This window comes from Gluconobacter roseus (assembly GCF_046058915.1).
Taxonomy (GTDB): Bacteria; Pseudomonadota; Alphaproteobacteria; order Acetobacterales; family Acetobacteraceae; genus Gluconobacter; species Gluconobacter roseus_A.
In genome coordinates this window covers 516,952-574,622 of sequence record NZ_CP175538.1, presented here as the reverse complement: position 1 = coordinate 574,622, position 57,671 = coordinate 516,952, and the positions used below count along the sequence as shown (strand labels likewise).

Genomic DNA, 57,671 nt, shown 5'->3' with positions numbered 1-57,671 from the left:
CTCAACAATTTGTCTGATGAGCGGACGGAATATCTGATCAACGATCGCCTCTCCTTTATGCGTTTCCTTGGTCTGGGACTTTCGGATCGGGTGCCGGATGCCAAAACGGTCTGGCTGTTCCGCGAGCGTCTGACCCAGGCGGGTGCGATCGAAGGGCTGTTCAACCGCTTTGATGCGACCCTGCGCAACGCCGGTTATCTCCCGATGTCCGGCCAGATCCTGGATGCCACACTGGTGGCTGCTCCAAAGCAGCGCAATACGAAGGCTGAGAAAGCGGATCTCCGGGCAGGACGTCTTCCAGAAGACTGGCAGGACAAACCCGCAAAGCTGTCGCACAAGGATCGTCATGCACGATGGACACTGAAGTTCACGAAGGCGAAGCGGCAGGACGATGGAACCATACCGTCGAGCGATCTCGCCATCCCGTTCTTTGGCTACAAATCCCACGTCTCCATCGACCGGAAGTTTCGGTTCATCCGAAAATGGAAGACGACGGATGCCGCCGCCAGTGATGGTGCGCGATTGAGAGAGGGGCTGTTAGATAAAACCAATACGGCCTCAAGCGTTTGGGCTGATACAGCTTATCGCTCGAAAGCGAATGAGGACTTCATGGACAAAGAGGGTTTTGTCTCAAAGGTTCACAGAAAAAAGCCGCATCTCAAGCCTATGCCCCGACATATCCAGAAATCGAATGCTGGAAAGTCCGTGATCCGATCGCGCGTCGAGCACGTCTTTGCCGACCAGAAATCACAGACGGGATTGTTCATCCGAACTGTCGGTATCACCCGGGCCACCATGAGGATCGGGCTGGCCAATATCGTCTACAACATGCGCCGCTTCCTCTTCCTCGAAAGATTGAACGCGAGCGCATAGTCATCCAGCGGGAGAGCAGTCCCCGATCTGCTCAAAACGCAGATCAAAAGCTCCCCCAAAAACCGTCAATCAAATCGCCAAAAGCCTGAAATCACGAGCCAGGCGCATCAACCAACGGTTCTTCGATCCCTCCACGTGGAGCAGGAAGTCGAAAACTTCATGTGGGCTGATCTGGTTATCTACCAGTGCCCCGGCTGGTGGATGGGGGTGCCCTGGACCGTCAAGAAATACATGGACGAGGTTCTGACGGCCGGGCATGGAAAGCTCTACGCCAATGATGGCCGCAGCCGGTCCCATCCCGAGCGCAAATATGGCTCGGGCGGTCTCGTTCAGGGCAAGCGTTATATGCTCTCCGTCACCTGGAATGCACCGGAAGAGGCTTTCACTGATCCGGAGCAGTTCTTTGAAGGCCGTGGTGTGGACGGGGTCTATTTCCCGTTCCACAAGGCCCATGAGTTTCTGGGCATGTCTGCCCTGCCGACTTTTCTGGCTACAGACGTGATGAAGGCACCGAATGTGGATGCCACTCTCGCGGCCTATCATCAGCACCTGCAGGATGTCGTCGGCACGGCATCCTGAGCAGAGAAGGGGGCAGCCGGTGAGCTGCCCCGGCTTTTTACAGGCTCATTTGCAGGACGCGGCGGCTGACATCCGGTGTGATATCCGCATGTTCGCCCAGCGCGGTCATGCCATGCGCCTCAAGCTGCCTGATCAGAGGCTCGATGGCGTCCTCGCCAATCTCGTAGGCTGACAGGCGCGTCGGAATGTCCAGACTTTCGAAAAACTCTTCGGTTCGTAAGATAGCGGCTTCGATCCGCTCGTCTTCCGTGCCCTCATGCAGGTTCCAGACGCGGGTAGCGTACTGAAGCAGCTTGCCGCGCTTGGCGTCTTTCCGTGCGCGCAGCATGGAGGGCAGGACGATCGCGAGCGTCCGGGCGTGGTCGATATCATACCGTGCCGTCAGCTCATGGCCGATGCTGTGCGTGGACCAGTCTTCCGGCATGCCGACACCAATGATTCCGTTGAGAGCCAGTGTTGCGATCCACATGAAATTGGCACGCAGCGTATAGTTCTCAGGCTCTTTCAGGACTTTTGGCCCGATTTCGATCAGGCTGAGGAGCAGACCTTCGGCAAAACGGTCCTGCGCCAGCCCATCGGCCGGATAGGTCAGGTACTGCTCCATGATGTGGACGAAAGAGTCCACGACACCATTCGCAACCTGCCGGACGGGCAGGGAATAGGTGCGTGTCGGGTCCAGCACCGAGAAGCGCGGGAAGACATGCGGGCTGCCGAAGGCCAGCTTCTCGCGCGTGGACTGACGGGTAATGACGCTGAAGCTGTTCATTTCCGAACCCGTCGCCGGCAACGTCAGCACGGTGCCCAGCGGCATCGCGGCTTTGACGTTCGCGCCATGCGTCGTGAGGATGCTCCACGGATCACCTTCGAAATCCACGGCTGCGGCCACGAACTTGGTCCCGTCAATCACTGAGCCTCCGCCCACGGCCAGCAGGAAATCCAGCTTGTCTGTCTGAATGAGGTCCACAGCCTTCATCAGGGTCTCATAAGTCGGATTGGCTTCAATTCCGCCGAATTCCCGCGTGTACCGCCCTTCGAGTGCCTTGCGGACTTCCGGGAGCGTGCCGTTGCGCTCTGCACTCGATCCGCCAAACAGGATCAGGACGCGGGCTTCGGCCGGGATATGCTCCGCCAGTTTCGGGATCGTGTTCTCGCCGAAAATGATGCGAGTGGGATTATAGAATTCGAAATTCTGCATGGGTCCTGACTTCAAGATGAATGTTCTGACTGCGCCGTTTTCGACGCGGGACATGCGGTCCAGCAAAAGCCACCGCAGGGTCCTGCTTTCCTTCCACCCTAACCGGTTTGAGGGCCGTGTCCCAGACCGGAAGAGGGTCGCAAGGAAAACCCGGCTGTGGCCCGACCGTTATATTGACTGCCGGGCACGGAGCCGGTGAGGCGAAAAGCGAGGATATTCCGATGTATATTGCCATGAACCGCTTCAGGGTCCGGCCAGACAGCGAAGAGGCCTTTCGTAAGAAATGGCTGGATCGCGACGTCCTTCTCAGAACTGTCCCCGGATTTGTCAGCTTCCAGTTTCTGCGTGGACCGGCAATGGAAGACTACGTCCTTTATGCCTCGCACACCGTCTGGGCGTCCTACGATGCCTTTATCGGCTGGACGCGATCGGAGGAGTTTCGCGCCGCCCATGCCGGTGCAGGGCAGGGACCGGTTCTGACTCTTGGTCCTCCGGTTTTCGAAGGCTTTCAGGTTCTTCAGGATATCGAGGCCTGAGCTTCGGCCCATGAAGCGTTTGAAAATGTCCGCTCTGGCTGCGTCATCTTGACGAACCTGTCGTAACGGTTTGTGAATAGAACGAACGCGGGATCGGGCCTGAAACGATTTTTGGTCAGGTCTATGCAGACCCGGACGTGTCATGCGTCCGGAATGAGATCCAGGACAAGAAGAATAATGACGGCCTCTCTTCGTTCCGAAGTAAAAACGCTCCTCGACAGTCTTGATGTGTCAGCCGATCTCTACATGGGCGGCAGCTTGACAGTGAAATCGCCCCTGACGGGAGACGTGATTGCCGAGGTCGCGGAAACTAGCACGGAACAGGCGAAGGCCGCGATTGCCAGTTCGGTTGATGCATTCAAGGCATGGCGTCAGGTGCCGGCTCCGCGCCGTGGCGAGCTCGTGCGCCTGCTGGGCGAAGAGCTTCGGGCGAACAAGGAGGCGCTCGGACGCCTCGTGACGCTGGAAGTGGGCAAGGTGCCGTCCGAAGGTCTGGGCGAAGTGCAGGAAATGATCGACATCTGCGACTTCGCGGTCGGTCTGTCCCGCCAGCTTTACGGCCTGACAATCCAGTCCGAACGTCCCGATCATCGCCTGACGGAGCAGTGGCATCCTGCCGGGCCGGTGGGCATCATTTCGGCGTTCAATTTTCCGGTTGCGGTCTGGTCCTGGAATGCCGCGCTGGCGCTGGTCTGCGGTGACAGCGTGATCTGGAAACCTTCGGAAAAGACCCCGCTGACCGCGCTGGCCACCCAAGCCCTGTTCCTGAAAGCCGCAACCCGTTTTGGCAGTGACGCACCGGCCGCGCTCAGCACGCTTCTGGTCGGTGGTCGCGAGATCGGCGAACTGATGGTGGAAGACCGTCGCGTTCCTGTCATCTCGGCGACGGGTTCGACACGGATGGGCCGCGATGTCGGTGAGCGTGTGGCGCGGCGTTTCGGGCGCTCCATTCCGGAACTCGGCGGCAATAATGCGTCCATCGTCACACCCTCCGCTGATCTGGATCTGACGCTGCGGGCCGTTGCTTTCGGTGCCATGGGAACGGCTGGTCAGCGCTGCACGACGCTGCGTCGTCTGTTCGTGCATTCCAGTGTCTATGACACGCTCGTGCCGAAGCTGGTCAATGTCTACAAGGCGATTTCGGTCGGCAATCCGGTCGAGGGGGACGCGCTCGTTGGTCCGCTGATCGATGCAGCCTCCTTCAGGATGATGCAGGACAGCCTGAAGGCTGCTGCGGATGCAGGTGGCACGGTTCATGGCGGAACGCGCGTCGATGTGAACGGTGAGGCGTCGTTCTATGTCCGTCCGGCAATGGTCGAGATGCCGTCGCAGACGGGGCCGGCTCTGGAAGAAACCTTCGCGCCGATCCTGTATGTCATGAAATATGACACGCTTGATGAAGCCATTGCGCTTCAGAACGATGTGGTGCAGGGGCTGTCATCCTCCATCTTCGCGACCGATATCCGCGAGGTTGAGCAGTTCCTGTCGGCCCAGGGTTCCGACTGCGGTATTGCGAACGTCAATATGGGGTCGTCCGGCGCAGAAATCGGCGGGGCTTTTGGGGGCGAGAAGGAAACCGGTGGCGGTCGTGAGTCCGGTTCCGATGCGTGGAAGGCCTATATGCGTCGGCAGACCAACGCAATTAATTATGGCCGGACCCTGCCGCTTGCGCAGGGTGTGAAGTTCGATGTGGATGGCGGCTCGGCGGATGCCTGATCACGGATTTCCAGAGGGGTGGGGCGCAGGCTTCGCTCCTTGGTCCGGTGTGGGCGGCGCCTGCTTTTCCTCGCTGGCATGCGTGATGCTAAGCCGGTCATGGGTCGGTGACCAGGGGAGAGCCTTCTCTTCGACATAGCCCGGCGGGGGTATGAAATCCTCAAGCCAGAGCCTGCCCTTCATGGGATTGATCAGGACGTTGAAGTGCTTGAGGATGTCCATTCCCAAGATATTGAATTCTGCATCCGGGACGACATCCAATGTGATGTCATGAAGCGTGTGCGAGCCGAGTTGCAGCGTACTGAAATGATGCCTGTGCCCGAGCAGGACGTCGCCGGCGCCGACGCGGATCTCGTCATCCTGCGCGAGCATGCGCCGTGAAATGCCCATTTTCCGCGCTACCCACTGCTGGATGATGGAGCGGTTGGCGCTGGTGTTGATCTGCATATCCACCTTGTGCCCGTCCAGCACGGCCGTCATCTGATTGAGCTGGGGGACTCATCATCGAACGAAACCAGGGGAATGAAGGGTCCCGGATCTTTCAGGAGCGTTCCGATATCCGGGCAGTCGGGTGCTGTGTCATAGATAAAAATGGCCATTTCCCGGGAGTATCGGTCGATCAGGACATGATAATTCCCGAGAATGTCCCATCCAATATCCACCATCAGGAGCAGACCGTCCGGAGCTCTCGGAGGGCGCTCATCGACCAGAAGGGCCGTCAGATCCTTGAGGGAGGACTGACCGATCTGGAGACTTTCGACGTGAGTTGAATAGTTTCCGCCCGTTCCCGTGACGGACATGGTTCTGACGGGATCCTGCCGGTAGAAGCCAAATCCTTTCGCGTTCCAGACGCTTGTCCGCGTGGTGAAGGTCGAAAAGAAAGCGCCGACATCATGGTCGTTGACCCGGACATGAATGACGGGAGCGCCAGCGGGATTGAGAAAAGGCAGGACTTCGCTTGTCACGACACAGTCGTGAATGGATCTGGCCTGGGCGGACGGAATGAAGGCGAGCAGAGCGAAAAAGGCAGAGGAAATATTCCGCCTGAAAGACAGTCTGCCCATCACTGATCCTAACTCAAGGGCGAGGTAACCCTGCCAGAACCTTGTCCCGTTTTGCAGTAAAAGCCAAATGCTTTCACGCGGATGCTGTGTCCTGCCTTACCGGGTAAAGGCTCGGACGAAGGCGTTCTGCTGTTTGACTTCGACGGGGAGTCTGGTGTCGGTGAGGGCCTTGCCCTGCCATCCGGCGCCGAGGGCGACGTAAAGGGCGACGGCGTTGCGGACGCGGGCGAGGCGGCCGACGACGGCCTGGTCCTCGGCGGACAGGGCGGTCTGCTCGGTCGTCAGCACGTTCAGGTAGCCGGTCAGACCGGCCGTGAACAGCTTCTGCGCGCGGTCGCGGGCGAGGCCGGCATCGACGGAAGCCTGGTTCAGCTCCTCGACCAGCTCGGCATTATGCCGCCAGTCGCCCATCGCATCCTCGACTTCCGCAAAGGCCTTCAGCACCGTCTTGCGGTAGGTCAGACGGCTGCCCTCGGCCTCGGCCCGGGCCTGCGCGATCGCAGCGGTGTAACGGCCGCCATGGATGACCGGCAGCGTCGCCATCATCATAAAGCTCCACGCCATGCCGCCCGCCTGGAATGCCTGATAGGCGGCAGACGCGTTCGGGTTGAACGTCAGCGGGATCATGAATTTCGGATAGAGGTTCGACACCGCAATGCCCACACGCGCCGTATCGGCGGCGTATTCGGCTTCGGCCACGCGGATGTCGGGGCGGTTGGCGAGCACGATCGAGGGCAGGCTGTCGGGGAAGTGCGGCAGGGCCGGGATCGGACGGCGCTTTTCCAGCTCTTCCTCAAGCTGGCCCGGCATGTCGCCGACAAGGACGGCGATGGCATGCATCAGCCGCTCTTCCTGCTCGTGCAGTGGCGCCAGACGCGAGCGTTCGAGATGCTCTTCCGTCTGGGCTTGCGCCACGGCCAGCGTGTTGCCCAGACCATGGGTGTAAAGCTTTTCGGTCAGTTCGCGCGAGCGCACGGCCACGTCGATGGCGCGTTCGGTGACGGTCAGACGCTCCTGCACGGAGCGCAGCGTCACGTAATCCGTGGCCATCTCGGCCAGCAGTGCAAGAAGGACCGCACGCCGGTTCTCGATCAATTCCTCGACGATCCGCTTGCGCTCTTCCACCTGCCGGGAAATATGCCCGAACAGGTCGATCTCCCAGCTCGCCCGCGCACCATAGGTCAGCACCGAGGCTTCCGGACGGTTGGCGGGATTGCCCGGACGGATCGGCCAGTTATCGACGTTGATGGAGTAGCGGTCATCGCCACCACCCGCGGCCACATCAAGCTGCGGATACCAGGCCGACTGCGCCTGACGGCGGACGGCGCGCTCGGCGATGATGTGCTGCGAGGCGATCTGCAGGTCGTAATTGCCCTTGATCGCCTGTTCCACCAACTCGTTGAGCATGGGGTCATGGAACTGCGCCCACCAGTCCTTCATGTCCTCGGCCGACTGCGCCAGCGCATCTGCCGTGGCCGGGTGGGGCTGCTCGACGAAGGCGTCGGGCACCTTGATTTTGTCCGGCTTGAAGTTCGGCCCCACCGTGCACGCTGTCAGCGACAGGCAGGTGCCCAGGGCCAGAGCCACACTGCGAAGGGCTACGGCCCGGGGGAAAGAAGAGCGTGACATGTCAGAGGTGGTTCTGCAGCCAGGTGGTCAGACGCCCGCGCGCACCCGGCGTCTCGCGCCCGATCGTCACCGTGGCCGTCATGCCGGCCGCCAGCGTGATTTCCGGCGGCACGTTGTCAAACTCCAGACGCACCGGAATACGCTGCGCCAGACGCACCCAGGTGAAGATCGGATTGACGTCCGGCAGGCCCAGCTTGTCGGACACGCCGTTCTGGTCGTTGATGCCGCGGCCGATGCTGACGACATGCGCCATGATGATCTGCTTGTAGCCCATCAGCTTGATCCGGGCCTCGTCACCCACATGCACGCCGTGCATCTTGGTTTCTTCGAAGTAGCCGTTGATCCAGTAGCTGTGCGCATCGATCACCGCGAGTCCCGACACGCCGGCATGGGCATAGTCACCCACCCGCAGGTTGAGGTTGGTGATGTAGCCGTCCACCGGGGAATAGACCGTCGAGCGCTGCAGGTTCAGCAGGGCGGTGTTCAGCTCGGCCTTGGCCGCGTTGACCTTGGCGCGCTGGGTTTCAACATTGGAATTGAAGTCTTCTTGCTCTTCCGCCGAGACGATGCCGCCCAGGCCCATACGGCGCTTGGCGTCGGAACTGCGGAGCTTGAGGTCTTCCTCGGCCCCGGCCACCCGGGCGCGGGCGGCGTCGATATCGAGGCGGAAGCGCACCGGATCGAGCACGAAGAGCGGATCGCCCTTGTGAACGAACTGGTTGTCCACGACCGGGACGGCGACCACCGTGCCCGAGACTTCAGGGGCGGCATCCACGACATAGACGCGCACACGGCCGTCACGGGTCCAGGGGGCGAGGACATAGATGTCCCACATCGTGCGCCCCAGTCCGATGGCCAGGGCCAGGACGATGAGGGTCAGCAGGACACGGATCACGCTGCGGGTCCAGTTCATTGCCGACCCCTCCTATACGTAAAGGATGAGTAGACAGAGAACACAGACATAGAGCGCTATTTCAAAGAGGGCGACGTGCCAGAACCATCCCAGCGCACCGGTGCGCCACAGGATGCTTCGCAGCAGCAGTGTCACAAAGACCGCCGCAACAGCATAAATGGAAAGCGGAGCAACGAAAACGCCAAACAGGTTGACTTCAGCCAGCATCAGAAACCGACCCCAACGCCAACCGCCAGACTGCCACACGCCAGACTGTACGCCAATTCGTCCACAACGCTCCTCGCTCAACCTCACCGACTCCCCTTCAGGTCAGGGGGGGCGGCAGGTGATTTCGATCAAAAACTGAACTTCCTGACGGAAATGTCAACCTGATCTGTTCTCAATTCTGATAATGTCATGTAATCAGTTGATATGTCAACAGATGAGGTGTCACCAGAAAATGGCTGTCCAGTATGATCCGTCCATCCTTCGGGACAGCAGTTTTCATGACATGGGACTGACCTTTCATGTCCTGCGTCTGTCCAGCCTGTGGCGGGCGCAACTGGACCGTCTTCTGCGGCCCGAAGGCATGACGCTCGCAACCATGCGACCCATGGCGTACCTGATGGTGATGGGAAACGGGATGAAGCAGAGCGATCTGGCGTCCGTCATGGGGGTGGACAGCTCGGCGCTTGTGCGGGTGCTGGACCATCTAGGCGCGGAGAACCTGATCTCGCGGGAGCCCGATCCGCAGGACAGGCGGTCCAACCTTCTGGTTCTCACGGAAGCCGGGTGCGAGCGATGCCGTCAGTTCCACCGCATCGCGGCGGAACTGGAAGCCCAGCTGACCGAAGGGCTTCCCGACGATGCGGCCGAACTGCTCCGCAGCCAGCTCGGCATGATGGAAGGGAGAGTTTCCCTGTCCGGTTTTTCTTCCTCCTGATTTTCCGGATCCGCCATGCGCAATCCTCTTCGCCAGCTTCTTTCTTTCGACCGCAACAGCGTGCGGTGGCGGAATTTTGTCTCAACGGCGGCTTTTACGGCCAGGGTGTTCCTCTCCATCGGCATTGCGCTCTTCCTTGCGTTCATGATCCAGCTGGAATCGCCGATGAGTACGGTCACGACCGTCCTGATCGTCGCGAACCCGACTGTGGGCGCGCTTGTGTCCAAGAGCGTGTGGCGCATGACCGGAACGGTGATCGGCGCGGCCCTGAGCACGGCGGTCATGGCGATGTTCGTGCAGTCCGCCGTTCTCTATTTCATGGTGCTTTCGGCATTCGTAGGCCTGGCCTGCATGACGGCGACATGCCTGCGCTATTTCCGGGCCTATGCGGCGGTTCTGGCAGGCTACACGATCATCATCGTGGCCGTTCCCGCGTTTACACATCCCGAAAATATCTTCATGTCCGCCATGATGCGCGTGTCGGACGTAGCACTTGGGATCGTGGTGACGGCGGCGGTGTTCATGGTGACGTCGCCGCGTCGGCGTCAGGGAACGATGGACGCACTTTCGGGGGCGTTCCGTGAGACGATCCGCCATGCCCTGGTGTTTCATGAGGGGCTGATGAACCGCTCCGATGCGCAGGATGGTCCGGGTTCGGAACCTGTGGGGACTGAAGGGGCTTTCCGGAGCCTTCCGCAGACAATTTATGACGGGCGGCAGCGTCTTTTGGGGCAGCTGGCACGGCTTGGACCTGCCATTGAATACGCCGCGACGGACAACCCCGATATTCATGCCGGGGTGCGGGGATACCGGCTTGCCGTCAGTCGCATGACGGGGCTTGTCGCGTCCTATCATCCGTACTGGCGTAATCTGGGCGTGGCAAACCTGCTCTCGGCGCCTGTTCATCGTGAAATCCGCGATACGCTGACCGAGCTTCTCGTCCTGACGGAAAGCGCCGGATGGATCGAGCGGCCGCAGGGTGTTCTGGCCTGTCTGGAAGAGTCGCTCGGGCGGCTTGAGGTTCTGGAGGGGGCGGCAACATTCCCTGCGGTTCAGGCATCTGTCGATAATGTCCGCGACATTCTTCTCCAGCTTCGTGAGACGGTCCTGGATCTGTCCAGTCCGCGCGGCCCGCATGTCCGCGTCCGGGTGCTGCCTTATCTGGAATGGATGTCGGCGATCTATAACGGGCTGCGCGGGATGCTGATCGCCTTTCTGGCCTGCATGATCTGGTACATCACCTATTTCCCGACCGGACCGATGATGATCATGTATGTCGTGGCGGCATCGAGCCTGCTGTCCACCGCACCCTCGGCGGCACGGGCCAGTCTGCCGATGGCGATCGGAACGGCGCTGTCGGTTCCGGCCTGCTGGCTGTGCCATATCGCCGCACTTCCCCGCGTGGACGGTTATCCGATGCTCTGGCTGTCGGTCTGTGCCTGCATGCTGCCGGGCGTATGGCTCCAGTTTCATCCGCGTTACGGAGTGGGGGCGTTCGGCTACACGGTCTTTCTGGCCATGCAACTGATGATAACGAATAGCATGGTTCCCGATGATATCACGCTCATCAACACCTGGCTGGCCATCCTGATGGGGTGTGCGCTGCTGGTTCTGGTGTTTCGGGTGATCATGCCGGCCGATCAGCGGCTTTATGCCTCGCGGCTCGTCATTTCCCTTGGCCGCAGCCTCCAGAACCTTTCGGCCCGGCCTGCGGCGAAGGTGCCGTCCTGGATGGTGTGGGAAGGGACGCAGATCCAGAAGGTTTCCATCCTGCTGATGCGGCTGTCTCTGGTGGCGTCTCCGATCGACCGTCAGGGCTATGTCGATGGTGCGTTTGCCGCCCTGTCTCTCGGGCGTCTGCTGATCCGCCTGCGGCAGGCCGTGGAACCGGCTGGGCTAAATGCGCGCGAGAGGGAGGCTCTGGATGTGGCGCTTGCGTCATTCAGAACCCTGCGCCGGGATCCAGTCGGGACGGCTGCGTCTCTCATGGCGGCCGCGGGGCTGATCGGGGCGGGCGAGGCTTCCGGAATGGAAGGTTTGTACCGTGTCCGTCTGGTGTCGTGTCTGGAGCAGATCGCTCATATCATCGACAGTATCCCGGGCTTTTTCCATGCGGATGGCCCGTTGCATCTCTGGTATGACGAGCGGGAACCTGCGACGCTGGTTGCGGTCAATCCGGCGCGGTGAGGATCAGGGCGTTGTCCGCTCGCGGATGACGTCCAGCGACAGGGAGGCGGCTTCGAGAATATGCTGCTTCGTCAGGCGGCCGAGCTCCTCGCCGTCGCGGGCGCGGCAGGCCTGAAGGATCTGGAAATGCTCGGCGTCGGTCGCGGCTTTCCGCCCCGGCAGTTCCAGATGGGCGCGGATATAGCGGTCGAGCCGGGAATGCAGGTCGTGGATCATGCCGTACAACCTCGGGCGTTGTGCCGCGGCATAGATGGCGCCGTGAAACTCCCAGTTCAGACGGCCGGACTGCTCCATCCCCTGGGTGCCGCCTGTTCCGCTGACAAAGGCCTCATACGTGTCCTCGATCCGCGCCAGATCGACACGGGTGAGGGATGTCATTGCCAGTCCGGCCGCCATGCTTTCCAGCGAGGCGCGGATGTCTGAATATTCCAGGATATCCGCCTCGCTCAGTCCCGTGACCACGGCGCCGCGATGGGGCAGGAAAGCGATCAACCCTTCCGCCTCAAGCTGTTTGAGGGCTTCGCGGACCGGAATGGTGGAGACGCCGAAATTGCGGGCAAGCTCCGACTGTCGCATCGGCTGGCCATCGGTCAGGATGCCGTCCGTGATGGCACGGCGCAGGGCGTCCGCGATTTCGAGCGAGGCCGAGCCGCTTTTCGTATCAACAGGTGTAAATTTCGGCTCGGCAGCGCGCATGGGGTCGTCCGTCAGTTGGGGCAGTCCTCTTAGCATGGCCGGCGCGAACGGCCATGCCGGACAGGACCGTTATCCGATGGTCATCAGGCTGGCATTGCCGCCCGCGGCCGTCGTGTTCGTGCTGACGACCTTTTCCTGAAGCACCCATTCAGGCCGGATCGGGCTTTTCGCGTCAAGCATGTAGAGCTGCACGATCATACCCGAACGCGACAGGGCCGCACGGGCCTGTTCCGCCATCTGCTTTTCTTCCGGAGACGCAAGGATCGTCCGGCATCCTGCAACACGTCCGCCCTGTGTGCGGCGGATATGCAGCGCAAGCGCATCGGGGAGGTCGGAAACCCAGTCCGAAGCCACATTCGGCCCCTGAACGAAGGCCGTGTTTCCACCGCTGAGGGCAAGGCCCACGGCGCGAAGCATGGTCTCGCGGTCGCTGGCGATGCACAGGACGGCGCCACGCGGCAGAAGCTGATACAGGTTGGTCTCGCCGACCGGGCCGGGCAGTTCGCGCGTGGTGCCGCACATGCCGTGCTGCATGGCGTCCACAATCGTCTGATAGAGCGGGAAGCTTGTCCGCATCAGCCAGGACAGGAACAGTCGGGCGGGCTCTGGCAGTTCCTGGTTTTCCCAGTCCGTATGGGCCGGGGCGGTGCTCATCAGGCGACGCAGGATCAGCGGACCACCGGCTTTCGGTCCCGTGCCCGAGAGCTTTTCGCCGCCGAAAGGCTGGCTGCCCACAACCGCGCCAACCATGTTGCGGTTGACGTAGAGGTTCCCGGCCTCGATGCGCGAGGTGACATGCGCCATGCGGTTTTCGATCCTTGTGTGCAGACCGAAGGTCAGGCCATAGCCGGACTGGTTGATTGCATTGATCAGAGCCTCAAAGCCGCTGGCTTCAAAGCGCAGGACATGCAGGACCGGCCCGAAGACTTCGCCCTTGAGGTCCGCCAGACTGTCGATCTCAATGATCGTCGGGGCGATGAAGGTGCCGTTCGATGCCGTGTCCGGAAGGGGAAGGGACGAGACGGCACGGTTCTGCGCGCGGGATGCGTCGATATAGGTTTGGATGCCGGATTGGGCTTCAGCCGAAATGACCGGGCCGACATCCGTGTGCAGTTCCGCCGGATTGCCCACGCGCAGTTCTTCCACGGCACCGCGGAGCATGGTCAGAACGCGATCGGCGCAGTCTTCCTGCACGCACAGGACGCGCAGGGCGGAACAGCGCTGACCTGCACTGTCGAAGGCCGAGACCAGAACGTCCGCGACCACCTGTTCGGTCAGGGCGGAGCTGTCCACGATCATGGCGTTCTGGCCGCCGGTCTCGGCCACGAACGGAACGGGCTGCCCGTCCGCGCCGGTGCGTCCGGTCAGGGTGCTGGCAATCAGGCCCGCCACGGCGGTGGAGCCGGTGAACATCACGCCGGCAATCCGCGGATCGGCCACAAGAGCCGCGCCGGTTTCGCCCGCACCCGCCACCAGCCGGAGGGCGTTTTCCGGAACGCCGGCTTCGCGCAGAAGGGCGACGGCGCGCAGGGCGATGAACGGTGTTTCCTCAGCCGGTTTTGCGACGACCGTATTGCCAGCCGCCAGTGCGACCGAGACCTGTCCCAAGAAAATGGCGAGGGGGAAGTTCCACGGGCTGATACAGGCGACAACGCCCAGCGGCGCGCTGCTGCCTGCCTGGGCCGTTTCGCGGGCCTGGACAGCGTAATACCGCAGGAAATCAACGGCTTCGCGGACTTCGGAGAGCGCATTGGCATAGGATTTGCCTGCTTCGCGGACCAGAAGGGCCATCAGTTCACTCTGATGCTCTTCCAGCAGGTCCGCCGCGCGATCGAGCTTTGTGCTTCGTGCGTCGGCGGAAAGAGCCGCCCATGCTGTGCCTGCGTTTTCGGCGGCATCAATGGCCTTGCGGACATCCTCTTCGGTTCCGAAACGGACACTGCCGATCCTGTCCGAATGGTTGGACGGACTGCGGATCTCCTGCGTCTCACCCGAGCAGGACAGGTCTTCCAGCGTTTGTTTTTCGGAGGCGCAGACGGCTTCGGCCAGGGCCGTGACGGTGTGTTCGTCGGTCAGGTCCAGACCGCGGGAATTGGTGCGTTCGGGCGCGAACAGGTCTTTCGGCAGGGCGATGGCCGGGTGTGAGGCGCCCGGCGGCTGGACGGCTTTTGTGAGCGCGACCGGATCGGCAATTAATGTCTCGATGGGGAGGCTCTCGTCGCCGATCTGGTTGACGAAGGACGAATTGGCGCCGTTCTCCAGCAGGCGCCGCACCAGATAGGCCAGCAGCGTCTCATGCGAGCCGACGGGGGCATAGACCCGGCACGGGCGGTTGAGCTTCTGCGGGCCGACGACTTCGTTATAGAGCGTCTCGCCCATGCCATGCAGGCACTGGAACTCGTAGTCGCCAATCTGGAAGTTCAGGCCAGCCAGCGTGTAGATCGTGGCCAGCGTGCGGGCATTATGGGTCGCGAACTGCGGGAAGACGACATCGCGGGCGGCCAGAAGCTTCTTCGCGCAGGCGATATAGCTGACATCCGTGTAGCATTTGCGCGTGTAGACCGGGAAATCCGTCTGGCCTTCAACCTGCGCTTTCTTGATTTCACTGTCCCAGTACGCGCCCTTCACCAGACGGATCATGAGACGGTGTCCGCTGCGGCGGCCGAGGTCGATCAGATAGTCGAGAACTTTCGGCGCCCGGCGGCCATAGGCCTGCACGACGATCCCGATGCCATTCCAGCCGTCCAGTTCCGGGCAGTGGCACAAATCTTCGATCAGGTCGAGCGAGAGGTCCAGACGTTCGCTTTCTTCGGCGTCGATATTGATGCCGATGTCATAGCGGCGGGCCTGAATGACGAGGTCTTTCAGCGTCTGGCCGAGTTCTTTCAGCACACGCTCGCGCTGGGCGAAGGCATAGCGCGGATGCAGGGCCGAGAGCTTGATGGAAATCCCGGCCTTTTCATACACATTCGCGCCACGTGCGGTCTGACCGATCACGTCAATCGCGCGCTCATAGTCGCGGCGGTAGCGCAGCGCGTCGGCTTCCGTCATCGCCGCTTCGCCGAGCATGTCGTAGGAATATTTGAAGCCGCGGTCCTCAGGCTCCTTGCTGACCTTGCGGGCTTCCTCAATGGTTTCGCCGATGACGAACTGCTCGCCCATCATGCGCATGGCGATGTCGAGCGCACGGCGGACCAGCGGCTGCCCGCCACGTCCGACGAGACGGAACAGCGCGGCGGCGAGGCCTTCATCCGTGTCGTTGGTCAGCTTGCCCGTCAGCATCAGCCCCCAGGAAGCTGCATTCACGAAAACGGATTTTTTGCCGCCGATATGGGACAGCCAGTCGCCTGTGCCGATCCGGTCGCGGATCAGGGCGTCGCGGGTCGCGGCATCCGGAATACGCAGGAGTGCCTCGGCCAGACACATCAGGGAGACGCCCTCGGCGGAGGACAGCGAGAATTCCTGCACGAGCGCTTCGACGCCGCTCGGACGGCGCTGCGTGCGTAAGGAGCGGGTCAGATGGCGGGCGACGTCAAACGTGTTCTGCTGTTCCGTTTCGGTCAGCGTGGCCTGTTCGATCAGGGGAAGGATGCACTCTGCTTCGGGCCTGCGCATGTCTGCGGCGATGGCCTGACGAAGGGAGGAGCGGACGGGATAGGACGGCACAAAAGTTGACATGGACTCAGCCTCGGACACGACACTCGGTCTGAGTCCTATAATCATATACGATCCTGAGTAAAATATATGAAATGTGGGTCAGATCATTTTTATGGCGTATCTTTGGATCCGAAACGTTCGTGCCATGTCGGGAGTGCGGCGCCATCGGGAGGAGGGGACGCCTCGTACACACCCCGGGCGATGGCGCGGGCCGTGACCTGCATGGCGGCATGGAGGATTTCGGTCCATTCCTGACCCATCGGAGCAGGCTTTTCGCAGGTCGAGACCCCGATCATGGCGTCCCCGTCCAAGGGTAGATGGGCAGGAAACACGCCGCGTGCCACGCCGTCCTGCGCCAGAATGGCGAGGCGTTTGGCCTGTGTCTTGGTGAGGGTGGCGTCCGTGGCGATAAGGCCGATCGTGGTGCCAGTGACGGAAGCCCATTTGGAGCGCAGGTGCAAATCCTCAGCGCTCAGATGCGCAGGCATGCCCAGACCGCCGAATTCGTTCCCCTGCTCGAAAGGTGCGCTCCAGAAATGTGGCCCGTCGCCGATCGTGGCCGTTCCGACGGCATTGACGGCGACCAGTGCGGCCACACGATGCCCGGCGGGTGTGATCGCGCTCGCCGAACCCAGTCCTCCACGCAGAGTAGCGGTTGTTGCGCCTGTCCCTGCGCCAGCCGTGCCTAGCACGAAAGCGCCGCTTCGGGCGCAGGTTGCGGCCTGATGGCCCAATTCGGCATAAGGCGAATAGCGTCCCCATGTTGTCTGTCCACCCTGCGGCAGGTCGTAAAGACTGGCCTGCACCACGATGGGCACGCGGATGGTGTCTGGCGGCAGAGGCGCGTTGTCGAACTGCTCGCGCAGCCAGGCCTGAACCCCGGTTGTCGCGTCCAGCCCGTAAGTCGAACCACCTGACAGGACGACCGCATGAATATGCTCGACCATGTTTTCCGGTTCCAGCAGCGCGGTTTCCCGCAGAGCCGGTGCGCCGCCCGGGAAACTGCCGGAAGCGATAACAGGACGATCGAACAGGACCGCTGTCACGCCCGTGCGAAGGGGCAGATCCTGACTATGGCCCACGCGGATGCCGGGAATGTCGGTAAGGAGGTTCAGGCTGCTCATGACGCCTCGCGGGTCAGTAGGTGTTTTCAAGAAGCGCCCGTGTCACAGCGTGAGTAGGGGCATTCAGAACGTCGGATGCCGGACCGGATTCGACGATCCGGCCTCGGTCGAGGACGGCGTTATGGTGCGACAGGTGCCGGATAACGGCCAGATCGTGACTGACGAAAACATACGACAGTCCATGCCGCTTTTGCAGATCCAGCAGCAGGTTCAGGACGATGGCCTGTGTAGAGACGTCCAGCGCCGAGACAGCTTCATCGGCGATAATGACGGAAGGCCGTGTGATCAGGGCGCGGGCGATGGCGATCCGCTGCCTCTGACCACCGGAAAAGGCTCTGGGGTAGCGACCAGCCATATCGGCAGACAGGCCAACCTCTTCGAGCGCCGCCAGAATACGGGCGTCCCGATCTGGCGCGGGATCGAGCGGTTCGCCTACGATGTCACGGACTGTCTGGCGCGGATCGAGGGCGCCGTATGGGTCCTGAAAGATCATCTGGATCGCGGGGCGGATTTTTTTTCGGATCTGCGCTGGAGCCGTTGCGAGATCCTGACCCTGATACAGAACCTGGCCTTCATCGGGCACAACAAGGCCGCTGAGAATGCGGCACAGGGTGGATTTTCCGCTTCCGGATGCACCAATGATTCCAAGCGTCTGGCCTGCGCACAGATCGAGGCTGATCTCTTTCAGGATTGGGCTGCTTTCTCGCCGCATGACCGGAAAGACGTGGCGGTCCGTTCTGCCGTATGTCACATCGCATGCCTGAAGGATCGGGCTCATGCCGGGGCCCTGAAGACAGGAAGGGGCGTCAGCGGTGTGCGAGCGGCGCCATGAAGAGACATCGCAAGCAAAGCCTGTGTGTACGGATGGGCAGGCGCATCGAATACGGTTGCGGTCGGGCCCTGCTCGACGCAGATCCCGTCTTTGAGGACCAGAACCTGATCGGCATGACGGCGGACCAGCCCAAGATCATGGGAAATCATCAGGACCGCCATGCCATGCGTCTCGCAGTAACGGGTAACGAGCGCCATCATGGCGGACTGGGTGCGGGCATCAAGGGCTGTGGTGAACTCGTCTGCGATCAGAATACTGGGCTGACAGGCTAGCGCCATGGCTAGCAGCACGCGCTGTCTTTGGCCGCCGGAAAGCTGATGCGGATAGGCCCGCTCGCTGACGCCCGCGTCCAGCAGGCCGGTCTGCTCCATCAGGACACGTGTTTCGGCATGGATCCGGGGTCTGGTCAGCGGTGTATGAAGGCGGAACGCATCGGCGATCTGCGAACCAATGCGTCGGGTCGGGTTGAGCGCCGTCATGGGTTCCTGAAACACCATCCCCAGTTTTCTGCCCCGGATCCGGCACCATTCCGGTTCGGACAGCGCCAGAAGATCTGTTCTTTCAAAGTCGATCTGTCCACGCGTCTGAAAACCGGGTGGCAGCAATCCCATCAGGGTGAGGGCAAGCGTTGACTTTCCCGAACCGGACTTTCCCGTGATGGCAAGAATTTTTCCCGGCTCAAGTGTGAAAGACATCGGATGGAGGATCGGACGCGCGGGGCTCTGAACATCCAGCGCCCTGACGTGAAGCAAGGCGGTCATGGAGCAGGCTCCTGATGCGCAGCGTCCAGACTGTCCCGCAATCCATCACCGAAAATATTGAAGCCCAGCACGAGCAGCATGATCGTCAGTCCCGGTACGGCGACCAGCATTGGATGATCGAAAACGTGGATCTGGTAGGACGCCAGAGCCCGTCCCAGATCAGGGAGCGGTGGGGGTGCTCCGAGACCAAGATAGGACAGTCCGGCATCGGAAAGGAGGGCCAGCGCCAGTGAGGATGTGGCCTGTACCGTAAGCAAAGGCAGGATATTGGGCAGGACGTGCGTGCGCAGGATGGTGAGCGTGCCGCGCCCGGCCAATCGGGAGGCGGCGGTATAGTCCTGGATCAGGATGGAGCGCGCGGCCTGCCGGGTGATCCGGATCTGGGCGGGCAGACCGAACAGGGCGATGGCAAGGATTTCGCCGGATGCGGAGGCTCCGAGGGCTGTGACGAGCAAAGCGGCAATGAGGATGGGTGGAAACGCCAGTCCCAGATCGGCAATTCCCATGATGATGCGGGTCGATCCGGACGGAGATGCTTCAGGATTTCCGGCGGCAATCAGCCCCAGTGCCGTTCCGGCAACCGTCGCGAGAGCAACGGCCAGTGCAGCGATCATCATGCTGTTGAATGCGCCCAGAAGCACATAGACCATGAGATCGCGGCCGAATGGATCTGTACCCAGCGGATGCGACAGGGATGGCATGGCGTAGCGGTGCATGACGTCGATGCCGGGAGCATGATCGCCATTCAACAATGCAATGACGGCTGCGGGAAACAGGATGGCTGAAAGCAGAATGCCGCCCGTCCAGAGAGTATGATTCCGCCGTGCCGTCATGACCGTTCTTCCCCAAGGCGCGGGTCCAGCCAGCTCACAAGGGCTGCCATGAGGACGTTCAGGACCATCACGCCGGTCACGATCATCATGACAAGATTCTGTACGACGGGAATGTCCCGCTGATTGACGGCTTCCAGCAGGAGTTTTCCACACCCGGGAAGGCTGAAGACACTCTCGACGATGATACTGCCTGTCACGAGGACCGGCAGCTGGATGCCAGCCAGCGTCAGGACCGGGATCAGTGCGTTGGGCAGGGCGATGCGCCAGAGGGCATCCCGCCTGCTATAGCCCTGGGCGCGGGCCGTGCGGATGAAATCCTGCGACAACGTTTCGATCAGGGACGAGCGCATGAAGCGGGCGGTGATGGCCGCCTGCGGGATGGCCAGGGCGATGGCGGGAAGGATGAGCGCTCTGATGGCCGGAAAAAATCCGTTCTCCCAGCCTGGAAAACCGCTCGCGGGCAGCCAGTGCAGGGTCAAGGAAAACAGGAACGTCATCATCATCGCCAGCCAGAAATCCGGGATGGATTTGAAAAGCTGAAGCATTCCCATCAGGCCAAGATCAAGCGCCTTTCCCCGGTTTGCGGCTGCGATAACGCCGATGGGGATACCCGCTCCAAGGGAGAGCAACATGGCAAGGAAGATCAGGGGAAGACTACTCTGCAGACGCTCGATGATCAGGCTGCTGACTGGAACATCATAGATATAGCTCCGGCCCAGATCTCCATGCAGAAATCCGCTGACCCAGTGCGCATATCGTGCGGGCAGGGGCGTATCCAGCCCCAGTTGATGATGCAGGGCGAGAATGCTCTCGGGGCTCGCATCCAGCCCGAGCATGACGGTTGCCGGATCGCCGGGCAGCAGGTTCATGGCGGCAAAGATGATCAGGCTTGCGACAAACAGCAGCACCACGCGCCCGGAGATCATGCGCAGGATTATGACTCCGGTCATGGCGCCCAGAACACGTCGGCAACCGGGAAGCCGGCGATAGGCTGGTTGGCCCATATTCCCCTGATGCGTCTGTCCATCACGGTCTGGCGAGGGATCGAGAATAGGAAGACATTTGGCTCATCCGTCGCGAGCTGTTCCTGCATCTGGACGGAGAGCTGATGACGCCGGGCCGTGTCTGCGGTGGCTTCATACTGCTCCAGCAGCTCATGAAAAACCGGGTTCTGATAATGGAAATAGACGGGTGTGCGGTCATAGATGTTGATGTCATGCGGTTCGGTATGGGCAATGACGGTCATGTCGAACTGGCCCTGTCCGTAAACCCGGCCCAGCCAGGTCGGCCATTCTACGGGCTGGAGCGTTACGGTCAGTCCGATCTGTTCCAGATAGGCGGCGATAAGTTCGCTGCTGTCACGGGCATAGCCGATTGGCGGGAAAGTAAGGGTCAGATGCGTGCCGGGACTGACACCCGCCTCTTTCAGAAGCGCGCGGGCATGTTCCGGATCATATGGATAACGGTCGGGCAGGGAGACGTAATCCGGGTCGTCCGGGGCCATGTGGGACTGAAGGAGGGTTGCGTCGCCTTCTGCTACGGCCTGGATCAGGGCCTTGCGGTCGATGGCCTGTGTAATGGCCTGCCGGACACGCGGATCATTGAATGGGCGGCGGGCATTGTTGAGGGCAAGGATCGCCTTGAAGGGAAAGCTGCCCCTGACGACCTCAAGCCGCCTGTTTCCGGAAAAGCGGCTCAGAAGCTCGCGGGAAGGAAAGGATGGATAGACGTCGAGTTCTCCCGCCAGAAGCGCGTTGCTGGCGGAAAGCGGGTCGGGCATGAAGCGGAACGTAACGGAAGTCAGCGCCGGTTTGCTGCCCCAGTACTCCGGGTTGCGACGCAGGGTCAGGTGATCTCCTCGGTGCCATTCATCAAAGACGAATGGCCCGGTCCCGACTGGGTGACTGATGTTCTGATCTACGGATGCCGGTGAGAGAATGGCCGCGTCATTCCAGGCCAGTTGATAGAGGAAGCTGCCATAGGGATGCTGGAGCCTGATCCGGACGTGCAGGCTGTTGGGGCAGGAAATATCGGCAATCCGGTTGAAAACGGCGGCGTGGGGATTGATGCTTCCCGAGGCGCCTGCGCGGAGCAGGGAAAACTTCACACTCTCGCAGGTCAGCACTGTCCCGTCGTGAAAATGAACGCCATCATGCAGCGTGAAATCGTAAGTCAGGCCGTCCGGAGATAGGCCCCAGTCCCGTGCCAGAAGTGGTCTGAGCGCGCCATGTTCATCCAGTCGCATCAGGCCTTCATAGATATTGCCATACGTCACCATCCCGATGGCTTCACTGGAGCCGCGCGTCGGGTCCAGCCCGGGTGGTTCGATCGCCAGACCAACCGACAGCGTATCGCGAGCGCTTTCAGCCCGGACTGAAACCGGGCAGAGCAATGCCGAACAGCCGGCTGTGAGGACGGCCATGAAGATGGGCAGGGTTTTCATCAGGCGCTCCGCGAACATGCAGCCTCAAGGCGCAGGATCACGGAAAATAGGACGATCATTGCCTTGGTGGAAGGGTCTGTCTTTCAGGGACGCGGAGGCGTGCTGGCAATCCGTGCCGCAAGTTGTTCGACAAGGGCACGCGTCAGGGTGACCTTGCCGGCATCCGTCGCGATGCTGCCCTGTGCCGTGAAAGAATCCCGGCTGCGCAGGACAGGCTGATGCTCATCGGAAGGGATCACCGCCCAGTCAGCCTCCAGCGCGCCCTGACCGCTGCTGTTGAGGTCCAGCCGGCTGATATTGACTGCAAGGCGCAAGGCTGGCGTCTCGGCAAGCGGTTGTGTGGTCACGATATAGCTGGACCAGTCCCGCCCCAGATGAGCCGCCAGAAGGTCCGTCACACCCTGTGACAGTCTGCTTCCCCAGCGCCCGTTGGGACTGCGGTCCAACTGGTCGCCATGACGGGTCAGAATGTCCTGATTGTCCAGATAATCCGGCAGTGTCACATGCGACACGTCCAGAACCGGCGCCGTGGCTGGAAGCGCAGCATTCATCTGTGCAATGGCCGGTGCCCCGAGCGTATAGAACTGCATGGGCGGGGCAGCGCAGCCTGACAGGGCGGCCAGGGCCAGCAGAGCGAAGGGAGCTGCGGATCGTGTCATGAACCGTGTCACGGGGCGGATCTCCGGAAAAATCTGGGGGAGGCGGAACTGTCGGTTCATGGGCGCCGTCCTGTCAGGAGAAGCTGCGGATTGCGTTCGACATCCGTTGCGAACCCGCGCAGGGCAGAGGCGGCCGCGGCAATGTCCCGCAGGCTCGCTTCAAGATTGGCGCGGTCGTTAGAGCGCGGAGAGGTCATGCTTTCGAGATTGGCGAGGCTTTTTGTGGCCTGCTGAACGGCGGCGTTGCTGTTCAGCAGGACCGCGTGCAGCTCGCGGCCGCGTGCATCAAGCTGGTTCGTCCCGGTGCTGGCCAGTTGGTCCACACTGACGAGCGTGCGGGTTAGCGTAGGCTCCAGATCCGTCACCATCTTGCGGGCGGCATCGACCATGTCACGGCTGTGATCCGAGGTTTCGTGGATGCTCTGCACCAGTGCCGGCAGATCCCGGTCGAGCTGGTCCGACAGCCGGCGCACAGAGGCCAGGGTGGCATCTGCGTTTTCGCCAATCTGCTTCAGGGGAAGGTCCTGAAGGCTCTTGGTCATGGCCTCGATCGTGGACTGCTTGGTCGGGATTTCCGTGATGTGGGCAATTTCGGGATGCAGAACCGCGGGCGTGTTAGGGGCAAAATCCAGATTGATTTCGGATGTGCCGGTGACGAAGCTCTTGAGGTTCATCTCACCACGCAGGCCCTGCTTGACGAGATCTTCCATGCTCGGGCGATGATGAAGGCTGCTGTTCGTCAGGACGATGTTATCCGGCCGCATCGTGACGAAGACCGGAATATAGGCGTCTTTCGTCGTCGGATTATATTCGATGACGACGCGGTCCACGGCGCCGACCTGAACGCCCCGGAATGTCACTGGAGACCCCACGGCCAGACCGGACGAGGCGCCATGGAATACCAGAACGGCCTTTTCCGTCCGGGAAAAAGGATGAAAATTGCCGAACAGGACGAATGCCGCGACAATCAGGCCCGTCCCCCCAAGGACGAAAGCGCCGACAAGAGCCTGCCTGTTCATCACGTGTTTCCTTCTTCGTCGCGTTCACGGTGCATGAAGGCATGCACCTGTGGATCGGTACAGTGATCGCGCAGATCACGGGGTGAGCCGTGGGCGATCGGGGTTTTCGTTTTGGCGTCCAGAAAGATGCCATCATCCGCGATGTGGAATAGGCTCGACAGTTCATGGCTTACGATGATGATCGTCGCGCCAAGCCCGTCCCGCAGGTTCAGGATCAGGTCATCAAGCCGGGCGGAGGTGATCGGATCAAGGCCAGCCGAGGGCTCGTCGAAAAACAGGATGTCCGGATCGAGTGCCAGGGCACGGGCCAGACCGGCGCGTTTGCGCATCCCGCCGCTGATTTCCGACGGATAGAGGTCAATCGCCTGCAACATGCCGACGAAACCCAATTTCAGTTCCACGAGCCTGCGGATGACATCGGGTTTGAGGTCCGTGAACATCTGGAGCGGCAGGGCGATGTTCTCGCCGATCGTCATGGAACTCCACAGCGCACCACTCTGGAACAGCACGCCGAAGCGGTGGTTCAGATCCGTGCGGTGCGCTTCGTTTCCGGCCCAGTAGTTCTCGTCACCGACGTGATATTCGCCCGCCGAGGGACGCAGCAGGCCGATCATGCTCTTGAGGAGCGTGCTCTTGCCGCAGCCTGATCCGCCCATGACAGCAAAGATGCTGCCTTTGCGGACGTCTAGGGAAATATTCTTCTGGATGACCTTCGGGCCGAAGGAGAGCGTGATGTCGCGCAGGGAAAGCACGATCTGGTCAGGCATGTCTGTCAGATCCCCAGCACATCGGCGATGACGGCGAAAATGGCATCAATCGCAATGACGCCCACGATGCCGACCACAACGGCGCGGGTTGCAGCGATGCCGACATCTGCGGCCGAGCGTCCGGCCTTGAGGCCGATCCGGCAGCTTGTCAGTCCGATGAAGGCGCCGAAAACGAGACTTTTGGTAAATCCGAAAATGAACTGGCCGATCCCGAAGGCGGTCACGGTCTGATGGAAATACCCTGCCGGCGTGATGTCGAGCATGGAAATGGCCACGACGAACCCACCCAGCATGCCGATGAGGCACCCATAGAGGTACAGGAAGGGCATCGTGATGATGAGCGAGAGGACCGCCGGCAGGATCAGGTAAGTCGAAGTCGGGATGCCAAAGACGTTCAGGGCATCGATTTCCTCGTTGCCCTGCATGGTGGAAATCCGTGCGGCATAGGCGCCACCTGTTCGTCCGGCCATGATGATGGCGGTCATGACGGCGGCCATCTCGCGCACCATCGCAATCCCCACAAGGCTTGCGACGTAGATGCCAGCCGCAAACTTCTGGAGTTCGACGGCACCGACAAATGCCAAGATGGCACCGATCAGAAAATTGACGACCCCTACGATGAGCAGGGCATAAGGGCCTGCATCGGCGGTATTGGACAGAAGATCGACCAGGCGCATCCGGCTGCGACCGAGAACGGTCTGGACTGCGCCTTTTACTGTCAGGGCGCCGAGTTCGGACACCACGCCAACCTCGGTCACGGACGCGATGGTGTGGCTCCCGATGATCTCCAGAAGCGGTTGGCGGAGTTTCTTGTGATGGACAGGTTCGTCAGGCGCCTCGGGCAGAAGTTCCAGAAGCTGCCGCATCGGCCCCGGAAGCGTCTGCATGTCCAGACTGATGCCAGCGTCATGGGCGACGCGCTTGAGATCCCACAGAAAAGCGATCAGCCCGGTATCCCAGCCCTGAACGTCGGATGTCTGGAACGAGAGATGGGCGCCCGGAGCCTTTTTCAGACCGTCTTTCGGAAAGACCGGAATATTGCCGGTCCGGGCCTGCCATGTTCCGCTCAGAACCATGACGGGCGCGTTCTGCTCACCCTGCAGATGCCATTGGGGTGTCCGGTCGTTTCCTGACTGCCTGGCTGGTGATCCCGTCTCGGTCCTGTCTGTCATGAACTCTGCATTTCGGGTCCTGACATTTCCTGATGCTGCAAAAGAGCGGAAAGACTGGCAGGACGTGACACCTGAAAACAACTGGCTGGGGGTTGCGAACGGGTTCGGATGGAACCCATCGGGCCACCCTGAAACGGCACCTTATCGGCTGGGGGCAAAAGATCAATGCTTATGAGCGTCTGGACAACCGGTGCACCATAATCGCGCCTGGGTTCTTTTCTAGAAGTGATGACTGCATGTCACCCGCCCGTTTCTGATATGATCGCAGTGTTACGATTTGGAACCAGAAAATCTGTATGACCAGCCAGTTCTCCCTGATCGTCCCGTTTTATAACGAAGAAGCTGCCATCGGCTATTTCGTGGGCAGTATTCTGCCATTCCTTGAGGGAGTTCCCGATGCGGGCTGGGAAATCATCTGTGTGGATGACGGCAGCAGCGACGGGACCCTGCGTGAACTGATTGCACTTTCAAAAACCGACAGACGTTTCAGAGTGCTGGAACTGTCACGCAATTTCGGCAAGGAAGCGGCGCTGACTGCAGGCCTCGATGCCGCGACCGGGGATGCCGTTATTATCATCGACGCCGATTTGCAGGACCCGCCCGAAATCATCCCGCAGATGGTGCAGCTCTGGCGCGATGGTGCAGAGGTCGTGCTGGGAAAACGGATCGACCGGGCCACTGACAGTATGCTCAAGCGCAAGACGGCATCATGGTTCTATTCGCTGCATAACTGGCTTGCCCATATCCAGATCCCCGAAAATGTCGGAGATTTCCGGCTGATGGACCGATGCGTCGTGGAGGCTCTCAAAAGATTGCCCGAGCGTCAGCGCTTCATGAAGGGGTTGTTTGCGTGGGTGGGGTTCCGGACAGTCACCATCGACTATGTCCGGGCTCCGAGAGCAGCAGGCATGACGAAATTCTCGGGTTACTCCCTGTGGAATTTCGCACTTGAGGGCTTCACCAGCTTTTCGTCCGTGCCCATTCGGCTATGGACCTATCTGGGAACGATCGGTGCGCTGATCGCCATTCTCTATGCAGTTTTCATCGTGTTCCGGACGATTGTCTGGGGCAACCCCGTGCCGGGTTATTCATCCCTGTTTGTTGCAATCATCTTTTTCAGCAGCGTGCAGATTATTAGTATCGGCATGCTGGGCGAATATATCGGCCGGATCTATATGGAGACGAAACAGAGACCGATTTATGTGCTGCGCCGGACGTACTGAAAAAACAACAGCCTCAGCGTCGCATGAAACGCAATTTCAGTTCAGTTTGTGGACCCTGAACTGAAGAAGCCCAATTCCAAGAAGGCGCGGATCCTGCCCGATATGCACCGGGTTACTGATCTGCAGTTGCAAGTCAGCAGCGTGAGTTTCAGGGGATACCGTAAGGCTGGCTTCATACTCTGCATCACCGGGCTGGACATTCCATTCGGTGATCTGTGTTCCATTCTGGAAAACGCCCACCCGCTGCGGCACGCCGGGTGTGGAGCGCAATTTCAGGACAAGCTTCGCCGTGTGAACATCCGCTGGTAGATAGAAATAGAGTGAGGGGGCTGGCGTCTCACTCCACACCCCCCAGCTTTCCGGCGTGGACCATCCGCTTTTCAGGATTTCTTCATTCATTACCTGTGCCCCTGCCGTCATGACATCCCGATCAATGGGGATGATGGCAGGTTCCATCAAAGGCGATAGGACCGAAGGAAGCGGAGTATCGGGCGAGACGCAGAATGTGACGCTGCCGCTGACACCACACTGCGCATGTTGCAGATGTGTCCAGCGGAGTGCCTGGACCCGCTGTGACATTCCAGTCAGGATAACAAGGGTCCGCTGATCCAGCGGATGAGGATGCTCTGCCCGGGGATGGCAGGCCGTTTCCGGCGTTGTCCTTGCCGTATACATCGTGTTGGTCAATGCGTTCTGTTGCGCCGCTGCGTAAAGAAAGCGCATGACCTGAGGGGCGTCCGTAGCGTCGCATTCCAGCCGCGGATAAATCTCGATCCTGTCAAAAGGTCGCATCAGCGAAAAAAGCTGGTCATCTTCGCGGGTTGCAGGTGCAAGGAATGCCAGTTCTTTCCTGTGATCGCCGACGCGGACTCCATGTGTGTCCTGCCACTGAAGTGCAATTCCTGCGAGCAGGACGAGAGGCCAGGCTCGTGGCCAGGCGCGGCACAGACCATAAACGGATCCGAGCATGATCAGATACGCAACCGGCCAGAACATCCGGCCTGAAGAGCGCATCTGTTCTGCTCCGGGGACTTTGAAATGTGTCAGTAGAACCGGGACATGAAAGAGATAGACCCGGTTTGACACGGCAATGACGGTCAGTGCCAGACAGGCAAGAAGAAGACCGGCATGCTGCTCTGGGAGCCTGGCAAGAAGCGCAATCCCCTTGCGGCTGGGCAGAACCATCGCAAGCAGCAGCAGGACACCGGCGCCAAGATACTGGTATCCTTCATATTGCCCCCCGGTTGCCTCCGCCCATGTCTGTGGAAGGGAAGGGAAAAGGCTGGAATGGATCGGCCAAAAGGGAGAGGCGAGGTTCATGGAATAGAACCCGTACCCGCCATCGCTTGCCCCGCCCCAGTAACCAAGAACAGAGCCAAGGAGGATGATGCCTGATCCGGAAGCAATGGTGGCGATCAGGGACGGTGCACTGGTCTTCCAGTTTCTGTTCCGCAGAAACAGTGTCAGGGGAACGGCTCCGAGGATGGCACCTGTCATGACCATGAGGTAGGGATGCACCAGCAGGGTCAGGGTGGTCAGAACAGCCAGTATCCACACTGCTTTGGCGCTCGCACCGGGTCGTGTCGCCCTGAAATAAAGCCCGATCGCCAGAAGCAGGATCCAGTGACCACACAGCGCGGCATGACCCAGTCTGACGAGGAAGGTCGGAAAGCACGCGCTGAAAACGGCCACCGCAAGTGCGGGAAGCAGTCGTTTTTCGCCCAGCGATCGTAAGGCAAACACAGCGCAGACGGGTTGAAGCGTCCAGCAAAGCGCCAGATAGAGCGTCACGCCCTGCAGCATGTCCGGGAAAAGCGGATGGGCAAGCTTCAGAAGCAGGGCTTCCAGCGGGATACTGTCCGTCATGGCGATATTGGTGCCGGCCGGTGCATCAAGCCGCCAGGCCGTCAGGAGCGGCCAGTGCCATCCCTGTTGCAGATAATAGATCTGGCCAATGATATGCTGGAAGAAATCGTCACGACCATCCTGTACGGCGGCGGGAATACGCCCCTGAATCAGTGATAGCGGAAAGCATCCCAGAGCCTGGAACAGACCAAATATCAGTGAAAGGGCATAGGCCGGAAACCTGTTTCTGGATGGTCCCGGGATCAGACGCTTTTCAGGCAAATGACAGCACTCTCACTGAAGACCTACCGATATGGGGAAGGGGTGTTCATACAGGAGAAATTTGCCTGAAACCATGACCAGTGGATCGGGAGGGCAATCTGTTGCGCGTCCGGAAAAAACAGTTAGTCTTCTGAAAAAGAGAATCAGGGTCAGGATGAAGTGATGACTGTGTCGAACATGCCCCCGATGAAGCAACATTCTTTTCTGCAGAGACGCCGTTTTCTGCTTGGAGGCGCGACCCTATGCGTCACGCAGGTCGCCGCCTGTGCCCGATCAGGGGGGCGGTTCGACGAGGTGGACGGTCTGGTCCGTGATGCCATCCGGAAAGGGGAAGCGCCGGGCGCTGTCGTCGCCATCGGTCATGACCAGCAGATCATGCACCGGTTCGTCTACGGAAAGCGGGCCCTGGTTCCGGCGCCCGTGCCGCTGACATGGGACACCCGTTTCGATATGGCTTCCCTGACCAAGCCCACTATGACGGCACTGGCAGTCATGCAACTGGTCGAGCAGCAGAAACTGCGGGTCGATGATAGGGTTAGCCAGTACTTCCCGGAGTTTGCCTGCAACGGGAAGGGGGACATTTCAGTCCGCCTGCTTCTGACCCATTATTCCGGCCTGCCGCCAGACGTCCCTTTGACCGATCCCTGGACCGGCAAGGCCGAGGGCGTGAAACGCGCCATGACGTCTCCGCTGATCAATCCGCCGGGCGCGAAATTCGTCTATAGTGACATCAATTACATTATGCTGGGGCTTCTGGTCGAGAAACTGGGAGGCCTGCCGCTCGACCAGTATGTCCGGATCAATATTCTTGAGCCACTGGGTATGACGGAATCCGGCTATCTTCCGGCGGCCAGCCTGCGTCCCCTCATTGCCCCGACGCAGTATGACGAGCAGGGAAACATGTTGCGGGGCGTAGTGCATGATCCGACGGCGCGGAGAATGGGTGGCGTGGCCGGTCATGCCGGGCTGTTCTCGGATGCACGGGACATGACGCTCTATGCGCAGGCTCTCCTTGACCGGCTCAAGGGACGTCCAAGCCGCTTCCCGCTGCGACAGGATACCTTGCTGCTCATGACCACGCCGCAGCAGCCGACGGGAAAAACGGAGCTTCGCGGGTTCGGCTGGGATATTGATACCCATTACTCATCCCCGAGAGGCAATGTGTTTTCCCGCCGGTCCTTTGGCCATACGGGCTTTACCGGAACCTCACTGTGGATTGATCCGGAGAGTGACAGCTACGTGCTGATCCTGACCAACCGTGTCCATCCTTCGGGTGGACACAGCGTCGTGCAGCTCAGGCACGATATTGCCACGGCCGCAGGGAAGGCGCTGGGCCTCTCAGCACCCGTCTAGACTTTATGGTGAAGGCCGACAAAAGGATGAACGGGCTCCTTCGGGCATGATCCGGCAAAGGAGCCGATCAGCTTGCGTACATGCTGTGACAGCGCATCACGGTTGGCCACGATGCGCGTCCCTTCGGCCAGACGGACAGTATCGCTCTGGGCAAGAAGGTCCCCGGCATATCCAACTTCCCGCGCCATTTCCGCATCAGGCAGCGCAGACAGCGGTGCAAACTGGATCGGCAGATCCAGTGTCTGGGCTTTCGTCCGGCTTGCATCCGCCTGAAGGCCAAAGACGGGCATCGCGCCTGAACTGCTGACGGAAAAGCTGCCGGAGGATGTGAAGCTTCCGGACAGCGACAGTGTGACCGGACCCGAAATCATGGCCACGACCGGATCCGGAACATGCTGACTGCATTGCAGGGCATGGACGTTCGTGTCGAACAGGCTGATCTGTTCCGGCGTCCAGTCCTGGATATGGGACGTGCTGACAACACCCGTCTTCGTCAGATCAGCCTGGATCCCCGAAATGGCTTCGCTGATCGTGACGGGAGACGGGGAGCCTGCGGAGCATGCACTGAGAAGAAACAGCGCCAGCACAGAAGCTCCAGAACGACCGGGAAATAACCAGAGGCTCATACACCCCTCATTTCCGCAAGAAGCGCGTCAAAACCCTCCCCATTTGGCGACGTCCCGGGAATGCCAAGCCAGTTCTGGCGCGAAAGCAGCCCGTAGGCTTCATCGGCAATCTTCGTGAACGTATCCCAGGGCATGAAGGTCCGGGTGCCCCAGGTGTTGAAGAAAAGCCCTTCAGGATTGTACCCGGTCACTGCAATTGCATGGCCGCCCACCGGCGTTCGGTCGGAAATGGCGTTCCAGTCCCATGTCGCACCCAGCGGGAGATCCATGAATCCCTGCGGCACCTGAATCCCCGCAAGAACGCCGCCGAGATAGCAGATGCCCCGGCGGATCCCGTCGCAGTCCTGTGGGTCGATCGAGCCGTAGGCGGTCAGGTAATCCAGCGTCTGTCCCGGACGGTGCAGCCCGTCCCGCAGCCAGAAATTCAGCTCATCCAGCAGGACCGTCCCGTTATCGCGCGCGCCTGTCTGTGGATCAAAGCCAGTGACGGCCGCATAGTTGTTCAGCACCATATCCGTGGAGAGGACAACCAGCCCCTGTGCGGCATGGGTCCATGTCGCCGTCAGCGCCGCATGGGCCGCAAACGCACAGCAGCCATACCGGTCATTTCCCCACATCTGATAGGGCACCCCCTCCGACCAGTCCTTCTGCGGTGGAACGGCGGGAAGGCGTGAGGCCAGCATGGGGGCCAGACGATAGGTTCGCAGATCATGCTTGGGTGCACGTTTTCCAAGGCATCGGGACATGGACAGCTCCGGCAGAAAGACACAGAAAAAGAGCGGCTCGCAATGAACAGCCCCTGTTGGACGAGAGGGAGCGTCAGACGCCCTGATAGATCCGGGCGCGGATGAGTTCCGGGGACTGTGTGGAGGCTGCAAACGGGGTCGCCGTCACACCGGCAAGGGCTTCGATCAGCGGGATCATGGCCTGCACGGTGCTCATGTAGGTCGCGGCAGACGGCGAATAGACCTTCACGATCGGCGTTGCGATGGCCAGCAGGGTCTGGAGATCCGTCCCGAGGCTCTTGGCCCAGTCCTTGCCGGTGGACACCGTGATGGAGCCGTTCGAATTGGCAGCGACCTGAGCCGTGACGCTTTTGATCTGAGCCACCAGATTGTCGAATTTGGCCTTGTCCGTGGCGGACAGGTGGCTTTCCAGATCCGGAATGCTCTCGATGGCCTGAACCGCGTAGGCGATCGCCGCGGCATCATTGTTCAGGGCCTGCGTGTTGAAGGTGGTCGTGCTACCGGTCGTGGTGCAGGCGCTGGTGGAGACAAGAAGAACGGTGCCGAGGCTCAGGGCAATAAGACGGTTACGCATCAAATAGGGCTCCGGAAATAAGAAAGGCCGCTCAAAGGCGGCCGTGAAATATGAAAATGAAAATTGTGTTCAGGCAGACTTTGCCGTCTGCCGGAAAATCACTCTGTCCGACGGGGAGGCTCACCGGCTTTCGGATGTGTCGAGACCGTGTCCAGGCCCAGTTTCGCGGCCTCTTCGGCACGTGATGATCCGATCGGCACCATGATGGCTTTTGCGCCAGGCTGATAGGCGCTGGTATTCCAGCCTCTGGCCTGCGCCACAGCACTCACGATGCGAAACAGCGGCAGCAGTTTCGACGTGCTCGCAGGCGGCTTCCAGAAACGGAGAGCCAGCGCGGCCGCCGCAATGAGGAATGTGATGATTGAAACAATATCGCCCGCGTACTGCGCAGGCAGATAGGGCAGGATCGTCTGGAACAGCGATGTCCAGTCCATTGTTGTCTCCGGCTATGAAAAAACCGCCCCGGGGAGGCGGCTGTGTCAACACACCCTGCCGGTCTAGGGAGGCGCGTTCGCACGCACCAAGGAGAAAATGGCGTCAAGCGGGAATTGACTGGTTTTCCGGCATTTCGGGAAGGGGAATCACCCGTTTGACGATACGTCCCGAACACCATACGGTTCGGCATCATCACGTTTGTTACAGGCGATTTCATGGCTTTCAATTTCAGGCTTGCCGCAGTTCTTGCTGTTTCGGCATTTTCCCTTTCCGCTGAAGCGCATGCCGCTTCCGCGAACCCGTTCTTTTCCGCCAGCACGCTGCCCTATCAGGCGCCCCGCTTCGACCAGATCACGGACAACGACTATGCTCCGGCTTTCGAGCATGGAATGACCGAACATCTGCGTGAGATCAAGGCGATTGCGAACAACCGCGCAGCGCCGACATTCGACAACACCATTGCCGCCATGGAACGCGCGGGCCAAACTCTCAACCGCGTGCAGATGACGTTCTATGGCGTGTATCAGGCCAACACCGACGATACGCTGGACAAGGTGCAGAGCCAGGAAGCGCCCCGGCTGACCGCCCATGAAGATGAAGTCTATCTGAACGCGAAGCTCTTCGCCCGCGTAAAATCTCTTTATGACCGCCGCGAAAAGCTCAATCTGACGCCCGAGCAGGCGCAGCTCCTCGATATCTATTACCAGCAGTTCGTCCATGCCGGCGCACAGCTCTCCGCGACAGACAAGACGAAGCTGCGCGCGATCAACACGCGCCTCTCCAATCTTGAGACCCAGTACGAGCAGAAGCTGATTGCCAGCGCCAAGAACGGTGCCCTGATCGTGGACAGCAAAAAGGCGCTGGCCGGTCTGGATGACAACACGATCGCCTCAGCCGCCAAGGCCGCGCAGGAGCGGGGCTTGACCGGCAAATGGGTCATCCCCCTTCAGAACACGACGCAGCAGCCGGCCCTGTCGTCCCTGACAGACCGCGAAACCCGTCAGGCTCTGTTCGAACAGAGCTGGACCCGCGCCGAGAAGGGCGACGATAACGACACCCGCGCCACGATCGCTGAACTGGCAGAGCTGCGCGCGCAGAAAGCCGCACTTTTCGGCTATCCGAATTTCGCCGCCTATACGCTGTACGATCAGATGGCCAAGACGCCGGAAGCTGCGGAAAACTTCATGCAGCAGCTCGTCCCGGCCACGGTTGCCGAGCAGAAGCGCGAAGCTGAAGTTCTTCAGAAGGCCATCCGCAAGGACGGTGGCAAGTTCGACCTGAAGCCCTGGGACTGGGAGCATTATTCGGACAAGGTGCGCCGCGCGAAGTACAATCTCGATCAGGATGAAATCAAGCCGTATTTCGAGCTTAAAACGGTCCTGACGGATGGCGTCTTCTTTGCCGCCAACCAGCTTTACGGGATCACGTTCCAGCAGCGGACGGATATCCCTGTCTATCAGCCGGATGTCATGGTCTTTGAAGTCCATGACAAGGACGGCTCTCCGCTGGGCCTGATGTATTTCGATTACTTCAAGCGGGACAACAAGTCCGGCGGTGCGTGGATGTCCAACTTCGTCGGGCAGTCCAAGCTGCTTGGTACAAAGCCCGTCATCTACAACGTTGCCAACTTCACCAAGGCAGCCCCCGGCCAGCCACAGCTCATCACGTCCGACGACGTGACGACCATGTTCCATGAATTCGGCCATGCCCTGCACGGACTGTTCGCGGACCAGACCTATCCGTCGCTGTCCGGCACGAGCGTGGCGCGCGACTTTGTGGAGTTCCCCTCGCAGTTCAACGAGAACTGGGCGCTGGATCCGAAGGTCCTGTCGCATTACGCCCGGCACTACAAGACCGGCGCTCCGATGCCCAAGGCTCTGGTCGAGAAGATCCGCAAGGCCGCACACTTCAATCAGGGCTATGCACTGGGTGAGATCGTGGCCGCAGCCGAACTGGACATGAAATGGCACAGCCTGTCCGCGACGGCACCGCGTCAGGACGTGGACAAGTTTGAAAGCGATGCGCTGAACAGCACGGGGCTGGACGTCTCGGCCGTTCCGCCGCGCTATCGTTCCAGCTACTTCCTGCATATCTGGTCCAACGGATATTCCGCCGGCTATTACGCCTATCTGTGGACGGAAATGCTGGATCAGGACGTGTTCTCCTGGTTCCAGGATCATGGTGGTCTGACACGTGAAAACGGTCAGCGCTTCCGCGACATGATCCTCTCGAAGGGACACACCATGGATTACGGCCCGATGTTCCGCGCCTTCTATGGCCGTGACCCGGACATCACCCCGATGCTGGTGCATCGTGGACTTGTTTCCGAACAGGGCAAGTAATCACAGTTGGGAAGGGGGTGCTTCTTCCTTCCCGACTTTTTTGTTCCGGGGCGGGACATCTGTCGTCGTGACCGTCAGGCTCAGGGGAAACCCGGAACCGGTCTTCCACCCCTGAAGCTGCAACAGAAAGGACTGTCCCGTCATGAAACAGAAAACACCATCCCATCGCAGTCTGCTCTTCACGGCTCTTCTTGCGGCTGATCTGTTTGCGCCTCTTACGGGATATGCCGAACCGACCGCTGATATCAGCCCGTCGCGCATGTCGGAGACGATGAAGATCCTGGCGTCCGACCGGTTCGAGGGGCGTGCTCCCGGAACGGAAGGGGAGAAGGTCACGGTTCCCTGGCTGATCGCGCAGTACAAGGCTCTGGGGCTTGAACCGGCTGGCGAAAATGGCGGATGGACGCAGACTGTTCCCATGATCCGCACCAGAACCGCTGCGAACGGTTCCATCAGTGCCCGGACCGGCGGCAAAACGCTCCCCCTGATCCAGCTACAGGACATCTATCTCGCAACGCTGTTGCCGGAAAACCGGCTGCGGGTCAAAGACGCTCCGATGGTTTTCGTGGGCTATGGCATTCATGCGCCGGAGCGCCACTGGGATGATTTCAAAGGCGTAGACCTCAAAGGCAAGGTCGCAGTTTTCCTCGTCAACGATCCCGATTTCGATGCGGCTCCCGGTGAGCCCGTTGCCGGTCGCTTCGGCGGCAAGACCATGACGTATTACGGCCGCTGGACCTACAAATACGAGGAAGCCGCCCGCCGTGGCGCTGTTGCTGCCCTGATCATTCACGAGACTGCGGCCGCATCCTACCCCTGGAGCACGGTCGTGGCACCCGGAGGTGAAGCCTATGACGTGGAACATGCTGCCACTGAAAGCCGCCCCGTTCCTGTGCAGGGCTGGCTTGAGGGCAAAGCGGCCGCTGCGCTCTTCCAGCAGGCCGGGCTGGATCTTGAGGCCCTGCGCATCAAGGCCCGTTCCGAGAGCTTCCGTCCCGTCACTCTGAGGCATACGACGTTCTCAGCCGATCTACCGGTCACATTCGATCGTCTGCAAAGCCAGAATGTACTCGCCAAGATTGCGGGCGCGAAATATCCGGACGAGACGGTCATGTTCGGTGCCCACTGGGACGCTTACGGCAAGAGCACGGACGCGCAGGGCCATACCGTCATCCGTCGCGGCGCGATCGATGATGGCTCCGGGATTGCGGCGCTGTTTGAAATCGCCCGCGCCTTCAAGGCCGGACCGAAGCCTGACCGAACCATCCGTTTCGCAGCCCGGACGGGCGAGGAGCGCGGTCTGCTGGGATCAGGCTGGTACGTCGCCCATCCACTGGCGCCGTTGGACAAGACGGCTGCCAATCTGACGATGGACGTGCTCCAGATGGCAGGGCCTGCGCATAACGCCTTTATCATCGGGGCGGGGCAGGACACGCTTCAGGAACAGTTCGCCGCCGCTGTGGCCCTTCAGGGCCGCACCGCACAGCCGGAAGCCATGCCCGAGCGTGGCGCATTCTATCGCGCGGATCATCTGCCGTTCGCACGGGCGGGCGTGCCGGTTCTTGCGGTCATGGACATGGCGGGCAAGTTCGATCTTCTGAAGGGCGGGACGGAAGCGGGTGGCAAATGGCTGACGGCCTACATGGCCTGCTACCATCAGGCCTGCGATGCCTGGAGCCCGGACTGGGATGTGCGTGGTGCCGCGCAGGACGTCTGGGCCGTGTGGAAAGTCGGACATGACGTGGCCTTCTCGCATGACTGGCCACAATGGAAGGCCGGTTCGGAATTCGCCGCGATCCGCCAGAAAACCGCTCCGGCAACGGTTCGGTAAGAGCAGTTTTCCCGGTTCCGTCAGATCGTCCAGGGCGGAACCGGGCTATAGCGTTCAACCAGGAAATCGATCATCGCCCGGATCTTGAGCGGGACATGAGGCGTCGGAGCATAGACGGCATGCAGTTCCGGCCCCGTCATGACGGGCACATCAAGCGGCAGCGGAACCAGCCGACCTGATTTCAGTTCATCCGAAACGATGAATGTCGGCTGATAGATAATGCCCTGTCCGGCCACGGCAGCTTCGCGCAGGATATCTCCGTTATTGGCATGCATGGGGCCGCTCACCGGGACCGTGCGCTCGCCGTTCGGACCAAAGCTCCAGCGCGCGCTGCTGATCTCGTCACCGAGCGTATAGCCCAGACAGCGGTGGTTCTGGAGTTCGGCGACAGTTTGCGGTGTGCCATACTCTTCCAGATAGGACGGTGCTGCGCAGACCACGAAATCGACCTGCGCCAGCCGGCGCGACCGCAGCGCGCTTGATGGCATCCGCCCGATACGCAACGTCAGATCCCACCCTTCCGTAATCGGATCAATCCTCCGGTCATCCAGCCCCAGTTCAACCGTGACGAGGGGATGGCGGCGGCTGAATTCCGGAAGGATCGGCCCGACATGCCGGATGGCGAACGAGACCGGCGCATTCAGGCGCAAAAGCCCGCGCGGCTCCTGGTTTTCCGCCGAGACTTCCTGTTCCATCTCTTCCAGATCCGTCAGGATTTTCTGACTGCGGATGAAAAAGAGACGCCCCGGTTCCGTCAAAGACAGCCTGCGCGTGCTGCGATGGAACAGCGAGATCCCCAGTCGGCTTTCCAGAGCGGCAATATGTTTCGTGACCATCGTCTGTGACAGACCCAGCGAGCGCGCGGCTCCTGAAAAGCTGCCCTGAGCCACGACCTTTGCAAAAACCTGCATACCCGTGAAGCGATCAAGCATCCACCTCACACTCCTGGTGTCAGATCTTATCCCGGATCAGGGAATTATTCTTTTCGGGTGAGGGTGGCAAGATCAGTCCCATAACACGGAACGGAGGCACTCACCATGACCCTGAAAGATCAGGACACTATGCGGCAACCCGTTCTTTTCCTGCCGCATGGAGGTGGCCCGTGCTTCTTCATGGAGTGGGGGACGACATGGGATCGCATGGCAGCCTATCTCCGTTCTGTAGGGCCCTCCCTGGCACGTCGTCCGGATGCCATTGTGGTCATGTCCGGTCATTGGGAAACGTCGGATATGGTCGTCGGATCAGCTGCTCATCCGTCGCTGATCTACGATTATTACGGCTTTCCGCCTCACACCTATCAGTTGGAATATCCCGTGCCGGGCTCGCCGACTATGGCGGGGAAAATCCGTAATCTGCTGCGCGACCGTGGCATGGCCTGTACAGAAAATGTCACGCGCGGACTTGATCACGGGGTCTTCATTCCCTTCATGCTCGCATTTCCCGATGCGGATATTCCGGTGGTGGAGATTTCTCTGCCCGGCTCGCTGGATGCCGCAGGGGTCCTGAAACTCGGGGAGATGCTGGTGCCTTTGCGGGATGGAAACATCCTGATTGTGGGTACGGGCATGACTTACCACAACATGCGTCATCTGATGCGCCCCGATGCCGTGTCGGATGCACAATCCGTCGCGTTCGATACCTGGCTTCAGCAGGCGGTCGAGGCTCCGCCCGCTCGTCGCATACAGAGCCTGCTGGACTGGGAGCACGCCCCGTTTGCGAGGGAGTGCCACCCTCAGCCGGAACATCTCCTGCCGTTGATGTTCGCCGCCGGAGCCGCGGGAACCGATGCAGGTCATCGCGATTACAACGATATCGTCATGGGGAAGGCCCTGTCCGGTTTCCGGTTCGGCTGACGTCCTCAATTCACTTCATCCAGAAAGACCATGACATCATGAAAACACGTCTTCTCAAGAGCGCAGGCGCTGCGTTCGCTCTCGCACTCCTGTCTTCCACGGCTTATGCCGCCAACCCTGCCGATGTGCAGTCCGGCGCCTATACGGTGGAGACCAGCCATACGCAGATCGGCTTCTCCGTGCTGCATTTTGGCTTCACGTATTATTCCGGCCAGATCTCCGGCGTCACCGGCGCGCTTCAGCTTGATACGGCCCATCCGGAGGCCTCGCACCTGAACGTGACCATCCCGGTTTCGACCATTTCAACCACCAGCACGGTTCTGACCGGCGAACTCAAAAACAGTGAATGGTTCGATGTCGCGAAATATCCGGATGCGACCTTCGTCTCGACGCAGGTTCGCCGCACAGGCACGGATGAGGCTCTGGTGACCGGCAACCTGACGCTGCATGGCGTCACCCATCCGGAAGTCCTGCACGTCCATTTCGTGGGAGCAGGCGTCAACCCGATGGACAAGGCCTATACGGTCGGTTTTCAGGCCGAAGCGACGATCCATCGCAGCGATTTCGGCGTGAAGAAATATGTCCCCTATGTCGGCGATGACGTGACGCTGACGATTGCCGGGGCGTTTGAAAAGACTGCCGCGAAATAACGCGCATAAAAAAACGGCCCACGAGAGTGGGCCGTTTTCTTTTTCGGACTGTCCGGAAAAATCAGGACGTCTTGCGGACTTTCCATCCGGTTTCCTTGAGCAGGAAGCCGAGCACAATGGCAATTCCGATACCGACGACCAGCGGCAGGAAGGCAGTATGGAACTGTTCCATCGTCTCCGGCGCATCCTTGCCCATCAGGGCGGAGACGAGCGGCGACATGATGCCGGTCGTGCCGAACACGAGGAAGTTCATGACACCGGCAGCCGTTCCCTTGACCTCGGGCGGATTAACTTCCTTCATCGAGGAGAACGGGATCATGGCAGCGCCGGAAGCAATGCCCATGACCAGGGCTACGGTGTAATGCGGCAGGACCCCGACCGGGACATAGAGCGCGCAGAGGGATGCCGCCAGCAGCACCATTGCACCACCGATCAGGACAGGCTTGCGACGGCCGATCTTATCGGAAATCCAGCCCAGAAGCGGGCAGCCGATGACCCAGCCAATGGGGACCATTGAGACGTCCGTGGCGGCAAAGCCCATCGTCGTGTGTTCGCCCTTGCTGAGCATGAGCGCACCCCAACCCAGCGCCCCGATCGTAGTCGGCACGAAGAGCAGACCACCGGCAAGACCGGCAATCCAGCTCTGCGGGTTGGAGAAGATGATCTTGAAGGGACGAAGCAGATTGGCCACGGAGAAATCGCCATGATGCTGGGCACTGTCGCCCGTATCACGCGGCATGACGAAGAAGACCGCCACGGCCAGCAGAAGCCCGATGACACCAAAGCCCAGCCAGACCGACTGCCAGGGGATATGGAAGGAACCATGCGGATCAATCAGGATGCGCGTCGGCTTGGAGCCAAAGGCGGCTCCAGCCATACCCATGCACTGCGTCAGACCGACGAAAAGCGCCAGCGTCCGGGCTGGAAGATAGCGCGCGGCAACATAGGATGCACCAACGAACGCACAGATCGCGCCAATACCCTGAATGATGTAGCCGCCAATACCCGCAACCAGGCTGCCCTGGCCGAAGATCAGACAGCCGACGCCCGTGATGGCAATGAACATTGGCATGATGGCATGGGCGCCATAGCGGTCCAGGAGCACGCCCACGGCAAGGGCCATCAGCGCATAGACAATGTAATAGGACGCGATCATCAGGCCGAGATGGCTGTTGCCCCAGGCCTGCGTCAGCTCATCCTGCATGATGCCGGGAGCGGAACGGATGGCATACTGATAGAAATAGAACAGCGCGCACAGGAACCAGGACAGCACATAAAGCGGCTGAAGTTTCTGTGGTTGCGACGGTGAAGGATTCAGGGGCTTGGGAGGCGCCTGTGTTGTTGTGCCAGACATGAAATTCTCCAGTATGTCATGGATGGCCTGTCAGACCGGGAACCATGACTGTGAGGGCGCAAAAGTCTTGAAAGGATAGTTGTCCGTTCGATGGAATGATTTTTCAGGTAATCTGAATGTTTCATCAGATATTATTGCTGGAAGGGATAATAACGGAAGGTCACATACACCGTATGTCCATAAGTCGTGGGATCGACGGCATGATCTGCGCCGTCATTGCCCTTGAAGGCGAACTTACGGATGTACGTATACTGAAGCCCGCCCATGACGCTGCCGTAATGGCCGTCCAGAAAGTGCCACCAGCCGCCTGTTGTCAGGGAGGCGAGTGTTCTTGTCTGGGCGGAACATGTTCCGAACTCGTATTCACAGCCGGACAGGTTCAGGTCTGTTGCGCCATAGCCATGCTGGAAGCCATCGGCGCCCAGATAGGTACGACGTCCCGCGCTCTCCACACCGCCATAGGTATAAAGCAGCACGGATTTCGCCGGATGCCCGACGAGCCCAAGCGAGCCCATGATTTCCGGAACAGGGCTGGGATTGCCGTTGTGATCAAACGTCGTATCGGGAATGAGGCTGGGCCCATAGCGCCCGACACCCTGACCGGCAAGTACGTTTCCGGTCAGCTGAAGCTTGTCAGTCCCAAGCGGCACGGTCATGCCAGCCCCCACGCCACCACCAAACTGGGTGCTTTTGTGGGTATGGTTTTCGCCAGCCGGCTGCACGAGACCGCGGAACCAGCGGGCCAGACCGAAGACTTCATAATGGCCAAATGACGTATCAACCGCCGTTTTGAGCACGATGTCAGGCGCCGGATTGTAGCTGTACTGTGTATTCGGGTTCAGCAGGACACCACCGCTATTGGCGTAATAGACCCGAGGCCCGGCCAGACGTCCGTAACTGGCGGGCAGGGTTCCGCCGGAACTGAGCGCGTCAGAGAAGCCAACCGTCGCCTGGGGATCTTCGATCGACAGCGCGATCCAGTATTTCCTGTCCCAGTCCTTGGCGATGCGGATCTGAGGCACGCGGGTGAAGGTGATGCCCGGGATCTGGTTGTTATCCGTCACGGCAGGAAGCTGTTCCTGACGGGGAATGACGCCCTTGGCGTAATTGGTTGTCAGGCTCCAGGCCTGGCCCATGAGGACGTGCAGTCCCCAGTTCTTCTCCGTGAACGTGAAATATCCCTGCCGCAGACGGGGCGTATAGCCATTGATCTGCACGCTGTTGGTGGTGCCGCCAGACCCACCAAAATCGCTTTCAACATAAGCCTGAAGACGAACGGATTTGGTCGGATTGGCTTCCAGAAGCGTGGAGAAACGCGTGAGCTGTGCCGAGAAACGTTCTTCGCTCAGCCCGTGATTGGGACTGTTGGCGTAGGGAAAATTGTTCCAGGCCGTCGCAGGTCCACTCGTCATGTTCGAGCTTCGCCAGATGTTGGAGAAGTCAACAAATCCGCCCAGCCGGACCGTCAGATTGCCGATCTGGAAAATGGGCGGAAGATGGTCCACTTCGGTCTGGGTAATCGCGAGCGGACTGGATGATGACAGGTCAATGGACGTCCGGTGCGCTTCATTACGCTGATTGCCCAGCCACTGGAAAAGCGGGGGCGGCGTCTGGTGAACCTCTGTGGCTGCTGGAGCCGGAGCTGAAGGAACGGTTGCGTCGCCTCCGGAAACAGCAGCAGGAGCAAAGCCAGCGGTTGAGACCGGCATGATCCCGCTGCCAGCAGATGCAGCAGGGTAAACGGGGGCATTCCTGCCTGAAGTGTGCGGTGCCGCACCGACGCGTGCCGTTTCAACTTTCGGCGCAGACTTGTGGATGACGGATGATTTTGCAGGAGCCGAGTGGGCTGTCTGTGACGCCGTGGCGGCATGGCGGCGTTGCTCGATAGCCTGAAGGCGGCCTTCAAGCATCCGCATTTCGGCCTTGATTGCGGCCAGTTCCTGATCGTCAGCGCTCTGTGCAAATGCCGTAACGGGGGAGCCGATGAAGAATACGGCGCCCAGTAGCAGTCTGTATCGTCTGGGTAAGCGATTTCCCGCGATTGTCAGGCCACCAAAAGGAGACACATTCCGCCCTTCCTAAAGTCCATTCAAGGAATTCTGCCAGTCTCTGCAAAGGCATGCTGATCATGCCATCAGAAACTGTCCGTAAGGCAGAAACTTACGCTTTCACGGAAGTTTGAAAATTGATTCATCTCAAAAAGAATCAAAATTACATATTATTTATGTGATGGAATGCCAAATTATCACGCCTGTTAAGAGTATGTTCAGCCTTCTATGCCCCATAATTCACTTTGCTATGCGAGAAATGGGGCGCGCGGATAAAATTGTTCAAATACAGACAGTCTTGATAAAGATTCCGCTATTTTCTTATTTGGCCTTCTTTTTCTTGCCTTTTGAACGCTTTTCCTTTGCCGCGCTCTGAGACGGCGCAGATGTTCCGCCCCGGGCACGCTCGATAACAAATTTTGCGTAATCGTCCATGTCGCCATCGAAGGGGACGATCTGGTTGTCTGCTGCCAGCCACAGCCGGTCCGCGACCAGTTCCATCAGCGAGCGGTCATGGGTGATGAGGATGACGGCGCCTTCGTAATTGTTCAGGGCGTCCAGCAGGGCGCGGCGGCTGTCGATGTCCAGATGGTTGGTCGGCTCATCGAGGATCAGCAGATGCGGGGCAGCCATGGCGACCATGTTCAGGAGCAGGCGCGCGCGCTCGCCACCGGAGAGCGCCTCGACCTTGGTGCCCTGCTTTTCGAAATGGATGCCGAACTGCGCCAGACGGGAGCGGTGGGACTGGTCGCTGTCCGTCGGACGGGCCTCGCGCATGATGTCGAGCGGGGTCTGTTCGGGATCGAGCGCCTCGATCTGGTGCTGGTGGAACCAGCCCACCTCGATGCGGGGCGAGCGGGAGACTTCTCCGGAACGGACTTCGAGAGCGCCCGCGATCATTTTCGCAAAAGTGGACTTGCCGGCACCGTTGACACCCAGCAGGCCGATACGGTCATCCACGTCCAGCCTGAGGTTCAGATCGCGCAGGATGGCCGGATCATCGCCATAGCCGACTTCCACATTCTCCAGCCGGATCAGTGGCGGCGCGAGAGGACGGGCGGGTGAGGGCAGCAGGAACGGCGAGACCGAAGCCTCGATCGTGGTTTCGATCGGGGCCAGCTTGGCGAGACGCTTGACGCGGCTCTGGGCCTGCGCGGCTTTGGCAGCAGACGCCTTGAAGCGGTCCACGAAGGACTGCAGATGGGCGCGCTCGGCTTCCTGCTTGGCGCGGGTGGCGCTTTGCAGACGGATTTTCTCGGCACGCTGGCGCTCGAAATCGTCATAGCCGCCGGTATAGAGTTCCAGCTTGCCTTCCGTGACGTGCAGCGTGAAATCGACGGAATTGTTCAGCAGTTCGCGGTCATGGCTGATGATGAGTGCGGAATGCGGATAGCGGGCAAGGCGCGCTTCCAGCCACAGAGCACCTTCAAGATCGAGATAGTTCGTCGGTTCATCGAGCAGCAGCAGGTCAGGTTCGGCAAAAAGCGCGGCAGCGAGTGCCACGCGCATCCGCCAGCCGCCGGAGAATTCGGCCATCGGGCGATCGAGATCGGCCGTGGAGAAGCCCAGACCATTGAGAATTTCCGCCGCGCGGGAAGGGGCGCTGTCAGCGTCGATTTCGATCAGGCGCATCCAGATATCGCCCATCCGCTCCGGATCGGCGGTTTCCAGCTCGGCCATGAGGGCCGCGCGTTCCGTGTCAGCCGCGAGGATCGTGTCGATCAGGCTGATGGGAGTGGCGGGGTGTTCCTGATCCACGGTCGCCACGCGGGCGGCGCGGGGGATGACGATTTCACCGGAATCCGGCTGAAGCTCGCCTTTGATCAGTTTGAAAAGTGTGGATTTCCCGACGCCGTTCCGGCCGACCAGAGACACCTTGGATGGGTTGGGCAGGTTGGCGCTTGCACGATTGAAGAACTGTCGTCCCCAGGCGTTGAAGACAAGGTTTTCGATCTGAAGCATGGGGCAGGATGGTCCGGTGACGGTAAAACGGGAGCGCCATCCCTATAACAGTTTCACCGCCCCGGACAGGGACGAGGCGGATCTTTTCCGCCTCGCCTGGGTGTTGTGTCAGTGGGCGCGAGCGGCAAGCCAGTCGTGGATCTGGCTCTGGGTCGCCTGAACCGCTTCCTGACGGGCGGCAACGGTGTTGAGGGCATGGGCCGTGGCAATCTTCGCGCCAGTCGTCTTGCTGGAAGACGGATCCTTCTGAAGCTCGGCCAGGATGTCCGGATTGTTGGAATGTCCTGCGATGGCCGGCAGGAACCCGTCCTGTGACCAGGGAGCCAGATGCGTGCGGATCTCGGCCTCGTGCTGACGCACCAGCTTCCAGACGAGGTCCGGATTTTCGCTGGCAGAGGCGATGGACGACAGTGCCATGGAAATACGGCCGTTCGGAATGGCGCCGCTATAGGCCAGTTCCACATTGCGACGGATCAGGTCAGGATCCGTGGCATTGGCGAGGGCCTGGAACAGGCGGAGCTTGAGTTCGGTCGCCTGGGTGTCACGGACCTTCTTGGCCATGATTTCGTAGGTTGCGGCGTCGGTATGCTTCATCGCAAGGGCCGAGACCGTGCCGACCAGATCGGGACGCAGGGAGGCCGGGTTTTTCAGCCAGAGTGCGAAACGGCGCTTGGCCTCAGTCAGCACGGCCGGGTCATTGAAGGTTCCGAGCGCCGAGATGACGGACGGACGCAGCATCGTGTCCAGCACGCTTTCATGCGGCTTCTGGTCCCAGCCGAGACGCTTCAGAACCGGAGCAAGGCGGCTGCGGGCATAGGCCTGGAATGCAGAGCGGTCCGGGCTGCCGATTTCATAGAAATCGAGCGTTTCCAGCTTGCCGATGATTTCCTCGAGCGTGGCGATATCGGTCTCATGCGCGGCCGTCAGACGATCCACGAGGTCGAAATAGGAGGACAGCGCTCCATGACCGGCCCGGAACTGCGCGAACTGGTCGCCGAGAATGTTGGCCCGATCCACGGGAGCAAATTTTGAGATCGATGCGGCGATCGGGGCGAAGGCCGCGTCGTCATAATGCACGCGGTAATAGCCGCTCTCGCCCAGATCGAGCTTGAGGGGCGCATTGCAGCGGGGCAGGGTGAAGGTGGCGGGTTCGACACCCAGCACCAGCTTCCTGGTCTCAAGGCCGGGGCCGCCTGCGACAACCGGAATGTTCCAAGTCAGGGCCTTCGCATTCGGATCGTGGATCGTAAAGCGGCTCTGCGTCAGGGTGTAGGTCGTCTGGCCGTTCCTGCAGACGGCCGCGACATTGACCTGCGGAATACCGGGCTGTTCGGTGAAGCTGCGGGCGACCTTGCCAACATCCTGTCCAGATGTGCCGGAGAGCGCGTTCCACAGATCCTGACTGGTCGCGTTGCCGAAGGCATGAGCCTTCATATAGGCGCGCATTCCGTCTCGGAAATGGTCTTCGCCGAGCCAGCCTTCCATCATGCGGATGACCAGTTCACCCTTGCCGTAGCTGATGCCGTCAAACGCGGAATTGGCTTCGCTGACGTTGTGGATGACCTGCTGGATCGGATGGGTCGTGGACAGGGCGTCCGTCGCCATCGTGGCTTCGCGGGTTTCGTGCTGACGCGGCCAGATGTCCCAGTCCGGGTTCATCTTGTCCGTCGCCTTGATCTCCATCCACGAAGCAAAGCCCTCGTTCAGCCAGATATTGTCCCACCAGCCCATGGTCACCAGATCGCCGGACCACTGATGCGCCATTTCATGCGCGACGACTTCATAGATCAGTTCGCGGGTGCGGGGCGTGCTGTTCTTCGGATCGAACAGCAGGACGTTGTCGATATAGGTCAGCGCGCCCCAGTTCTCCATCGCGCCGGCCTGGTAGTTGCCGGGGATGGCGAGCATATCCATTTTCGGCAGCGGATACTTGATGCCGAAATAGTCGTTGTAATAGGGCAGGATCTTCTCGGCAGCCCCCAGCGCGTAAGTGCCCTGATTTTCAAGACCGCTCGGCGCGAAGACGCGGATGGGCGTGCCGTCCGCCTTACCGTCCACGGAGGCCATGTCACCGGCCACCAGTGCGAGCAGGTAGCTCGACATGCGGGGCGTCGGGCTGAAGGAGACGCGCTTCGTTTTCTCATCCTGCTGCGTCGTGCCGATGATCGGCATGTTGCTGACAGCCGCGTATTCGAAGGGCAGCGTGACGTTCAGCTGGTAGGTTGCCTTGAAGGCAGGTTCGTCCCAGCCCGGGAACATCCGGCGTGCGTCCGCGACTTCGAACTGCGTGACCAGCATCCGCTTCGGCTTGCCGGCCGGGTCAGTGTAGTCGTCGATATAGATACCGTTCGGTGTTTTCAGGATCGGGCCTGAATACTTGATGGCCAGCGTGTGGACACCGGCCGGAACGGGTGCCGGAAAATGCAGGGTAACGGTTTCGGCGGCATCATCCTGACGGATCTCGGCCTTCTGCGAATTGTCCAGAAGCGCGCTGGCCAGTTTGAGACCTGCCTGATTGAGCGTGACGTCGGCGGTCGGGCTCTTGACCTCGACCCGGACGATTTCATCGCCCTGAAGCGTCAGATGCTCCATGTCGGTTGTCAGGTCGATGATGTAGTCCGTCGGTACGACGGTCTTGGGAAGCTGACCCGGTGTGGTGTCGAAGGAGAATGTTCCTTCGGCATGGGCGGGAAGCGCGAAGGGCAGTCCTGCAAGCAGGGTTGTCAGAACGAGAAGGCGGCGCATCAAACGCAATTCCTTGAAACAGTCGGATGGGGCAACGGAACAGGCCGTTCGCTTTTGTTACGGTTACGGTGGCATAGCCCTGTCATGCGGGAAAGTGTCCGTCCCTAAAAACCTTGTCATCTGGGACGCGCTCCAGACTTGACAGATCGGGGAGCCCCGGGCTCTTTTCGACGCAGAGGGCAATGGATTCTGCCTGACCGGTCCCGGTCGAACCGCTTCACCCGGAAGCTGATGATTCCTGTCAAACGTCCACCAGGACATGACAGGAGAATTGCGTCCGTTATGCGTGAAGTTCAGAATCAGCCCGTACTGTCCCGTATCATCGCACTGTGTTGTCTGAGCGGTATTCTTGCCGTGCTGTCGGTCTGCATCGGCAGTGCCTGTGCCCTGTTTCTCTGGCTTTTGGAACTCGCCACATCCTGCCGGATCGATCATCCGGCCCTGCTGTTTGGCCTTCCGGTCGCCGGCGTGGCCGTCGGGCTGTGTTATTTCTGGTTCGGGCGGAATGTTGAGGCCGGTGCGAACCTGATCGTGGACGAGATCCATAAGCCGGGGGCGGGGGTTCAACTCCGGATGGCGCCGCTCGTTCTGCTTGCAACGGTCGTAAGCCATCTGTTCGGGGCTTCTGTCGGGCGCGAAGGGACGGCGATACAGGTTGGCGGCAGTCTGGCCAGTGCCACGGCCCGGCTGTTCAGGCTGCGGGGTCTGGAAACCTGCGTTCTGCTGACCTGCGGTATTGCTGCAGGATTTGGCGCCGTGTTCGGCACACCCATCGCAGGTGCGGTGTTTGCACTGGAAGTCCTGACACTGGGACAGGTTGACTACCGGTTCCTTGTTCCTGCTGCCCTGTCATCCATTATCGCGGACTGGTCCTGCCGTGCCTGGGGGATCCATCATGCATCTTACCCTCTCATGTTTCAGGGCACCCTGAATTCGGATGGTTCGGTCTCTCACGTCGATCTTGGACTGGTCGTGCGGATTGCGATAGCGGCGGTGGCGTTCGGCCTGATGAGCCGGGTTTTTGCCGAAAGTGTGCATCGTCTGGCCACTGTCATGAAAAAGATTTGCCCTACGGCATGGCTGCGTCCGGCCATCGGCGGCATCCTGACCATCCTGCTGGTCGCGCTGGTTGGCAGCCGGGATTATCTGGGTCTGGGCGTCCTGCCTCCGGAGCCGAGCGGAGCATCCATCGTCAGCTTCTTCGGCCCAGACATCTATCCCTGGTCCTGGTTCTGGAAGCTGGTTTTCACGGTCACGGTGCTGGCAACAGGATTCAAGGGCGGGGAGGTCACGCCGCTGTTCTTTCTTGGTGCAGCAACAGGAAACGTTCTGGCACCGCTTCTGCATGTCCCGGTCGATCTGCTGGCGGCTGTGGGGTTCGTGGCAGTCTTTGCCGGTGCCGCGAATACGCCGGTGGCCTGTATGCTGATGGGTGTCGAACTGTTTGGCGGGGCGGATATCGTCTATTTCGCGACCGGCTGCTTCGTGGCCTATGTCTGTTCCGGCCATACCGGCATCTACCTGTCCCAGCGGATCGGCACACCCAAAAGCCGGTTCAGGGATGCGATCTGCGGTATGACCCTCCGTGAGGCCAGAGTACCGCAGACCGGCAAGGAAAACTGACTGACGCTTACCTTTTGCACGCAGGCTGCGAAAGCGCCATGACCAGTGCCGCAATCCAGCCGATGATGGTCCAGCCCAGCAGGATGGTGATCATGGCGACACGGTGCTGATTAGGCGTATTGCGGCGATAGGCAATCAGGAGTGGGACGAGGTACAGCACTAGCCCAAGGCCTGCGAGAACGGGAAAGAAAGCTCCGGATTTTGCAACAAGTCCCGAAGGTGGGACTGCCTGATCCGTTTCAGGTGGCTTGGCCGCGGCAGAAGACGGGGGCGAATTGCCGCTTTGCGCTGATTCAGAAGTGGAAGGCGCAGGCACCGGCTGTGGCTCGGCTAGGACGGGTTTTCGGGTTTCGGTTACAGAGGCGACCTGTTCTGGCGTGATGTAGCCGTTTTGCTGGAGGAAGATGGCCAGAGCTTGTGGGAAAGGCAGCAGCTCTTTCTCCTGCGGGGAGCAGGCATGGCCGTTCTGTTTCTCTGCCGCAGGTTTGAGGTCGCATGCTGACAGGCCGAACCCGGACGCTTTTGTGGACTGCGCATGAGCCAGCATGTCACGCCAGCCTTCGGAAAATTCCCCCAGATTGGCTTTGGTTGCGACTTCATAAGCCAGGAAGCCATTGGGTTCGAAACGTCCTGCCTGGATCCATTTGCGCCGCCTGTTGGCCAGATCGTCTCTCAGATAAGTCCGGTAGGCCGGGTCGCGGGTGACGTTCTCAAGCACCCCGTCATGGTACCGTGAGATCACGACAGGTGCTTCCGATCCGGCATGAGACGCAAAAGCATAGAGGAAGGACTGATCGACCGTCAGGATTTCTTCTTGGCCGTTTTCGGCAATATCCACGACATCCGGTTCGCCGTCTCCATCCAGTGCGCCCCGTTCAAGATGGGCCCAGCGCCCGTCTGGGCGCAGATCGAAAATGGATGTGAGCGAACAGCAATGGGCACCGCCTGTGTAAGCGGACACCATGACCTGTGGGAATGAGGAAGACGCATCCAGCTGACGGAACGACATTCTCAGCTGCGCCATTCCATCATCCTCAGTGCCGTAAGGAGACAGCGGAAAGGAGACGGGGCGGGAATGGGCGTCGCCGGGTGTCCGAAGCGTCAGGAATGCCAGGCTGCAGGGCGAGGTTGGATTGGAGGCAGCATCACTCCAGATCACCGGGATGTTGCATTTCGCAGTACGCCTGACATCCAGTGCTGCAATGATCCCGTGTGTGGAAAGAGCGGCATGCGAACCGTTTTCCAGCTCCGTCTGGGCAATGGGGGACAGAGGCCGGGGCGCAGCGGCACATGGCAAGACACCAGCCAACGCAACTGTCAGAGCAGTACCCGTAATCAGGTTCCTTGTCGTAATAATCGGCTGTCCCCTGTCGTATTGTGTAATGATTGATCGGGTCTGAATTCAGATTAAGTCCCAGTGTCCGGTAACAACGTTCCGAGCACAATCCCGGTTTTCGCCATCTGGCAGGAACGTTTGCAGGATGTTCTTTTTCTTCTATGTGGCTGGGTGGTTTGAAATAGAAAGACATGAAACATTTAAATAAAAACGCAAATGTTCGTATGTAGAGCACTTTCGGAAAGAAAAAGTGATGAGGGTTTGGAAGGGAATATAAGAACTTACCCTCTGTAATATTGTTCTGACGTCTGGTTCCGGCACCTGGATGGTTTTCCGTCCTTTATGTGAGGGCAGTACAGATGTCGAGCATGATAGAAATTAACAGCATTGCGGAAGCATGGGCATCAGTCAGATCCCGGTTTCTGAAGTCGACGGCTGGCGAGAATGCTCCGCGCAATTGCTGGAGGGATGAAACGCCTATCCGCGCGGACCTGTTTGGACTGGATCGCATGCGCCTGCATGCTCACAGTCTCGCTGCCTCACATTCCAGGACTGCGTTTTCGGGCTATGGGAACCCGCTGATTGCACGTCTGAACGACAATGCACGCGTTCTACAGAAAGCCAATATTGCCCTGTCCCATGCCTCCGAGCAGGGAGAGCAGCTGACGCCCGCCGCCGAATGGCTGATCGACAACTATTACCTGATGGACATGCAGATCCAGACCATCAAGGTGGAACTGCCGGCCGGATATTACCGGGACCTCCCGAAGCTCGTGGAGGGCGTGTTTGCCGGGTTGCCACGGGTATTCGAAATCGCCTGGGCTCTGGCGGCCCATACTGACAGCCATATCGATACCGCGACAATCCGCGGGTTTCTTGAGACATATCAGCAGACCCAGCCGCTTCTCATCCGCGAACTCTGGGCGGTGCCAATCAATATCCGCATCGTGCTGATCGAGAGCCTGCGTCGCATCTCCCGGAAAATCAGCGACGATTTGCAGGCGCGTGAGAAAGCAGACGCGCTGGCCGATATGCTGATGGAAAATGGCGGATCAGGCGGGCCGCAGACCATGCGGGTGCTCGCAGGTGTGGAAACGGCGTCGCTTACGCCTGCATTTCTCGTCCAGTTTGCACACCAGCTGCGGGGACATGATCCTCAAAAGGATCTGGCATTTCTGTGGCTCGAGGGGGTCCTTCAGGAAAGGGGGGCGGATCTTGAAACAGTCGTTCATGCTGAAATGCAGGAACAGGGCGCGCTGAATGCGACGATCCGCAATATCATCAACAGTATCAGACTGACGACGACCACTGACTGGAATGATCTGGTTGAAGAGGTCAGCCTCGTCAGCCGTATTCTGGCGGCGCATGGCGACTTTTCGGGAATGGATTTTACAACGCGGCATCTGTACTGCCGCGCTGTTGAAAAACTGGCGAAGGGATCACGTTTTTCAGAATGCGATATTGCCAGTCTGGCTGTTGCAAAAGCCCAGGATGCGCGACTTGGAGAGAGCATCGATCCAAGACGGACGGATCCGGGATATTACCTGATTGCTGAAGGGCGTTCCGGCCTGGAGGAAGAACTGGCCTTCCGTGCGCCTTTGCGTGTGCAGATCGGAAAAGCCAGCCGGCGACTGGGGATTACCGGATATAGCGTTGCGGTCACGCTCCTGACGCTGCTGCTCCTGTCGGGCTTTCTGTCGCTCATAAACGGCTATCTGCCGGGGCGCGCTTTCCTGCTGCTGCTCATACTGGGATTTATCCCGGCTTCGGATGCCGTGGTGTCCGGGATGAACCGGTTCCTGATGTGGGCCATTACAGTCTCCGAACTGCCAGCGCTTGAGCTCAAGGCAGGCATTCCCCCGGAACTGCGGACGATGGTTGTAGTCCCGACGCTCCTGACCCGGCGTGAGGCCGTTGCGGAAATGGTCGATCGGCTGGAGAAGCACTATCTGGCCAGCCGGGACGGAGACATCAGCTTCGCCCTCCTGACGGACTGGACGGACTGCACTTCCGAACACCGGGCGGGAGACGAGGACCTTCTGGAACAGGCGGTTCAGGGGATCGCGCGGCTGAACCGCACTTATGGTGCGCCGGGTCAGGAGGCGGATCGTTTCCTGCTCCTGCATCGCCGCCGCATCTGGGCGGAAGGTGAGGGGAAATGGATCGGCTGGGAGCGTAAACGCGGCAAGCTGCATGAACTGAACCGGCTTCTGCGCGGAGCATCCGATACGAGCTTCATACCGCTTGCAGGACAGCGCATCCCGCAGAACGTACGATATATTGTCACGCTCGATAGCGACACGCGACTACCTTACGAAGTAGTGCGTCGTCTGGTCGGAAAACTGGCCCATCCCCTCAACAGGGCCGGATTTAATGCCGAGCTTGGGCGCGTTGTCGAGGGATACGGTATTCTTCAACCGCGTGTGACGCCTTCGCTGCCGAAAACGCGGAGCAGCACGCTGTTCCAGCGGGTTTTTTCAAGCCCCAACGGGATCGAGCCTTATACGGCGGCCGTCTCCGACCTGTATCAGGACATGTTTTCCGAAGGCTCGTTCGCGGGTAAGGGAATCTATGACATCGATGCCTTTGAGGCAGCCCTGGCAGGGCGCGTACCGGAAGGAACGCTTCTGAGCCATGATCTGTTCGAAGGCGTTTTTGCCCGCGCCGGCCTTGTCACCGATGTTGAGGTCATTGAGGAATTTCCGACGGACTATCTGGTCTCGGCGTCCCGGCTGCATCGCTGGACGCGGGGAGACTGGCAGCTTCTGCCGTGGATCTTTTCGTGGATGGGAAAGCTTCCAACGATCGGAATGCGCCCCAATCCCATGACCGGGATTGCGCGCTGGAAGATGCTGGACAATCTGCGGCGCAGTCTCTCGGCACCGATGGCTGTCGCGGCACTGTTCGCCGGGTGGATGCTCGGGGGGCATGATGCGTTTGTCTGGACGTCGTGCATTGTCGCAACCGTCGCCATTCCGGCCGTTCTTCCGCTCCTGATTGATGCCGTGCAGCATCGTCAGGGCGAGACGGTGGACAGCTATCTTGCCCTGCTCGGCGCAGACCTGAAACGGACCGTTCTGACGACCGGGCTCTGCCTCGTGTTCCTGGCTGATCAGGCCTGCCTGATGGGGGATGCGATTGTCCGCACGCTTGGGCGCGTATTCGTCACTCGCAGGCATCTTCTGCAATGGGTGACGGCAGCGCAGGCAGCAGAGGCGCCGCGCGAGAGCATCGTGGGATATGTGCGCCAGATGGGGGGGGCCATCCTTCTCGGGATCATTGCGTTCGGACTGATGCCGCTTATGGCACCGCAGGTGTGGCTTATCATGCTGCCCTTCGCGTGCATCTGGGTTCTGTCGCCACTCATGGCATGGAAAGCGAGCCAGTATAGCGTGTCCGCCCGCAGGCTTGAGGCGACTGCTGAAGAAACCACGTTCCTGCGCATGCAGGCCCGCCGGACATGGCGGTATTTCGAGACTTTCGTCACCGCATCCGATCATTTTCTGCCACCTGATAATTTTCAGGAAGAGCCGAAAGGTCTGCTGGCCCGCAGAACGTCCCCGACAAATATGGGGCTCTATCTTCTTTCCGTTGTTGCAGCGCATGATTTCGGATGGATCGGCATGTCAGAGGCCGTGGACCGGGTCCGGGAAACGCTGGGGACGATGGCGAGGCTCCCGCGGTACAGAGGGCATTTCTACAACTGGTACAGCACGGAAGATCTTTCCGTCATGATGCCGGTTTATGTCTCGACCGTGGATAGTGGCAATCTGGCCGGGCATCTCATCACGCTGGGCCGGACGCTTGCGGAATGGGAGCGCAGGGGCAGGTCCCATGACGCATGGAGGCAGGGTGTTCAGGATGCCCTGAATCTGGCGCAGCACGAACTGACCTCCGGCAGCGATGTGTTCCGCGCGGAGGACATCACACAGGACGTTCGCGCACTGCTTCATGAAATGGCGGAAAACAGCGCGGGACAGGCATTTGTCGAACCGAGGCTGGGCGTTCTCGTCACGCATGTCGAAGCGACACTCCGGCATCTGAACGGGATGGCGGAACGCCGGACGTCCGAGAAGGACATGGCTTGCGTAACGGGTGCAGAGAACATCCTGTTCTGGCTTCATGCCGCCCAGCAGGCCATACGCAGCGATCAGAGGGACGACGGGGCCGGAATACGGATCGCCAGGCTGTTGCAGGACCTGGCTATGCAGGCGCGGAACATGGCGCTGGAAATGGAGTTCGGCTTCCTGCGCAACCGCGAACGCGGCCTGCTGTCGATCGGCTTTGTCGTCAATGACGGCACGCTGGACGAGAACTGCTACGACCTGCTGGCCTCGGAAGCCCGGCTTGCTGTGTTTTTCGCGGTAGCGAAAGGCGATATTCCGGCCCGGGACTGGTTCAGGCTGGGGCGGCCCGTAGCGGCCGTGGCGCGCGGAGAGGCTCTGGTGTCCTGGTCGGGCTCCATGTTCGAATATCTCATGCCATCGCTGATTATGGCAGCGCCGTTTGACAGTCTCCTCGAAGGGACCAGCCGCCAGATTGTCAGGCGCCAGATCGAGTACGGACAGGCGCGTGAAGCACCTTGGGGCATTTCGGAATCCGCCTATAATGCCCGCGATCTGGAGTATAATTACCAGTATTCAAATTTCGGCGTGCCGGGCCTTGGGATGAAGCGCGGGCTCGCCCAGAACCTCGTGATTGCACCCTATGCGACAGCTCTGGCCGCAATGGTGGATGCCCGTAAGGCGGTGACGAACTTCTTCCGTCTGGAAGGGCTTGGGGCTCAGGGGACTTTCGGATTTTACGAAGCGCTCGATTATACCAAGGAACGTCTTCAGCCCGGAGAAAAGGTCGCGATCGTCCAGTCTTACATGGCGCATCATCAGGGGATGTCCATTCTGGCATTCGCCGACACCGTACTCGAAGGGATCATGCGCAGGCGCTTTCATGGGGAGCCCATGATCGGTGCGGCTGAACTCCTGCTGCAGGAGCGGGCCCCGACCGGTGGCGCCATTACGAGACCCATGAAGGAGGAAAAACTGCTCCCGCCGCCCGTCTCCACGGGGCAGGCGCCAGGCGGGCGGCACATTACGCTGGATATCCGTACCGCGCCCGTGACGCATCTGCTGTCCAATGGCCGGTACAGTGTCATGCTGACAGCAGCGGGCTCCGGTTACAGTCACTGGGACGGGCAGGCGGTCACGCGGTGGCGTGGGGATGGAACGCTCGATAACCGGGGGCCCTACATCTATCTCAAGGATATCGGTCGCGGGCGCGTCTGGTCGGCGGGGTTCCAGCCCTGCGGGGTTGCTGCGGATCACGCCAGCGTTGCATTCCGGGAAGACCGCGCCACATATCTGCGGCAGGATGGCGAACTGACGACAGCAATGGATGTGCTGGTCTCGGCAGAAGATGATGCCGAACTGCGCCGCGTTGCCGTCAGCAACACGGGACTGGCGCCGGTCGAGATCGAAGTGACGTCCTATGTCGAGCTGGCCCTGTGCCCGCCAGACGCCGATCTGGCGCATCCCGCGTTTGCGAAGATGTTTGTCCAGACGGAATATCTTCCCTCACGTCGCGCCATCATCGCAACGCGGCGTCGGCGCAGTCCGGGTGAACAGGAAATCTGGGCCGCCTGCCTGATCGTCGGAGGTGGTGCGCTGTCAATCGAGACAGACCGTGCACGGTTTGTAGGACGTGGACGTGATCTGCGGACACCCTGCGCCTTGCAGGGACGGACAGAACTTTCTGGCAGCACGGGGACTGTGCTGGATCCCGTCTTTGCGGCACGGTGCAGGCTGAGTATTCCGTCTCGCGCAACACGCAAGCTGTCATTCTGGACGATTGTCTCCTCCACACGAGCCGGGCTGATGGAGAGCATCGAGCGGCATCAGGACCCGGCAGATCTTGACCGCGCACTGACGCTCGCCTGGACACATGCGCAGGTTCAGTTGCGGCATCTCGATATCCGTCCCACACAGGCGGATCTGTTCCAGCAACTGGCAGGGTCACTGCTTTATGCAGGACCAATGATGCGGGCGTCTCCCGAACGCATCAGACGTGGCGCGGGACGGCAGACCGATCTGTGGGGACAGGGCATCTCCGGCGATCTGCCGATCCTGCTGCTCGTCGTGAGCGAAAGCGAGGACTTCGAACTCGCGCGCACGGTGCTCAGGGCGCATGAATATTTCCGCATCAAGGCGCTGGCCGTCGATGTGGTCATCCTGAACGAGCATCAGACGTCCTATGCGCAGGAACTCCAACAGGCGCTCGAAACCCTTGTAAGATCGTCGCCGATGGGAGGCGGAGCGGGTGCGGTACGCTTGCTCCGGGGCAGTCTGATGTCTGGTGCCGTAAAGGAACTTCTGTTTTCCGCAGCGCGCGTAGTGCTGTCGGGCAAAGGCGGCAGCCTGCAGTACCAGCTCACACAGGCCGAGGCAGCCCGTTACGGAACTGCGGAGACTGGACGGGTGTCGGTTGGCAGGGCCTACAGGGCTTCTGGTGAGGCACCCCCTCTGCCTGAACTTGAGCTTGCGAATGGCTATGGCGGGTTTACGGCCGGGGGCACGGAGTATGCCGTGATCCTGCGGGGACGGCGGACAACGCCAGCTCCATGGATCAATGTGGTGTCAAACCCACATTTCGGATTTCAGGTCTCTGCGGAGGGCAGCGGTTATACCTGGTCGGGAAACAGCCGCGAAAACCAGCTGACGCCCTGGAGCAACGATCCGGTCAGCAATCCGACCGGAGAGGCGTTTTACCTGTGCGATGAAGAAAACCGGGTTTTCTGGTCGCCGCTTGCCTCTGTCTGCCACGACGAGGCTGCTGTTTATGTCGCATATCACGGGCGCGGATACAGCCGGTTCGAACGGGTCGCAGGCGGGATCGCCAGCACGCTGGTGCATTATGTCCCGCAGGAAGATCCGGTCAGGATTTCGCGGCTCCGTCTGGTGAACCGTTCCTCTCATACCCGCACGCTGCGTGTGACGGCTTATGTGGAATGGGTGCTGGGACGTGCCCGCATGTCGGCCGCGCCGTTTGTTTCGTCAGAACTCGATGCACAGACCGGCGCTGTTCTGGCGCGGAATGTCTGGGGAGATACGTTTGGCGACTGCGTGGCTTTTACGGATTTTCAGGGCCGGCAGACATCCTGCATGGATGACCGGGCAGCATTCATAGGCCGCAATGGCAGTCTGTCCGCGCCTCTGGCGATCGCCCAGGGGGGTGATCTGGCAGGGATCGTGGGCGCAGGTGTCGATCCATGCG

General features: G+C 60.2%; 42 protein-coding genes, 1 pseudogene and 1 riboswitch (2 of these 44 only partly in view). Of the genes and pseudogenes, 14 read left to right on the top strand and 29 right to left on the bottom strand.

Annotation, left to right across the window (positions count from 1 at the left end; translation table 11 throughout):
* A protein-coding gene (locus ACJ2A4_RS02715; protein WP_408873516.1) for an IS5 family transposase crosses the window boundary here: on the top strand, nucleotides 1-873 show its 3' portion. 207 nt of this gene lie to the left of the window's left edge; 873 of the gene's 1,080 nt are visible here — the last part of the coding sequence; its start codon lies off the left edge, out of view; it ends in the stop codon at nucleotides 871-873.
* Nucleotides 874-1,008: 135 nt separating this feature from the next.
* Nucleotides 1,009-1,452: pseudogene (locus ACJ2A4_RS02710) on the top strand (NAD(P)H-dependent oxidoreductase); the annotation flags it as partial.
* A 37-nt stretch (nucleotides 1,453-1,489) separates the two neighbouring features.
* Here the strand turns inward: ACJ2A4_RS02710 and ACJ2A4_RS02705 are convergent.
* Entirely contained in the window at nucleotides 1,490-2,647 is a 1,158-nt protein-coding gene (locus ACJ2A4_RS02705; RefSeq protein ID WP_408873515.1) for an iron-containing alcohol dehydrogenase, read from the bottom strand.
* A 221-nt stretch (nucleotides 2,648-2,868) separates the two neighbouring features.
* On the opposite strand from ACJ2A4_RS02705, the gene ACJ2A4_RS02700 reads away from it, so the two are divergent.
* Both ACJ2A4_RS02700 and ACJ2A4_RS02695 read left to right on the top strand, forming a co-directional pair.
* Nucleotides 2,869-3,183 (top strand): antibiotic biosynthesis monooxygenase, encoded by a 315-nt coding sequence (locus ACJ2A4_RS02700; RefSeq protein WP_062509089.1) that lies wholly within the window; start codon nucleotides 2,869-2,871, stop codon nucleotides 3,181-3,183.
* A gap of 177 nt (nucleotides 3,184-3,360) precedes the next feature.
* The gene (locus ACJ2A4_RS02695; protein ID WP_408873514.1) at nucleotides 3,361-4,899 is read left to right on the top strand and encodes an aldehyde dehydrogenase family protein; all 1,539 of its coding nucleotides are present in this window, start codon (nucleotides 3,361-3,363) and stop codon (nucleotides 4,897-4,899) included.
* On the opposite strand, the gene ACJ2A4_RS02690 is transcribed toward ACJ2A4_RS02695, so the two are convergent.
* The 5 genes from ACJ2A4_RS02690 to ACJ2A4_RS02670 all read right to left on the bottom strand — a co-directional run bounded on the left by ACJ2A4_RS02690 (nucleotide 4,900) and on the right by ACJ2A4_RS02670 (nucleotide 8,712).
* The gene (locus ACJ2A4_RS02690; protein ID WP_408873513.1) at nucleotides 4,900-5,379 is read right to left on the bottom strand and encodes a retropepsin-like aspartic protease; all 480 of its coding nucleotides are present in this window, start codon (nucleotides 5,377-5,379) and stop codon (nucleotides 4,900-4,902) included. It abuts the gene before it with no gap.
* Nucleotides 5,376-5,963 (bottom strand): hypothetical protein, encoded by a 588-nt coding sequence (locus ACJ2A4_RS02685; protein WP_408873512.1) that lies wholly within the window; start codon nucleotides 5,961-5,963, stop codon nucleotides 5,376-5,378. Before ACJ2A4_RS02685 ends, ACJ2A4_RS02690 begins: the two co-directional genes overlap by 4 nt.
* Before the next feature lie 96 nt (nucleotides 5,964-6,059).
* On the bottom strand, nucleotides 6,060-7,592 hold the full coding sequence (locus ACJ2A4_RS02680; RefSeq protein WP_408872780.1) for an efflux transporter outer membrane subunit: 1,533 nt from the start codon (nucleotides 7,590-7,592) through the stop codon (nucleotides 6,060-6,062).
* Between the two features lies 1 nt (nucleotide 7,593).
* Nucleotides 7,594-8,505, bottom strand: coding sequence for an HlyD family secretion protein (locus ACJ2A4_RS02675; protein ID WP_194260951.1), 912 nt, complete (start codon nucleotides 8,503-8,505; stop codon nucleotides 7,594-7,596).
* Between the two features lie 12 nt (nucleotides 8,506-8,517).
* Nucleotides 8,518-8,712 carry a DUF1656 domain-containing protein gene (locus tag ACJ2A4_RS02670; RefSeq protein WP_062499659.1) on the bottom strand — a complete coding sequence of 65 codons (195 nt, stop codon included), beginning with the start codon at nucleotides 8,710-8,712 and terminating at the stop codon, nucleotides 8,518-8,520.
* Between the two features lie 232 nt (nucleotides 8,713-8,944).
* Between ACJ2A4_RS02670 and ACJ2A4_RS02665 the strand changes: the two genes are divergently transcribed.
* The gene (locus tag ACJ2A4_RS02665) at nucleotides 8,945-9,427 is read left to right on the top strand and encodes a MarR family winged helix-turn-helix transcriptional regulator (protein WP_408873511.1); all 483 of its coding nucleotides are present in this window, start codon (nucleotides 8,945-8,947) and stop codon (nucleotides 9,425-9,427) included.
* Nucleotides 9,428-9,442: 15 nt separating this feature from the next.
* Complete coding sequence (locus ACJ2A4_RS02660) at nucleotides 9,443-11,614, top strand: FUSC family protein (protein ID WP_408873510.1); 2,172 nt, start codon at nucleotides 9,443-9,445, stop codon at nucleotides 11,612-11,614.
* Between the two features lie 3 nt (nucleotides 11,615-11,617).
* Here ACJ2A4_RS02660 and ACJ2A4_RS02655 read toward each other — a convergent pair whose 3' ends face one another.
* From ACJ2A4_RS02655 to ACJ2A4_RS02600, 12 genes are all read right to left on the bottom strand, one after another.
* Nucleotides 11,618-12,310 (bottom strand): GntR family transcriptional regulator, encoded by a 693-nt coding sequence (locus tag ACJ2A4_RS02655; protein WP_408873509.1) that lies wholly within the window; start codon nucleotides 12,308-12,310, stop codon nucleotides 11,618-11,620.
* A gap of 69 nt (nucleotides 12,311-12,379) precedes the next feature.
* Nucleotides 12,380-15,988, bottom strand: a complete 3,609-nt coding sequence (putA, locus tag ACJ2A4_RS02650; protein ID WP_408873508.1) for a bifunctional proline dehydrogenase/L-glutamate gamma-semialdehyde dehydrogenase PutA — start codon at nucleotides 15,986-15,988, stop codon at nucleotides 12,380-12,382.
* 89 nt (nucleotides 15,989-16,077) lie between these two features.
* Nucleotides 16,078-17,091 carry a P1 family peptidase gene (locus ACJ2A4_RS02645; protein ID WP_408873507.1) on the bottom strand — a complete coding sequence of 338 codons (1,014 nt, stop codon included), beginning with the start codon at nucleotides 17,089-17,091 and terminating at the stop codon, nucleotides 16,078-16,080.
* A gap of 13 nt (nucleotides 17,092-17,104) precedes the next feature.
* Entirely contained in the window at nucleotides 17,105-17,869 is a 765-nt protein-coding gene (locus tag ACJ2A4_RS02640) for an ABC transporter ATP-binding protein (RefSeq protein WP_408873506.1), read from the bottom strand.
* Entirely contained in the window at nucleotides 17,866-18,684 is an 819-nt protein-coding gene (locus tag ACJ2A4_RS02635; RefSeq protein ID WP_408873505.1) for an ATP-binding cassette domain-containing protein, read from the bottom strand. Before ACJ2A4_RS02635 ends, ACJ2A4_RS02640 begins: the two co-directional genes overlap by 4 nt.
* Nucleotides 18,681-19,517, bottom strand: a complete 837-nt coding sequence (locus ACJ2A4_RS02630) for an ABC transporter permease (protein WP_408873504.1) — start codon at nucleotides 19,515-19,517, stop codon at nucleotides 18,681-18,683. Before ACJ2A4_RS02630 ends, ACJ2A4_RS02635 begins: the two co-directional genes overlap by 4 nt.
* A complete protein-coding gene (locus ACJ2A4_RS02625; RefSeq protein WP_408873503.1) occupies nucleotides 19,514-20,467 on the bottom strand; it encodes an ABC transporter permease in 954 nt (317 codons plus the stop codon). Before ACJ2A4_RS02625 ends, ACJ2A4_RS02630 begins: the two co-directional genes overlap by 4 nt.
* Nucleotides 20,464-21,960 (bottom strand): ABC transporter substrate-binding protein, encoded by a 1,497-nt coding sequence (locus tag ACJ2A4_RS02620; RefSeq protein ID WP_408873502.1) that lies wholly within the window; start codon nucleotides 21,958-21,960, stop codon nucleotides 20,464-20,466. Before ACJ2A4_RS02620 ends, ACJ2A4_RS02625 begins: the two co-directional genes overlap by 4 nt.
* Before the next feature lie 83 nt (nucleotides 21,961-22,043).
* A complete protein-coding gene (locus ACJ2A4_RS02615) occupies nucleotides 22,044-22,619 on the bottom strand; it encodes a membrane integrity-associated transporter subunit PqiC (protein ID WP_408873501.1) in 576 nt (191 codons plus the stop codon).
* Between the two features lie 56 nt (nucleotides 22,620-22,675).
* A complete protein-coding gene (locus ACJ2A4_RS02610) occupies nucleotides 22,676-23,638 on the bottom strand; it encodes an MlaD family protein (RefSeq protein WP_408873500.1) in 963 nt (320 codons plus the stop codon).
* A complete protein-coding gene (locus ACJ2A4_RS02605) occupies nucleotides 23,638-24,405 on the bottom strand; it encodes an ABC transporter ATP-binding protein (protein ID WP_408873499.1) in 768 nt (255 codons plus the stop codon). The genes ACJ2A4_RS02610 and ACJ2A4_RS02605 overlap by 1 nt, the downstream gene beginning before the upstream one ends.
* Before the next feature lie 5 nt (nucleotides 24,406-24,410).
* Nucleotides 24,411-25,577: an MlaE family ABC transporter permease gene (locus ACJ2A4_RS02600; RefSeq protein ID WP_408873498.1), complete on the bottom strand. Its 1,167-nt coding sequence runs from the start codon at nucleotides 25,575-25,577 to the stop codon at nucleotides 24,411-24,413.
* A 296-nt stretch (nucleotides 25,578-25,873) separates the two neighbouring features.
* Between ACJ2A4_RS02600 and ACJ2A4_RS02595 the strand changes: the two genes are divergently transcribed.
* The gene (locus tag ACJ2A4_RS02595) at nucleotides 25,874-26,800 is read left to right on the top strand and encodes a glycosyltransferase family 2 protein (RefSeq protein ID WP_408873497.1); all 927 of its coding nucleotides are present in this window, start codon (nucleotides 25,874-25,876) and stop codon (nucleotides 26,798-26,800) included.
* 36 nt (nucleotides 26,801-26,836) lie between these two features.
* Here ACJ2A4_RS02595 and ACJ2A4_RS02590 read toward each other — a convergent pair whose 3' ends face one another.
* Entirely contained in the window at nucleotides 26,837-28,927 is a 2,091-nt protein-coding gene (locus ACJ2A4_RS02590) for a DUF6311 domain-containing protein (protein ID WP_408873496.1), read from the bottom strand.
* A gap of 186 nt (nucleotides 28,928-29,113) precedes the next feature.
* Here ACJ2A4_RS02590 and ACJ2A4_RS02585 point away from each other — a divergent pair, with 186 nt between their 5' ends.
* Nucleotides 29,114-30,280, top strand: a complete 1,167-nt coding sequence (locus ACJ2A4_RS02585; RefSeq protein ID WP_408873495.1) for a serine hydrolase domain-containing protein — start codon at nucleotides 29,114-29,116, stop codon at nucleotides 30,278-30,280.
* Here ACJ2A4_RS02585 and ACJ2A4_RS02580 read toward each other — a convergent pair.
* From ACJ2A4_RS02580 to ACJ2A4_RS02565, 4 genes are all read right to left on the bottom strand, one after another.
* Nucleotides 30,277-30,867: a hypothetical protein gene (locus ACJ2A4_RS02580; RefSeq protein ID WP_408873494.1), complete on the bottom strand. Its 591-nt coding sequence runs from the start codon at nucleotides 30,865-30,867 to the stop codon at nucleotides 30,277-30,279. The genes ACJ2A4_RS02585 and ACJ2A4_RS02580 overlap by 4 nt on opposite strands.
* A 35-nt stretch (nucleotides 30,868-30,902) precedes the next feature.
* The gene (locus tag ACJ2A4_RS02575; protein WP_408873493.1) at nucleotides 30,903-31,652 is read right to left on the bottom strand and encodes a hypothetical protein; all 750 of its coding nucleotides are present in this window, start codon (nucleotides 31,650-31,652) and stop codon (nucleotides 30,903-30,905) included.
* A gap of 73 nt (nucleotides 31,653-31,725) precedes the next feature.
* Nucleotides 31,726-32,226 (bottom strand): hypothetical protein, encoded by a 501-nt coding sequence (locus ACJ2A4_RS02570; protein ID WP_408873492.1) that lies wholly within the window; start codon nucleotides 32,224-32,226, stop codon nucleotides 31,726-31,728.
* A 98-nt stretch (nucleotides 32,227-32,324) separates the two neighbouring features.
* Nucleotides 32,325-32,660, bottom strand: a complete 336-nt coding sequence (locus ACJ2A4_RS02565; protein WP_408873491.1) for a hypothetical protein — start codon at nucleotides 32,658-32,660, stop codon at nucleotides 32,325-32,327.
* Between the two features lie 216 nt (nucleotides 32,661-32,876).
* On the opposite strand from ACJ2A4_RS02565, the gene ACJ2A4_RS02560 reads away from it, so the two are divergent.
* Nucleotides 32,877-35,003 carry a M3 family metallopeptidase gene (locus ACJ2A4_RS02560; protein ID WP_408873490.1) on the top strand — a complete coding sequence of 709 codons (2,127 nt, stop codon included), beginning with the start codon at nucleotides 32,877-32,879 and terminating at the stop codon, nucleotides 35,001-35,003.
* 142 nt (nucleotides 35,004-35,145) lie between these two features.
* Entirely contained in the window at nucleotides 35,146-36,834 is a 1,689-nt protein-coding gene (locus tag ACJ2A4_RS02555; protein WP_408873489.1) for a M28 family metallopeptidase, read from the top strand.
* 20 nt (nucleotides 36,835-36,854) lie between these two features.
* On the opposite strand, the gene ACJ2A4_RS02550 is transcribed toward ACJ2A4_RS02555, so the two are convergent.
* Nucleotides 36,855-37,766, bottom strand: a complete 912-nt coding sequence (locus tag ACJ2A4_RS02550; protein WP_408873488.1) for a LysR family transcriptional regulator — start codon at nucleotides 37,764-37,766, stop codon at nucleotides 36,855-36,857.
* A 105-nt stretch (nucleotides 37,767-37,871) separates the two neighbouring features.
* Here ACJ2A4_RS02550 and ACJ2A4_RS02545 point away from each other — a divergent pair, with 105 nt between their 5' ends.
* Together ACJ2A4_RS02545 and ACJ2A4_RS02540 are read left to right on the top strand one after the other, a co-directional pair.
* Nucleotides 37,872-38,687, top strand: coding sequence for a DODA-type extradiol aromatic ring-opening family dioxygenase (locus ACJ2A4_RS02545; RefSeq protein WP_408873487.1), 816 nt, complete (start codon nucleotides 37,872-37,874; stop codon nucleotides 38,685-38,687).
* Nucleotides 38,688-38,725: 38 nt separating this feature from the next.
* Nucleotides 38,726-39,337 (top strand): YceI family protein, encoded by a 612-nt coding sequence (locus ACJ2A4_RS02540; protein ID WP_408873486.1) that lies wholly within the window; start codon nucleotides 38,726-38,728, stop codon nucleotides 39,335-39,337.
* A gap of 61 nt (nucleotides 39,338-39,398) precedes the next feature.
* On the opposite strand, the gene ACJ2A4_RS02535 is transcribed toward ACJ2A4_RS02540, so the two are convergent.
* From ACJ2A4_RS02535 to ACJ2A4_RS02520, 4 genes are all read right to left on the bottom strand, one after another.
* On the bottom strand, nucleotides 39,399-40,691 hold the full coding sequence (locus ACJ2A4_RS02535; RefSeq protein WP_408873485.1) for an MFS transporter: 1,293 nt from the start codon (nucleotides 40,689-40,691) through the stop codon (nucleotides 39,399-39,401).
* A 131-nt stretch (nucleotides 40,692-40,822) separates the two neighbouring features.
* Nucleotides 40,823-42,757, bottom strand: a complete 1,935-nt coding sequence (locus ACJ2A4_RS02530; RefSeq protein ID WP_408873484.1) for a hypothetical protein — start codon at nucleotides 42,755-42,757, stop codon at nucleotides 40,823-40,825.
* Between the two features lie 303 nt (nucleotides 42,758-43,060).
* Nucleotides 43,061-44,701, bottom strand: a complete 1,641-nt coding sequence (locus ACJ2A4_RS02525) for an ABC-F family ATP-binding cassette domain-containing protein (protein ID WP_408873483.1) — start codon at nucleotides 44,699-44,701, stop codon at nucleotides 43,061-43,063.
* Nucleotides 44,702-44,809: 108 nt separating this feature from the next.
* Nucleotides 44,810-47,446: a M1 family metallopeptidase gene (locus ACJ2A4_RS02520; RefSeq protein ID WP_408873482.1), complete on the bottom strand. Its 2,637-nt coding sequence runs from the start codon at nucleotides 47,444-47,446 to the stop codon at nucleotides 44,810-44,812.
* Between the two features lie 169 nt (nucleotides 47,447-47,615).
* A riboswitch (Fluoride riboswitch) is annotated at nucleotides 47,616-47,694 on the top strand.
* A 34-nt stretch (nucleotides 47,695-47,728) separates the two neighbouring features.
* Between ACJ2A4_RS02520 and ACJ2A4_RS02515 the strand changes: the two genes are divergently transcribed.
* Entirely contained in the window at nucleotides 47,729-49,069 is a 1,341-nt protein-coding gene (locus ACJ2A4_RS02515) for a voltage-gated chloride channel family protein (RefSeq protein WP_408873481.1), read from the top strand.
* Nucleotides 49,070-49,076: 7 nt separating this feature from the next.
* Here the strand turns inward: ACJ2A4_RS02515 and ACJ2A4_RS02510 are convergent, their stop codons facing one another.
* Nucleotides 49,077-50,366, bottom strand: a complete 1,290-nt coding sequence (locus tag ACJ2A4_RS02510; protein WP_408873480.1) for a superinfection immunity protein — start codon at nucleotides 50,364-50,366, stop codon at nucleotides 49,077-49,079.
* A gap of 548 nt (nucleotides 50,367-50,914) precedes the next feature.
* Between ACJ2A4_RS02510 and ACJ2A4_RS02505 the strand changes: the two genes are divergently transcribed.
* Nucleotides 50,915-57,671 carry the 5' portion of a GH36-type glycosyl hydrolase domain-containing protein gene (locus ACJ2A4_RS02505; RefSeq protein ID WP_408873479.1) on the top strand. The gene runs 1,751 nt beyond the window's last position, so only the first 6,757 of its 8,508 coding nucleotides appear in the window; it begins with the start codon at nucleotides 50,915-50,917; its stop codon lies off the right edge, out of view.

Coding starts and splice junctions, on each gene's coding strand:
- ACJ2A4_RS02635 (WP_408873505.1), bottom strand. CDS start 18,684: ATGACCGCCTTGCTTCACGTCAGGGCGCTGGATGTTCAGAGCCCCGCG.
- ACJ2A4_RS02620 (WP_408873502.1), bottom strand. CDS start 21,960: ATGAAAACCCTGCCCATCTTCATGGCCGTCCTCACAGCCGGCTGTTCG.
- ACJ2A4_RS02665 (WP_408873511.1), top strand. CDS start 8,945: ATGGCTGTCCAGTATGATCCGTCCATCCTTCGGGACAGCAGTTTTCAT.
- ACJ2A4_RS02605 (WP_408873499.1), bottom strand. CDS start 24,405: ATGCCTGACCAGATCGTGCTTTCCCTGCGCGACATCACGCTCTCCTTC.
- ACJ2A4_RS02655 (WP_408873509.1), bottom strand. CDS start 12,310: ATGCGCGCTGCCGAGCCGAAATTTACACCTGTTGATACGAAAAGCGGC.
- ACJ2A4_RS02550 (WP_408873488.1), bottom strand. CDS start 37,766: ATGCTTGATCGCTTCACGGGTATGCAGGTTTTTGCAAAGGTCGTGGCT.
- ACJ2A4_RS02695 (WP_408873514.1), top strand. CDS start 3,361: ATGACGGCCTCTCTTCGTTCCGAAGTAAAAACGCTCCTCGACAGTCTT.
- ACJ2A4_RS02585 (WP_408873495.1), top strand. CDS start 29,114: ATGAAGCAACATTCTTTTCTGCAGAGACGCCGTTTTCTGCTTGGAGGC.
- ACJ2A4_RS02540 (WP_408873486.1), top strand. CDS start 38,726: ATGAAAACACGTCTTCTCAAGAGCGCAGGCGCTGCGTTCGCTCTCGCA.
- putA (WP_408873508.1), bottom strand. CDS start 15,988: ATGTCAACTTTTGTGCCGTCCTATCCCGTCCGCTCCTCCCTTCGTCAG.
- ACJ2A4_RS02525 (WP_408873483.1), bottom strand. CDS start 44,701: ATGCTTCAGATCGAAAACCTTGTCTTCAACGCCTGGGGACGACAGTTC.
- ACJ2A4_RS02555 (WP_408873489.1), top strand. CDS start 35,146: ATGAAACAGAAAACACCATCCCATCGCAGTCTGCTCTTCACGGCTCTT.
- ACJ2A4_RS02705 (WP_408873515.1), bottom strand. CDS start 2,647: ATGCAGAATTTCGAATTCTATAATCCCACTCGCATCATTTTCGGCGAG.
- ACJ2A4_RS02685 (WP_408873512.1), bottom strand. CDS start 5,963: ATGGGCAGACTGTCTTTCAGGCGGAATATTTCCTCTGCCTTTTTCGCT.
- ACJ2A4_RS02630 (WP_408873504.1), bottom strand. CDS start 19,517: ATGACGGCACGGCGGAATCATACTCTCTGGACGGGCGGCATTCTGCTT.
- ACJ2A4_RS02690 (WP_408873513.1), bottom strand. CDS start 5,379: ATGACGGCCGTGCTGGACGGGCACAAGGTGGATATGCAGATCAACACC.
- ACJ2A4_RS02595 (WP_408873497.1), top strand. CDS start 25,874: ATGACCAGCCAGTTCTCCCTGATCGTCCCGTTTTATAACGAAGAAGCT.
- ACJ2A4_RS02625 (WP_408873503.1), bottom strand. CDS start 20,467: ATGACCGGAGTCATAATCCTGCGCATGATCTCCGGGCGCGTGGTGCTG.
- ACJ2A4_RS02615 (WP_408873501.1), bottom strand. CDS start 22,619: ATGACACGATCCGCAGCTCCCTTCGCTCTGCTGGCCCTGGCCGCCCTG.
- ACJ2A4_RS02565 (WP_408873491.1), bottom strand. CDS start 32,660: ATGGACTGGACATCGCTGTTCCAGACGATCCTGCCCTATCTGCCTGCG.
- ACJ2A4_RS02570 (WP_408873492.1), bottom strand. CDS start 32,226: ATGCGTAACCGTCTTATTGCCCTGAGCCTCGGCACCGTTCTTCTTGTC.
- ACJ2A4_RS02515 (WP_408873481.1), top strand. CDS start 47,729: ATGCGTGAAGTTCAGAATCAGCCCGTACTGTCCCGTATCATCGCACTG.
- ACJ2A4_RS02680 (WP_408872780.1), bottom strand. CDS start 7,592: ATGTCACGCTCTTCTTTCCCCCGGGCCGTAGCCCTTCGCAGTGTGGCT.
- ACJ2A4_RS02660 (WP_408873510.1), top strand. CDS start 9,443: ATGCGCAATCCTCTTCGCCAGCTTCTTTCTTTCGACCGCAACAGCGTG.
- ACJ2A4_RS02670 (WP_062499659.1), bottom strand. CDS start 8,712: ATGCTGGCTGAAGTCAACCTGTTTGGCGTTTTCGTTGCTCCGCTTTCC.
- ACJ2A4_RS02520 (WP_408873482.1), bottom strand. CDS start 47,446: ATGCGCCGCCTTCTCGTTCTGACAACCCTGCTTGCAGGACTGCCCTTC.
- ACJ2A4_RS02535 (WP_408873485.1), bottom strand. CDS start 40,691: ATGTCTGGCACAACAACACAGGCGCCTCCCAAGCCCCTGAATCCTTCA.
- ACJ2A4_RS02640 (WP_408873506.1), bottom strand. CDS start 17,869: ATGAGCCCGATCCTTCAGGCATGCGATGTGACATACGGCAGAACGGAC.
- ACJ2A4_RS02545 (WP_408873487.1), top strand. CDS start 37,872: ATGACCCTGAAAGATCAGGACACTATGCGGCAACCCGTTCTTTTCCTG.
- ACJ2A4_RS02700 (WP_062509089.1), top strand. CDS start 2,869: ATGTATATTGCCATGAACCGCTTCAGGGTCCGGCCAGACAGCGAAGAG.
- ACJ2A4_RS02610 (WP_408873500.1), bottom strand. CDS start 23,638: ATGAACAGGCAGGCTCTTGTCGGCGCTTTCGTCCTTGGGGGGACGGGC.
- ACJ2A4_RS02560 (WP_408873490.1), top strand. CDS start 32,877: ATGGCTTTCAATTTCAGGCTTGCCGCAGTTCTTGCTGTTTCGGCATTT.
- ACJ2A4_RS02675 (WP_194260951.1), bottom strand. CDS start 8,505: ATGAACTGGACCCGCAGCGTGATCCGTGTCCTGCTGACCCTCATCGTC.
- ACJ2A4_RS02575 (WP_408873493.1), bottom strand. CDS start 31,652: ATGTCCCGATGCCTTGGAAAACGTGCACCCAAGCATGATCTGCGAACC.
- ACJ2A4_RS02600 (WP_408873498.1), bottom strand. CDS start 25,577: ATGACAGACAGGACCGAGACGGGATCACCAGCCAGGCAGTCAGGAAAC.
- ACJ2A4_RS02645 (WP_408873507.1), bottom strand. CDS start 17,091: ATGAGCAGCCTGAACCTCCTTACCGACATTCCCGGCATCCGCGTGGGC.